At 36.3% G+C, this 57,671-nt stretch carries 47 protein-coding genes and 1 tRNA gene (1 of these 48 running past the window's edge); 21 read left to right on the top strand and 27 right to left on the bottom strand.

Going from position 1 to position 57,671, the window contains the following annotated elements; genetic code table 11:
• Positions 1 to 522, top strand: partial view of a UxaA family hydrolase gene (locus D0T53_RS07015; protein ID WP_163265747.1) — the 3' portion only. Its footprint begins 966 nt before the window's first position; 522 of the gene's 1,488 nt are visible here — the last part of the coding sequence; its start codon lies off the left edge, out of view; it ends in the stop codon at positions 520 to 522.
• Between the two features lie 78 nt (positions 523 to 600).
• Here the strand turns inward: D0T53_RS07015 and D0T53_RS07010 are convergent, their stop codons facing one another.
• Together D0T53_RS07010 and D0T53_RS07005 are read right to left on the bottom strand one after the other, a co-directional pair.
• Positions 601 to 801 carry a helix-turn-helix transcriptional regulator gene (locus D0T53_RS07010; RefSeq protein WP_163265745.1) on the bottom strand — a complete coding sequence of 67 codons (201 nt, stop codon included), beginning with the start codon at positions 799 to 801 and terminating at the stop codon, positions 601 to 603.
• Entirely contained in the window at positions 791 to 1,270 is a 480-nt protein-coding gene (locus D0T53_RS07005; protein ID WP_163265744.1) for a hypothetical protein, read from the bottom strand. Before D0T53_RS07005 ends, D0T53_RS07010 begins: the two co-directional genes overlap by 11 nt.
• A 472-nt stretch (positions 1,271 to 1,742) precedes the next feature.
• On the opposite strand from D0T53_RS07005, the gene murF reads away from it, so the two are divergent.
• The gene (murF, locus tag D0T53_RS07000; protein ID WP_163265742.1) at positions 1,743 to 3,044 is read left to right on the top strand and encodes a UDP-N-acetylmuramoyl-tripeptide--D-alanyl-D-alanine ligase; all 1,302 of its coding nucleotides are present in this window, start codon (positions 1,743 to 1,745) and stop codon (positions 3,042 to 3,044) included.
• Positions 3,045 to 3,051: 7 nt separating this feature from the next.
• On the opposite strand, the gene D0T53_RS06995 is transcribed toward murF, so the two are convergent.
• The 3 genes from D0T53_RS06995 to D0T53_RS06985 are packed head-to-tail and all read right to left on the bottom strand — an operon-like array spanning position 3,052 to position 6,475.
• On the bottom strand, positions 3,052 to 4,470 hold the full coding sequence (locus D0T53_RS06995; protein WP_163265740.1) for a tetratricopeptide repeat protein: 1,419 nt from the start codon (positions 4,468 to 4,470) through the stop codon (positions 3,052 to 3,054).
• A 21-nt stretch (positions 4,471 to 4,491) separates the two neighbouring features.
• Positions 4,492 to 6,189, bottom strand: a complete 1,698-nt coding sequence (locus D0T53_RS06990; RefSeq protein WP_163265738.1) for a glutamine--tRNA ligase/YqeY domain fusion protein — start codon at positions 6,187 to 6,189, stop codon at positions 4,492 to 4,494.
• Between the two features lie 22 nt (positions 6,190 to 6,211).
• Positions 6,212 to 6,475, bottom strand: coding sequence for a hypothetical protein (locus D0T53_RS06985; protein WP_163265736.1), 264 nt, complete (start codon positions 6,473 to 6,475; stop codon positions 6,212 to 6,214).
• A 159-nt stretch (positions 6,476 to 6,634) separates the two neighbouring features.
• Here D0T53_RS06985 and galE point away from each other — a divergent pair, with 159 nt between their 5' ends.
• The gene (gene galE, locus D0T53_RS06980) at positions 6,635 to 7,669 is read left to right on the top strand and encodes a UDP-glucose 4-epimerase GalE (RefSeq protein WP_163265734.1); all 1,035 of its coding nucleotides are present in this window, start codon (positions 6,635 to 6,637) and stop codon (positions 7,667 to 7,669) included.
• Positions 7,670 to 7,747: 78 nt separating this feature from the next.
• Here galE and D0T53_RS06975 read toward each other — a convergent pair whose 3' ends face one another.
• The 6 genes from D0T53_RS06975 to D0T53_RS06950 form a co-directional block, all read right to left on the bottom strand.
• Entirely contained in the window at positions 7,748 to 8,230 is a 483-nt protein-coding gene (locus D0T53_RS06975; RefSeq protein WP_163265732.1) for a hypothetical protein, read from the bottom strand.
• 49 nt (positions 8,231 to 8,279) lie between these two features.
• Positions 8,280 to 9,587, bottom strand: coding sequence for a threonine synthase (gene thrC, locus D0T53_RS06970; RefSeq protein WP_163265730.1), 1,308 nt, complete (start codon positions 9,585 to 9,587; stop codon positions 8,280 to 8,282).
• A gap of 12 nt (positions 9,588 to 9,599) precedes the next feature.
• Positions 9,600 to 10,811 (bottom strand): cofactor-independent phosphoglycerate mutase, encoded by a 1,212-nt coding sequence (locus D0T53_RS06965; RefSeq protein ID WP_163265728.1) that lies wholly within the window; start codon positions 10,809 to 10,811, stop codon positions 9,600 to 9,602.
• Between the two features lie 43 nt (positions 10,812 to 10,854).
• Positions 10,855 to 13,293 carry a bifunctional aspartate kinase/homoserine dehydrogenase I gene (gene thrA, locus D0T53_RS06960; protein ID WP_163265726.1) on the bottom strand — a complete coding sequence of 813 codons (2,439 nt, stop codon included), beginning with the start codon at positions 13,291 to 13,293 and terminating at the stop codon, positions 10,855 to 10,857.
• Between the two features lie 27 nt (positions 13,294 to 13,320).
• Positions 13,321 to 14,787, bottom strand: coding sequence for a S41 family peptidase (locus tag D0T53_RS06955; protein WP_163265724.1), 1,467 nt, complete (start codon positions 14,785 to 14,787; stop codon positions 13,321 to 13,323).
• 72 nt (positions 14,788 to 14,859) lie between these two features.
• Positions 14,860 to 15,468: an L-threonylcarbamoyladenylate synthase gene (locus D0T53_RS06950; RefSeq protein ID WP_163265722.1), complete on the bottom strand. Its 609-nt coding sequence runs from the start codon at positions 15,466 to 15,468 to the stop codon at positions 14,860 to 14,862.
• Between the two features lie 224 nt (positions 15,469 to 15,692).
• On the opposite strand from D0T53_RS06950, the gene D0T53_RS06945 reads away from it, so the two are divergent.
• From D0T53_RS06945 to rplS, 8 genes are all read left to right on the top strand, one after another.
• Complete coding sequence (locus D0T53_RS06945) at positions 15,693 to 16,523, top strand: ATP-binding cassette domain-containing protein (RefSeq protein WP_163265720.1); 831 nt, start codon at positions 15,693 to 15,695, stop codon at positions 16,521 to 16,523.
• Between the two features lie 7 nt (positions 16,524 to 16,530).
• Positions 16,531 to 17,397 (top strand): hypothetical protein, encoded by an 867-nt coding sequence (locus tag D0T53_RS06940; protein ID WP_163265718.1) that lies wholly within the window; start codon positions 16,531 to 16,533, stop codon positions 17,395 to 17,397.
• A gap of 1 nt (position 17,398) precedes the next feature.
• Positions 17,399 to 17,764, top strand: coding sequence for a GntR family transcriptional regulator (locus tag D0T53_RS06935; protein WP_163265716.1), 366 nt, complete (start codon positions 17,399 to 17,401; stop codon positions 17,762 to 17,764).
• Positions 17,765 to 17,776: 12 nt separating this feature from the next.
• Positions 17,777 to 18,577, top strand: a complete 801-nt coding sequence (locus D0T53_RS06930; protein WP_163265714.1) for a hypothetical protein — start codon at positions 17,777 to 17,779, stop codon at positions 18,575 to 18,577.
• 132 nt (positions 18,578 to 18,709) lie between these two features.
• Positions 18,710 to 19,771, top strand: a complete 1,062-nt coding sequence (gene ribD, locus D0T53_RS06925) for a bifunctional diaminohydroxyphosphoribosylaminopyrimidine deaminase/5-amino-6-(5-phosphoribosylamino)uracil reductase RibD (RefSeq protein WP_163265712.1) — start codon at positions 18,710 to 18,712, stop codon at positions 19,769 to 19,771.
• A 398-nt stretch (positions 19,772 to 20,169) separates the two neighbouring features.
• The gene (locus D0T53_RS06920) at positions 20,170 to 21,198 is read left to right on the top strand and encodes an agmatine deiminase family protein (protein WP_163265710.1); all 1,029 of its coding nucleotides are present in this window, start codon (positions 20,170 to 20,172) and stop codon (positions 21,196 to 21,198) included.
• 13 nt (positions 21,199 to 21,211) lie between these two features.
• Complete coding sequence (locus D0T53_RS06915; protein WP_163265708.1) at positions 21,212 to 22,087, top strand: carbon-nitrogen hydrolase; 876 nt, start codon at positions 21,212 to 21,214, stop codon at positions 22,085 to 22,087.
• A 135-nt stretch (positions 22,088 to 22,222) separates the two neighbouring features.
• Positions 22,223 to 22,585 (top strand): 50S ribosomal protein L19, encoded by a 363-nt coding sequence (rplS, locus tag D0T53_RS06910; RefSeq protein WP_163265706.1) that lies wholly within the window; start codon positions 22,223 to 22,225, stop codon positions 22,583 to 22,585.
• A gap of 86 nt (positions 22,586 to 22,671) precedes the next feature.
• Here rplS and priA read toward each other — a convergent pair whose 3' ends face one another.
• The 3 genes from priA to D0T53_RS06895 form a co-directional block, all read right to left on the bottom strand.
• Positions 22,672 to 25,125 carry a primosomal protein N' gene (priA, locus tag D0T53_RS06905; protein WP_163265704.1) on the bottom strand — a complete coding sequence of 818 codons (2,454 nt, stop codon included), beginning with the start codon at positions 25,123 to 25,125 and terminating at the stop codon, positions 22,672 to 22,674.
• Positions 25,125 to 25,745 carry a porin family protein gene (locus tag D0T53_RS06900; protein ID WP_163265702.1) on the bottom strand — a complete coding sequence of 207 codons (621 nt, stop codon included), beginning with the start codon at positions 25,743 to 25,745 and terminating at the stop codon, positions 25,125 to 25,127. The genes priA and D0T53_RS06900 overlap by 1 nt, the downstream gene beginning before the upstream one ends.
• Before the next feature lie 269 nt (positions 25,746 to 26,014).
• The gene (locus D0T53_RS06895; protein ID WP_163265700.1) at positions 26,015 to 27,412 is read right to left on the bottom strand and encodes an OmpA family protein; all 1,398 of its coding nucleotides are present in this window, start codon (positions 27,410 to 27,412) and stop codon (positions 26,015 to 26,017) included.
• A gap of 161 nt (positions 27,413 to 27,573) precedes the next feature.
• Here D0T53_RS06895 and D0T53_RS06890 point away from each other — a divergent pair, with 161 nt between their 5' ends.
• The 7 genes from D0T53_RS06890 to D0T53_RS06860 all read left to right on the top strand — a co-directional run bounded on the left by D0T53_RS06890 (position 27,574) and on the right by D0T53_RS06860 (position 35,033).
• Complete coding sequence (locus D0T53_RS06890) at positions 27,574 to 28,461, top strand: beta-1,6-N-acetylglucosaminyltransferase (protein ID WP_163265698.1); 888 nt, start codon at positions 27,574 to 27,576, stop codon at positions 28,459 to 28,461.
• 70 nt (positions 28,462 to 28,531) lie between these two features.
• Entirely contained in the window at positions 28,532 to 30,289 is a 1,758-nt protein-coding gene (locus D0T53_RS06885) for a DNA polymerase III subunit gamma/tau (protein ID WP_163265696.1), read from the top strand.
• Between the two features lie 99 nt (positions 30,290 to 30,388).
• Positions 30,389 to 30,463, top strand: a tRNA-Val gene (locus D0T53_RS06880).
• A 99-nt stretch (positions 30,464 to 30,562) separates the two neighbouring features.
• Positions 30,563 to 31,774 carry a site-specific integrase gene (locus D0T53_RS06875; protein ID WP_163265694.1) on the top strand — a complete coding sequence of 404 codons (1,212 nt, stop codon included), beginning with the start codon at positions 30,563 to 30,565 and terminating at the stop codon, positions 31,772 to 31,774.
• A 126-nt stretch (positions 31,775 to 31,900) separates the two neighbouring features.
• The gene (locus D0T53_RS06870) at positions 31,901 to 32,329 is read left to right on the top strand and encodes a hypothetical protein (protein ID WP_163265692.1); all 429 of its coding nucleotides are present in this window, start codon (positions 31,901 to 31,903) and stop codon (positions 32,327 to 32,329) included.
• A 16-nt stretch (positions 32,330 to 32,345) separates the two neighbouring features.
• Complete coding sequence (locus D0T53_RS06865) at positions 32,346 to 33,089, top strand: Shedu anti-phage system protein SduA domain-containing protein (RefSeq protein ID WP_163265690.1); 744 nt, start codon at positions 32,346 to 32,348, stop codon at positions 33,087 to 33,089.
• Positions 33,090 to 33,191: 102 nt separating this feature from the next.
• A complete protein-coding gene (locus tag D0T53_RS06860; protein WP_163265688.1) occupies positions 33,192 to 35,033 on the top strand; it encodes an ATP-binding protein in 1,842 nt (613 codons plus the stop codon).
• Positions 35,034 to 35,294: 261 nt separating this feature from the next.
• Here D0T53_RS06860 and istB read toward each other — a convergent pair whose 3' ends face one another.
• Both istB and istA read right to left on the bottom strand, forming a co-directional pair.
• Entirely contained in the window at positions 35,295 to 36,062 is a 768-nt protein-coding gene (gene istB, locus D0T53_RS06855) for an IS21-like element helper ATPase IstB (protein ID WP_163265686.1), read from the bottom strand.
• Between the two features lie 48 nt (positions 36,063 to 36,110).
• The gene (istA, locus tag D0T53_RS06850) at positions 36,111 to 37,712 is read right to left on the bottom strand and encodes an IS21 family transposase (protein ID WP_163265684.1); all 1,602 of its coding nucleotides are present in this window, start codon (positions 37,710 to 37,712) and stop codon (positions 36,111 to 36,113) included.
• A 183-nt stretch (positions 37,713 to 37,895) separates the two neighbouring features.
• On the opposite strand from istA, the gene D0T53_RS06845 reads away from it, so the two are divergent.
• A complete protein-coding gene (locus D0T53_RS06845; protein WP_163265682.1) occupies positions 37,896 to 38,579 on the top strand; it encodes a hypothetical protein in 684 nt (227 codons plus the stop codon).
• Between the two features lie 89 nt (positions 38,580 to 38,668).
• On the opposite strand, the gene D0T53_RS06840 is transcribed toward D0T53_RS06845, so the two are convergent.
• A complete protein-coding gene (locus D0T53_RS06840; protein WP_163265680.1) occupies positions 38,669 to 39,595 on the bottom strand; it encodes a site-specific integrase in 927 nt (308 codons plus the stop codon).
• 81 nt (positions 39,596 to 39,676) lie between these two features.
• Here D0T53_RS06840 and D0T53_RS06835 point away from each other — a divergent pair, with 81 nt between their 5' ends.
• Positions 39,677 to 40,921 (top strand): restriction endonuclease subunit S, encoded by a 1,245-nt coding sequence (locus D0T53_RS06835; protein ID WP_163265678.1) that lies wholly within the window; start codon positions 39,677 to 39,679, stop codon positions 40,919 to 40,921.
• Here D0T53_RS06835 and D0T53_RS06830 read toward each other — a convergent pair.
• The gene (locus tag D0T53_RS06830) at positions 40,914 to 41,369 is read right to left on the bottom strand and encodes a restriction endonuclease subunit S (protein ID WP_370457788.1); all 456 of its coding nucleotides are present in this window, start codon (positions 41,367 to 41,369) and stop codon (positions 40,914 to 40,916) included. The two genes, D0T53_RS06835 and D0T53_RS06830, sit on opposite strands and share 8 nt — an antisense overlap.
• Before the next feature lies 1 nt (position 41,370).
• On the opposite strand from D0T53_RS06830, the gene D0T53_RS06825 reads away from it, so the two are divergent.
• Positions 41,371 to 42,096 carry a restriction endonuclease subunit S gene (locus tag D0T53_RS06825; protein WP_255489393.1) on the top strand — a complete coding sequence of 242 codons (726 nt, stop codon included), beginning with the start codon at positions 41,371 to 41,373 and terminating at the stop codon, positions 42,094 to 42,096.
• Here the strand turns inward: D0T53_RS06825 and D0T53_RS06820 are convergent.
• The 9 genes from D0T53_RS06820 to D0T53_RS06780 form a co-directional block, all read right to left on the bottom strand.
• On the bottom strand, positions 42,089 to 43,312 hold the full coding sequence (locus tag D0T53_RS06820) for a restriction endonuclease subunit S (protein WP_163265676.1): 1,224 nt from the start codon (positions 43,310 to 43,312) through the stop codon (positions 42,089 to 42,091). The genes D0T53_RS06825 and D0T53_RS06820 overlap by 8 nt on opposite strands.
• 53 nt (positions 43,313 to 43,365) lie before the next feature.
• Complete coding sequence (locus D0T53_RS06815) at positions 43,366 to 44,910, bottom strand: type I restriction-modification system subunit M (protein WP_163265674.1); 1,545 nt, start codon at positions 44,908 to 44,910, stop codon at positions 43,366 to 43,368.
• Positions 44,907 to 45,824, bottom strand: a complete 918-nt coding sequence (locus D0T53_RS06810; RefSeq protein ID WP_163265672.1) for a DUF5655 domain-containing protein — start codon at positions 45,822 to 45,824, stop codon at positions 44,907 to 44,909. Before D0T53_RS06810 ends, D0T53_RS06815 begins: the two co-directional genes overlap by 4 nt.
• A 6-nt stretch (positions 45,825 to 45,830) precedes the next feature.
• A complete protein-coding gene (locus D0T53_RS06805) occupies positions 45,831 to 48,650 on the bottom strand; it encodes a type I restriction endonuclease subunit R (RefSeq protein ID WP_163265855.1) in 2,820 nt (939 codons plus the stop codon).
• 427 nt (positions 48,651 to 49,077) lie between these two features.
• Positions 49,078 to 50,031, bottom strand: a complete 954-nt coding sequence (locus D0T53_RS06800; RefSeq protein ID WP_163265670.1) for a nucleotidyl transferase AbiEii/AbiGii toxin family protein — start codon at positions 50,029 to 50,031, stop codon at positions 49,078 to 49,080.
• On the bottom strand, positions 50,024 to 50,791 hold the full coding sequence (locus D0T53_RS06795) for a transcriptional regulator (RefSeq protein WP_163265668.1): 768 nt from the start codon (positions 50,789 to 50,791) through the stop codon (positions 50,024 to 50,026). Before D0T53_RS06795 ends, D0T53_RS06800 begins: the two co-directional genes overlap by 8 nt.
• 682 nt (positions 50,792 to 51,473) lie before the next feature.
• On the bottom strand, positions 51,474 to 54,536 hold the full coding sequence (locus tag D0T53_RS06790) for a family 43 glycosylhydrolase (protein ID WP_163265666.1): 3,063 nt from the start codon (positions 54,534 to 54,536) through the stop codon (positions 51,474 to 51,476).
• A 15-nt stretch (positions 54,537 to 54,551) separates the two neighbouring features.
• Complete coding sequence (locus tag D0T53_RS06785; RefSeq protein ID WP_163265664.1) at positions 54,552 to 55,895, bottom strand: T9SS type A sorting domain-containing protein; 1,344 nt, start codon at positions 55,893 to 55,895, stop codon at positions 54,552 to 54,554.
• A gap of 308 nt (positions 55,896 to 56,203) precedes the next feature.
• A partial coding sequence (locus D0T53_RS06780; protein ID WP_304487042.1) for a T9SS type A sorting domain-containing protein occupies positions 56,204 to 57,671 on the bottom strand: 1,468 nt, incomplete at its 5' end.

Below are 57,671 nucleotides of genomic sequence, written 5' to 3'. Positions count from 1 at the left end.
TCGCTGATTAACAACTTCAAAAATTACTTCCGCAAATTCGATCAGGAGATATATGAAAATCCGTCTCCGGGTAACAAAAAAGGTGGTATCACAACACTTGAGGATAAATCGTTGGGATGTACGCAAAAAGGCGGTAATTCCGAAGTAGTTGACGTGTTGGATTATGCTCAACCTGTTACAGTTCACGGGCTGAACTTGTTGAATGCTCCGGGAAACGACCTTGTGGCGGCATCGGCGCTGGCTCTTTCGGGTTGTCAGTTGGTATTGTTTACCACAGGACGCGGAACTCCATTTGGTAGCTTTGTTCCTACGATGAAGATTTCGACAAACTCGAACCTGTTCAAATTCAAAAACAATTGGATTGACTTCAATGCAGGAAGCCTTCTTGAAGGTCAGAGCATGGAGAAAGTGTTGAAGGACTTTGTCAACTTCATTGTTGAAACATGTGACGGAAAACTGTTGAAACACGAAGAAACAGGATTTAAGGAAATCGCGATATTCAAAACAGGAGTTACATTGTAAAACTGTTTTATGATAATATTGAAAGCGGCTATCCGAATGAGTTAGCCGCTTTTTTGTTTTTAGTTTCACTTATATTACTTAATCGGTATCTTCCAATGTAAAAATGCTTTCAACGGGTTTTTCAAATACCCTTGCGATTTTTAATGACAATACGGTTGACGGTACATACTTTTCCGATTCTATTGCATTTATTGTCTGGCGGCTAACCCCAATCCGTTCTGCCAATTGTTGTTGGGTTATCCTGAGTATTGCTCGTTCAACTCTAATATTATTCTTCATAATCATTGGATTTTTTGAAATTTCGCAATGCTATGTTGTATTTTATAATAAATAAAATGAGCAGTGCATAAAGATTCAAAAACAATACAAATATAAAACCATCTCCATAAACAAACAGGAATGTAACAATTAATAATACTGAATTTACAATAACCGACCAAATAAGGGAATCCCCTCTTAACTTGGCAATATATTCATCCTCTATTTTTTCTTTAGAGAATGCGATGAAAAGTAGCCCTATAACAAGTAAAATCATACATACCGAAAGAATCAGCTTTCCCGCTATAAGGTTAAGTACACGCCCTGAGGAATTATTAAACATGCCGTCAAAGAAATTCCATGTCGTTGATGCTTCGCTGTAATCAAAATATCCCAATAAATAGAAAATAAGAATTGCTGCCAGAGGCAATGATATAATCCAACCGATTTTCCTGAAACAGGCAGGCAATAAGAAATTGTTCGTTTTCATATATTTAAATTATTAGTATTACATCACAAATGTAAATTATATTTTTCAAATAGTCAAGTTTATTTTACAAAAAGATTTATATTCTTTACTTTTTTGAAATTTATAATGTCTGAAATATTTAAAACAAGAGGTAATACAATTTTTAGTCCTTTGATGTAGGGCTAAAATACTCAAGCTTTGTAATTACTCAAGCTTCTACACTATTCTTTATTATAGTTTGTTAACTCTAACAAAGGTGTATTCGTAATCAGGCTCGTTTGTTTTTAGTAATCTTTTCCATTTTATCTTAATCTTTTCACAATTTTATTTCGTTATTTTACAAAGGCAAAAACATCTCGATTTTATCAGTAAATAAATCGTTTAAATGTGGTATTTTACATACCACATTTATAGTATGGAATTCTATGCCGGATGAACAAAAAAAATATAACGCACGTTTATATCTAAACTTTATTTTGTTAAAATAACAACCATGGATGTAGCTCAGTTGTACGAAATTTATAAAAAACACCCTATTGTAACTACCGATACACGTAGTAACACAAACGATTCTATTTTTTTTGCTCTGAAAGGGGCGAATTTCAATGGTAATAAATATGCAGCAAAAGCAATAGAACTAGGCTGCAAATATGCAATTGTTGATGAAGCCGAATATGCCGACGAGCCAAACAATATATTATTAGTTGACGATGTTTTAAAAACGCTACAGGATTTAGCTAATTATCACAGGCGAAAATTGAAGACACCTATTATAGGCATAACCGGCACAAATGGCAAAACAACAACCAAGGAGCTGCTTGCATCGGTATTGAAAAAAGAATATAATGTACTTTATACACAAGGAAACCTAAACAACCACATAGGGGTTCCTTTAACACTGTTGCAATTAAAGAAAGAGCACGAAATAGCAGTTATAGAAATGGGAGCCAGTCATCTTGGCGAAATCATGTTTTTGTGTAACATAGCCGAGCCCGATTATGGTTTAATAACCAACATAGGAAAGGCTCACCTCGAAGGATTCGGGTCATTCGAAAATATTCAAAAAACCAAAGGGGAACTGTACGAATTTATACGCAGCCGAAAAGACGGTAAAATATTCATAGACAATAATAACGAATTTCTGAATCATATAGCGGAAGGCATAACCACCATTTCGTACGGAACTGACGAAAATCTTTTTGTATCGGGGCGTACTGTTGCCAACGATCCATACTTAACTTTCGAGTGGCGATTTTCTAAAAATCCACATATAGTAAAAACGCATTTGATAGGAGGTTACAACTTATCTAATGCATTAGCTGCTGTTACCATAGGTAAGTATTTTGGTGTAAAATCGGAATTAGTATGCAAAGCCATTGAAGAGTATGAACCTACGAATAACCGTTCGCAACTTACCAAAACGGATAAAAACTATTTAATAATAGATGCATACAATGCAAACCCCACAAGCATGATAGCTTCGTTAAGCAACTTTGCCGAAATGAATGTAAATAATAAAGTCCTCATTTTAGGAGACATGCGCGAATTAGGGAGCGAAAGTATAGAAGAACACCAAAGAATTGCAGACTTTATTGTAACAAAAAACTTTAATAAAGCATTTCTTATCGGCGAAAATTTTAATAAAGTAAAAATTTCGGAAAACAGTAATGTCTCTGTTTATAAAACATTGGACGATTTTAAAGACTATTTGAAAAAAAACGTATTGGAGAACAGCTACATACTGATTAAAGGTTCAAGAGGGTTAGAACTGGAAAAAAGCGTAGATCTTCTATAAATGAATCTTATAAATTAATATTCTTGAATAGTTGCCTGCATTCACGAGCGTCGATCAAACGCTTGACCAATGATTCGCGTGCTATATTATCGGTATCGAACTGATCGTCAGGAAAGAAAACAGTAAATAGTTTTTTTAGATCGTCATTACTGAAATAATCGAGGTATTGGTTAAACCTGTTTTGGTCGCCAATTTCGAAATATAATAGGGCCAAACGCACTTTTGTTACCGGCTGAACATCTACAGTCAGCAGTTCCTCCAAATACTCAATGGCTTTTTCATATTCTCCTTTTTGTATACTGATAATTGACAGACGATCGAGTATTGTACTATTTTCGATACTGGTACGATATGCCTTCAAAAAATACATTTCGGATTTTTCATATTCGCCTTGCTGAAAATACAGTTCTCCGGCTATGGCGTTCATATCTTCCGAGTCGGGTTCTGATTCCAGCCCTTTCTCTATCAGTTCAGCCGAAGTGCGCAAATCGCCTCCCTGCATAAATGCAAAAGCCTTTTTGGCAAGTATTTCGATCGATTCGCCTTCAATTTCCTGATACTTATCAAGGCTCTGCAACATTTTATCATATTGCTCAACAACCATATAACATTCCGACAACGAATAATATAGCGAAGCATCGTCCGGAAACAATTCTATACACGCCTTAAACAATTCTATCGCCTCATCTATATTTTCGTTCAAAAACAAGCTGTGCGCTTTCAGTTTCAGTGTATTTATATCGCTGTCATTGATAGTCAGCGCAAAATCGAAAGCATCTATAGCGTTCTCGTATGCTTCTTTTATTGTATATAGTTTTCCTATGTTAATCCATGTTTCGTAGCTGTAAGGATCAACATCCAGTATTTTATTATTTATTCTGATAGCCGAATCAAAGTCGTCTTGCATTTCATAAACATAAGCAAGCTCGGTTAATGCCTCTATATTATCCGGCTTATACTTTATACTTTTTTCGAAAAGGAAAACAGCATCATCAAAATAATCAGCCTCGGTATATAAAAAACCTAATTCGGCATAAGCATCGCCCCTATCTGTTTCTTCAGTCTCTAATATATCACGGGTTAACCTTTGTGCATCGTCATATAAGCCTAGTTGTAAAAAGCTTTCGACCTTAAGCAGGTATAGCTCAAGGCTATATCCATTAAAGTTTGTTTGAAGATATTCAAGCGCCTGTTCATACTTTCTTTCGTAAAGCATAAACTTAGCCTTTTTCAGACGCAGAATCTCACTCGTAGGATGAATATTTAATCCTATCTCTATAATTTTTTTAGCCGTCTGACCCTCATCAAGCATATCATAATAATCAGACAGTTCTTCAAATTCTTCGGCATCAAAATAGATACTTCTGCCCGATTCAAGCATCTGCTTATATTTTTTCAGTAAATCAGAAATATCTTTTTCTCTCATAAAAGACAAAAAACAATATGTTTATTTATTCTTTATTTTACTCCACGAATCCTTCAATGGGACTGTACGATTAAACACCAAATTATCTTTAGTAGAATCGGGGTCGACATTGAAATAGCCTAAACGTTGAAACTGAAAATTATCGAAAGGTTTCGCTGTTTTCAAAAAAGGTTCTATCTTACATCCTTTCAGCACTTTCAACGAATCGGGGTTCATCATTTCCCTGAAATCACGATCTTTATCTTCCGACGTATCTTCAACCATAAACAACCTATCGTATACACGCACTTCGGCGTCAATAGCATCAGCACACGACACCCAATGTATTGTACCTTTCACTTTGCGTCCGCTATTTTCCATGCCACTACGGGTGGTAGGATCGTATTCGGCATACACTTCCACTACTTTACCTTCTTGGTCGCGCTTACATCCTGTACATTTTATTATGTAAGCATGTTTTAAGCGTACTTCTTGTCCGGGGGTCAAACGAAAATATTTTTTAGGAGCATCTTCCATAAAATCATCCTGCTCGATATATAATTCACGGGAGAACTGCACCATATGATTTCCGGCAGATACATCTTCCGGATTATTCTGAGCTTCGAGTTCCTCCGTTTTACCTTCGGGATAATTAGTTATAACAAGCTTTACAGGATCGAGCACCGCCGAAACACGGGTAGCCCGGGTATTTAAATCTTCTCTGACAGAGTGCTCTAACAAAGCAACATCTACTATACCGTCAAATTTAGTATACCCTATTTTATCTATAAAATTTCTTACCGATTCGGGCGTATATCCTCTGCGTCGCAATCCCGATACGGTTGGCATACGAGGGTCGTCCCAACCTCTGACAAGCCCTTCTTTTACCAATTGCAGAAGCTTGCGTTTACTCATAACCGTATAATTCAGATTCAAACGGTTAAATTCGTATTGATGTGGACGATAATCCCCGGTTTTCAGTTGATCTATAAACCAATCGTACAACGGACGATGCACAACAAACTCTAAAGTACAGAGAGAGTGTGTTACTCCTTCGAAATAGTCGCACTGTCCATGCGCAAAATCGTACATAGGGTAAACATTCCATGTATTACCTGTGCGGTGATGCGGATGTTTTATAATACGGTATATAATAGGGTCGCGAAAATGCATATTAGACGAAGCCATATCTATTTTAGCACGTAACACCATACTGCCTTCTTCGAAAACGCCTTCGTTCATTTTTCTGAAAAGATCAAGATTTTCAGCAACAGGCCTGTCTCTGTAAGGGCTATTTATTCCGGCCTGAGTAGGAGTTCCTTTTTGTTGGGCTATAACCTCGGCCGACTGTTCGTCAACATAAGCTTTTCCTTCCTCTATCAACCGGATAGCAAAATCCCAAAGCTGAGGAAAATAGTCTGATGCATAAAATACATTTTTCCAGTCGAAACCCAACCATTGAATATCTTCCATTATAGAATCGACATATTCTACATCCTCTTTTACCGGATTGGTATCATCAAATCTTAAGTTACAGATACCTCCATATTTTTTTGCCAACCCAAAATCCATGCAAATAGCCTTAGCATGCCCAATGTGTAAGTACCCATTGGGTTCGGGTGGAAAACGCGTCTGTATTTTGTCAACAACACCTTCTTTTAAATCTTCTTCAACTATAACCTCAATAAAATTCAGGCTCTTTTTCTTTTCTTCTGCATTGTTGTTTACTATCTCTTCCATAAATTCCAGTAGAATATATTAATTAACCTTCAGGATTTAATAAATAGTTATTGTAAATATTATAAAATTCTTCTCCTTGACCAGCCTTTTCGTATTTTTCGATAATTCTCCGAAACTCTAAATATGCCCTCTCTGCCGATTCCAGATTTTTCTCCTCCGTATATTGCAGCGAGGCATTAGTTAACTCAACTGCTTTTATTGCATCACTCTCTATTTTGTCGCCCAAGCAAGATACGAAGATAAAAAGAACTGCTGTTAAAACAAAGAATATCTTAATCCTGACCATTTCTTAAATTTAAAGCAAAGGTAAAAAAACAAATTCATACTATACTTGCAATAATACAATATAGTGAAATTTTGACAAATCAATGCAAGTTTTTATTATCATCTTTAACTATCTTTGTGCTTTAACTATGGTAGGATAACCAGATAAAAGAATAAATGTATGAAAGGTAAAATTTTAGTAACGGGCGGCACCGGATATATCGGTTCGCATACAGCTGTTGAACTACAGAACGCAGGGTATGAAGTTGTAATAATTGATGACTTGTCGAACTCGACTGCCGATTCGATTGACGGTATTGAAAAAATCACAGGAATTCGTCCCGTTTTCGAACAACTTGACTGTAACGATCTGGAAGGATTAAAAAAATTGTTTGAAAAACACAAAGGAATACAAGGTATTATCCACTTTGCAGCAAGCAAAGCTGTAGGTGAGTCGGTTGAAAAACCTCTACTATATTACCGCAACAACATAGTTTCGCTAATAAACCTGTTGGAACTAATGCCAAAATACGACGTAAAAGGCATTGTTTTCTCTTCGTCATGCACTGTATATGGCGAACCCGATGTGAATCCAATTGACGAAACAGCTCCTATTAAACCTGCTGCTTCTCCGTACGGAAACACAAAACAAATAAACGAAGAAATCATTCAGGATTATATCCGTTCGGGGGCTACCATCAAAAGCATAATTCTACGTTATTTTAATCCTATAGGGGCACACCCCAGCACCGAAATCGGAGAATTGCCAAATGGTGTACCTCAAAACCTTGTTCCATATATTACTCAAACAGCCATAGGTGTACGTAAAGAATTGAGTGTATTTGGAGACGATTACAATACGCCTGACGGTTCGTGCATACGCGATTTTATTAATGTTGTAGACTTGGCTAAAGCTCACGTAATTGCTATCGACAGAATGTTAGGCAATAAAAGCGAAGATAAAGTAGAACTATTTAACCTTGGCACAGGAAACGGAGTTTCGGTTCTTGAACTGATAAGGGTGTTCGAAAAAGTTGCTGACGTAAAACTAAACTACAAGATTGTTGGACGTCGTGAAGGCGACATCGAAAAAATATGGGCTGAACCAACCAAAGCAAACAAAGTGCTGGGATGGACAGCTAAAGAAAATATTGAAGATACAATGCTTTCGGCCTGGAAATGGCAGTTAAAGCTAAGAGAAAAAGGCATTATGTAGATTAACAATAAAGGCTTCCGTAACAGGAAGCCTTTATTCATATAATAAAATGACAAGACAAATTCTTGTCTGTTTTTTTTAATTCAATTTGCCCGGGCTTAGCAATACTACCTTAAAGTTGAAAGTAGGGGGAGGCGTGGTATTCATGTAATCGTCCCAATAATAATAGAAACAGATAGTTTGTTCCATATCATACGAAATATCATAATCTATTATTGCTCCATTATTTGCATAATGCCTCAATTGATGTTGTGTTTCATCTTCATCATACTTACCGTAAAAAGTATAAGCTAAGATTGCACCATAGTCATACGCTTTTTCTGAAATTTCGGACACCGGTATCACACAATAATATTTATGTATATCAGAATTCCATTTCCACTTGTACTTCTCGCCCGAACTGGAATCTCCAACGGTTAGGAATACAATATCCCAATAGGTACTCGGATCTTCGTAATAATGCTCGTGCAGCTCAGTTATATCATCTCCACATGAGTTTAATGATAAAAAACCTGTCAAGGTTAAAGCAATAATTGCAAATTGTTGTAGTCTCTTTTTCATATGTTATTAGTTTTGTATAAAACTTAAGACAAATAAAAAGGCAAAAAGTTTAATTAGCCTCCTTTAATAAAAAGTTTTTAAATGCCGAAAAATCAACAGGAAGCTCAATACTTTTTTTCTCACCTTTCATAAAAGCTTGTAGCTTAGCCGGTATTTCTACTTTTCGGGAGAGAATAGATTCAACCGTATCAAGAAACTTTGTTGGATGCGCTGTTTCCAAAAACACTCCTGTTTCATCGGTTCTCAAACCATCTTCCAATGCCGCATACCCGCAAGCCCCATGAGGATCGAGAATATATCCGGTACGGTCGTATGTGTATTTAACAATGTTTTGGATAGCTTCATCCCGATAGGTATAGCCTTCTATCTCGTTTGTTATAGCTTCATGCGAATGATTATATAAATCGAGTATACGCGCAAAGTTACTAGGATCGCCAACATCCATGGCATTAGCCAATGTTTGAACAGATGGACGAGGGTTGTATTCTCCGGTTTCGAGGTATTCAAAAAACACGTCGTTCGCATTATTTGCAGCAATAAAGTGCTCGATAGGCAATCCCATACGTTTGGCAATTAATCCGGCTGTAAGATTACCAAAGTTTCCGCTAGGTACACAAACAACTACTTTATTAGCTTTACCCTGCTTTTTCAATTGCGCATAAGCATAAAAATAATAGAATGCCTGTGGCAAAAAACGAGCTACATTAATTGAGTTTGCCGATGTTAAATTCAGTGCCTTGTTTAAATCATCATCCATAAATGCAGATTTAACCAAAGCCTGACAATCGTCGAATGTCCCATCTATTTCGAGCGATGTAATGTTTTGTCCCAAGGTTGTAAACTGGCATTCTTGTATAGCGCTGACTTTTCCCTTCGGATATAGAACATAAACATGTATACCCTCTACACCTAAAAATCCGTTAGCAACGGCACTGCCTGTATCGCCCGAAGTAGCAACAAGAACCTTTACATCCTTTTGCCCCTGTTTTTTAATGAAGTAGCCTAACAAACGAGCCATAAAACGGGCTCCTACATCTTTAAAAGCAAGCGTAGGGCCATGAAAAAGCTCCAAACTGTAAATATTTTTATCGACATGTACTAATGGCACGTCAAAATTCAGTGTATCGTATACTATTTTTTTCAGCGTATCGGCTTCTATATCTTCACCAAAAAACGCATCGGCTACAACATAAGCTATTTCCTGAAAGCTCATGTCCTCAATATTATCAAAGAACGACTGAGGTAATTGCTTTATCTTTTCGGGCATATAAAGTCCCTTATCAGGAGCCAACCCTTTCACTACTGCTTCCTGAAGGCTTGCTTCGGGTGCTTGTTTATTAGTACTGTAGTATTTCATTATTTTAGGATATTATTGTTTCTTTAAAAAAGTTTCCATAAACTCAGGACCTTTCAGCATTCCGTAAGCTCCTTTTGCCGATTCAAATTCATCGTACATCTGCACAGAATCGCCTTCGGCATCGGGCCTGTATATAATAAACGGAACAGGTTTATTGGTATGTGTTTTTATGGCGCACGGAGTAGGATGATCGGGTAATATGGCAATAGCAACAGGCTCGTCCCAATCTTTTGTAGCCTCGTATATGGTTTTAACAACCCGCTGATCGAGATACTCTATTGTTTTAGTTTTAAGTTCGTAATCGCCTTCGTGACCGGCTTCATCGCTGGCCTCGATATGCAAATAAACAAAATCATCGTTCTTTAATGCGTCGATTGCAGCCTGAGCCTTTCCTTCGTAATTGGTATCGTATAAGCCTGTCGCACCCTCTACATGAATGAGCTTTAACCCCGCATAAACACCTATACCCATTATAAGATCGACGGCCGAAATTACCGAACCGCTCTTTATACCATATAGCTGTTGTAAAGTTTCCATTTGCGGACGATAGCCCGGCGACCAAGGCCAGATACTATTTGCAGGATCTTTCCCTTCTGCTATACGTTTCAGGTTTACGGGATGATTTTTTAAAAGCTCCTGCGATTTTATTATCAGATTATTCAGATAAGCGGCTGTTTCTTCCGCATCTTCTGTTGTAGCCTTAATCATCACATCTTTGAACGGTGTACCCATTACATCGTGTGGAGCAGTACAATCGAGGTTTTTATTTCCACCTTTCAGTTTTAACAAATGACGATACGATACGCCCGGATACAGGCTCACTTCCCCATCGTTCAGTTCCTTATCCAGAAATGTTATTAATTCGGTTGCTTCTTCTGTAGATATATGTCCTGCCGAATGGTTTTTTATCTTACCATCTTCAATACAGATAATATTGCAGCGCATAGCCATTTCTCCCGGTTCAATATCTACGCCTATGCTTGCCGCTTCGAGCGAACCACGCCCCTCGAATACTTTAGGTACATCGTACCCTAAAACCGAAAGGTTTGCAATTTCGCTACCCGGTTTAAACCCCTCTGGAATAGTATCAAGCAAACCGTTTTTGCCTTTTGCTGCTAACATATCGATATAGGGCTTTTTAGCAACTTGTAGAGGCGTTTTACCTCCTAATGCTTCGATAGGCTCATCGGCCATGCCATCGCCTAGTATTATTATATATTTCATTTATAATTTGTTGAACAAGTTAATAAAATAAGTAGTCTGTTTTTTAGCGGATATTCGCTATGCTTATTATATCGGCAAATACACCTGCAGCCGTCACACTTGCTCCGGCGCCGTATCCTTTAATACTCATTGGCATATTGTACCGCTCGGTCGTTATTTGCACTATATTGTTACTGCCTTCCAAATCGTAGAAAGGATGCGTAAACTCTACTTCCTGCAAGCCAACCTCGCATTTTCCGTTCTCGTATTTTGCAACAAAACGCAGGCGCTTTTTCTCGCTCTCAAGCTTTTGTCTGCGAGCCTCGAAATCGGCATCCAATTCGCCAATAGTAGACCAAAAAACATCCAATGTTCCATCGAAGTACTTTTGAGGAACAAACAAGTTTTTCGTAACATCTTTTTGCTCTACCTCATGCCCTGCCTCGCGTGTAAGTATTACCAATTTGCGAACAACATCCATACCACTCAGGTCTATTCTTGGATCGGGCTCGGCAAAACCAGCCTCCTTAGCCATCAGTATAGCTTTACTGAACGGAATATCCTTGCTTATTGTATTAAATATATAATTAAGCGTCCCCGAAAGCACAGCTTCGAGCTTTATAATTTTATCGCCTGAATTTATCAGCGAATTCATTGTATTGATGATTGGAAGCCCTGCACCCACATTGGTTTCGAACAAGAACTTCACATTACGATCGCGCGATATATTTTTCAGTTTTGTGTAATTGTCATAATCCGAAGAGGCTGCTATTTTATTTGCAGTAACCACCGAAATACTTTTCGACATAAGCCCTTCGTACAATCCTGCAACTTGCTCATTTGCTGTGCAATCGACAAATACAGCATTAAAGATATTCATGTCCAAAATCTGATCTTGCAATATACTTGGAGAACTGTCAATGCCATCTTTATCGAGCATTTGCCTGTAGTTATTCAAATCTATTCCTTCTCTTTGGAACAATGCTTTTCGACTACTTGCTATGCCCACTACATTCAGTTTCAAGGCAAACTGTTCCATCAATTTTGGTTGTTGCTGCTTTATCTGATCTATTAAATTGCCCCCAACAACCCCAATGCCTACAATAAACAGGTTAAGCACTTTATAGTTGGAAAGGAAAAATGAATCGTGAATGGAGTTCAGCGCCTTCCGCAGAGACTGATTCTTTATAACAAAAGAAATGTTTACTTCCGATGCACCCTGAGCACATGCCACAACACTAATGCCTCCACGCCCGAGCGTATCGAACAATTTCCCTGCAATTCCGGGAGTGTATTTCATATTCTCTCCAACAATAGATACTGTTGCCAGATCGCGTTCGAGCAATACCCTGTTTATGCTACCCAATGTTATTTCGCGGGCAAACTCGTCTTCAAGAACTTTTACCGCCAAATCGGCATCTTCGGAACGGACACCTATCGAAGTACTGTTTTCGGAAGAAGCCTGCGACACAAGGAAAACACTTATGCCGTTATTTGCCAATGCGCTGAATATTCGGTAATTAACGCCTATTATCCCTACCATTCCCAAGCCTTGTACGGTGATAAGGCAGGTATCAGGAATAGAGGATATACCTTTTATCAGCGATTTTCCTTTTCTACTGCCTCCATCGTGCGATATATATGTGCCCGAAGCCGTAGGGTTAAATGTATTTTTAATCCTTATCGGGATATTCTTATGATAAACGGGGAATATTGTAGGCGGATAAATTATTTTAGCACCAAAATTACAAAGTTCGGTTGCTTCGGTAAATGTAAGGTTATCTATAACATACGCGCCATTAATAACTTTAGGATCGGCCGACATAAAGCCATCCACATCCGTCCATATTTCGAGCTCGTCGGCATCGAGTGCCGAAGCAAATATGGCGGCAGTATAATCCGATCCTCCACGTCCGAGGTTGGTTATTTCCCCTTTAGTTTTACAACTTGAGATAAAACCCGACACCAACACTTTGCCTCCCGAAGTAGCATAGGCATTCTTTATCAGACTGCCCGACAGCTCCAAATCGGGGATATGTTTTCCGAAATTCGTATCTGTTTTTATCAGTTGTGTAGCATCTAACAACCTGAAATCGGAGAACACATAATTTAATATCAGCGTAGATAAACGTTCTCCGTAACTTACTATTTTATCCGATGTGCGTGCCGAAAGATCGTTTATTAGATAAACTCCTTTAAATATATTCTGAAGTTCTTCTAACAACGTCCCGACTTTCTGAGTTAGTTCGGTTCTTACACTACTCTCAAAAGGCAAGTCGGATATAATATTATAATGATAATCTACAACAAGGTCGAACAAGCCTTCGTATGCGGCATCGCCCGATGCTGCCATCTCCGATGTTTTGAGCAGCTTGTCCGTTATTCCTCCGAAAGCTGAAATAACCAACACTACCGAGCCTTTTTCGGCATCGACTATCTTCTTTACATTTAAAATATTGGTAGAGGAACCTAACGATGTTCCTCCAAATTTCATTACTTTCATTGGTTGTTATTGGTTTTCTTTTCTGTTTTACTTATTCAATTGCAACTCGGGAGTCTCAAATACCATCTGGAATGCACCCGGCTTCTGTTCGAGCGACGAGCCCTTTTTCAGTGAAGAATCTAAACGACTGCTTTTCACTGTTGTTGTATAGGCATTGTTACCGGTTATTATATCGATAGCCATTTTCAGCATAATCTCGTTATCTTTATCACCTATAGGGTACAACATATCATCGTTATCCAGAGCATTCAAAATCTCGTCTATAGCTACATCTGGTTCGAATCCGGTATTATAATCCGATTCATTATTTGCATTGTATGTTCTGACAACTATAGGCTGTAAGCCCCATTTATTGTAAGATTTGTTTTCTTCATAAAACGTTATAGAACCTACATTTTTACCATAAGTTACGTCTCCAATCAAAAACACATCCATATAAGGCCTTAATCCGTTTATAATTAACTCACTTGCCGAAGCTGTGTTAGCAGATGTCAGAATATACAGTTTGCCTATTTTGTCTCCTAAGCGGGGAATATTGTAAGTTGTATTCGAAATTGTAAAATTATCTACAAAACTGTCATAAAAGAATTTATCACCCTCTTTCTCCTGATAATAGGCTGTTACGGTTGGATTATACTTTTTTATATTGAATTTCTTCTCCGTACTACGGTCAGGTACAAGCGCACTGGCCAATCGTACAGTACTGGTAATAATTCCACCTGTATTATAACGTAAATCCAGAACTAAGTCTGTAATATTATCATTATAAAACTCTGTCAGAACATTATTCAAGGCTATATCATAAGCACCTCGGTTATCTCCTTTATCTACAGCAAAAAAGTTATACATAAGATAACCTATTTTTTTACCGTCAACATCATATGTGTTTGAGTAATATACAGGATTCTCGGCATAATTTTGCTCTACAGTAACGATTATAGTTCTCGTTTCATCCGTTGCCGGATTTAACACTTTCAGCTCATACTCCGACTTTCCTGCCCTCAGCAACGATGCGTAATTGTCTTTGGTAATCGCTACCCCGTCTACAGTAGATATCTTATCTCCTCTTCGCAGGCCTTTAGCATACGCATCGGTATTTGGTTTTACGTAACACACCCAATAATCTATCGCATTCGAGTTTTTTCGGTAAGCGGCAAGATACTCAAAACCAACATCGGTAGGCGTTACCCCATTCAATGCATTCAACAAATCGACATAGTTTTTCTGTATCCACGAAAAACGGTCGCCCTCAGGATTGGTTTGTTTATTATATGTATATAGTAACGATTTAAAAAAGCTTTCGGGATCTTTCGTTGTATCCGGATTTGCAGGCATTTTATCATCCCAATAATACCATGCATCCATAATTTCGTATATCCAGTTATTTACATAATCATGAACTGGATCAAAATCATCGTCATTATTGGAACACGACACAAACAAAAAAGCAAATAAGGTTACAGTTAGAATGTAAAGTTGTCTGTTAAGTTTCATATTTATATATTTAATATGCATAATATTGTCTATTTGATTATATGTTTACAAAAATAAATCTTTAATCTGTTACTACAAAATAAGTTCCCCTTTACCTTGTCGTATTATTTCGGGTTCAGCCTCTGTACAGTTCACAATAGTAGAAGGGCTTATGTCTCCATATCCTCCATCAATCATCGCATCAATCTGATGGTTGTATTTTTCATAAATTAATTCTGGGTCGGTTGTGTATTCCAACACCTCATCGTCATCTTTTATCGAAGTAGTCATAATGGGGTTTCCCAAGTTGCGGACAAGCTCACGAATAATATTATTATCGGGGATACGTACACCTACCGTCTTTCGGTTTTTATATATCTTCGGCAACACGCTTGTTGTATTCAGAATAAAAGTAAACGGACCCGGAAGATTTCTTTTCATCAGTTTGAATATATTATTATCCATTCTGGCATATTCGCTTACATCACTCAGATCGTAACAGATAATAGACAAATTGCTGCGTTGCGGATTAATGCCTTTCAGTTTACATATCTGCTCCACGGCACGCACATTTAATGCATCGCAACCCATAGCATAAACCGTATCGGTAGGATAAATAACCAAACCACCATCGCGCAGAATCTTAACTATGCGATCAATCTCTTTTTGGCTGGGGTTTTCAGGATATATTTTCACTAACATATTCAAACAATCTTAAGCATTTATACAGGACAGAATACAAATATAACTGTTTTTAATTACAAGCTGTTACGGGCAATAATATTAAATCGGTATCGGGAAAAATAAACCGGATATACTAAATATTATCACATTTTTTCGGAAAAGGTATTGTTTAGTAAAAAATAATAAATGCATTTGCCGTATACTAATACACTATTACACTATACAACATATATAATATCACTATGGCAACACTTGAAAAAATCAGCTTCAAATACAAAAAGAAACAAGTATTTGAAAATTTCGACCTTACTATCGACAAAGGAAAAGTATACGGGCTGTTAGGCAAAAATGGCGCCGGCAAGTCTACACTCCTCTATCTTATGACCGGATTGTTAACATCGAAGTCGGGAAAAATAGAGTATGACAAAAAAAACGTAAAACATCGTTTACCTTCATCTCTAAATGAAATGTTCATCGTTCCCGAAGAATTTATCCTTCCCGATATATCGTTAAAAAAATACGTAAAGATAAACTCTGTATTTTATCCCAACTTCAGCAACGAGCAATTAAAGAAGAACCTCGAATGCTTCGATATGGATCCCGATGTAAATTTGCAGGCCTTATCGATGGGACAAAAGAAAAAAATATTTATGAGTTTTGCTTTAGCCACCAACACCTCTCTGCTTGTTATGGACGAGCCGACAAACGGGCTCGATATTCCGGGGAAAAGCCAGTTCCGTAAATTTATTGCATCGGGAATGACAGACGATAAAACCATACTTATCTCAACCCATCAGGTTAAAGATGTAGATAACTTACTGGAACAGATAATCATACTCGACGAAAACAAAATATTGATGAACACATCTGCTACATCTATCTGCAAAAAGTTACGTTTTGTAGAGAGCAGCAACAACATACTGAAAGAAGACGCCCTATATGCCGCACCTTCAATTCAGGGATTTAACCTGATATTACCAAATAATAACGACGAAGAAACACCACTCAATCTCGAATTATTATTTAATGCAATGTTAGAAAATCCCAATAAATTAACCGACTATTTAAAATAATACGACTATGAGTAACAATAACTTTTTCAGCATAAAACGCTTCGGCTTTCTTCTTTGCAAAGACGCACAGGAGAACATGAAAAAATATTTGCTGTACATGCTTGCAATATACGGAGTACTCACTCTTATTTTTATATGGAACTCAACCACAGTTTATCATATAGAATATAAGTCTGCCACAGAACTTCAATTTTATGCTGCACAACTAAATATCGACTTGATACGATATGCCATTATACTGTTTTTTGTGTTTGGATTTATCGCAGCAGCACAGGCAATGAACCCGATAAATAATAAGGTAAAGCGCATCTCATACTTAATGTTGCCTGCATCATCATTCGAAAAATATTTATCGCGGTGGGTTACATTCACCTTAGGATTCATAATTATTTTTTCGGCAATATTCTTACTAAGTGATGCAACAAGAGTGCTATTTTGCTCGGTGCGTTACCCCGATATAAATATTCCGTTTATAAAGTTTAGCAATTTAATATCATCAGAATTCGGATATAGTAACGAGATACCCACTCTCTTCACTAATTGGTATCATGTGTTTATAATAATCTGTTCTTATTTCTACTTCCAATCATTATTTATTCTGGGTACTACATTCTGGCCTAAAAACTCACTGGTAAAAACCTTTGCTGCCGGAACAGCTATTTTTATAGCGTATTGTCTTATTTGCTACTTTGTAACTTCAGCTTTGTTTAGCGGCGAAGAGGGCACAAAAGAGTTTTCATCAGCAATGAATGCATGCACAGGAAACATGATGCCTAAAAATCTATCACTAATCTTCTTATGCATATTCTCTCTTTTCAATTGGGTATTAGCATACTTCCGGTTTAAAGAATCGGAAATAATAAAACGATGGTAACATGGATTTTAAAGAAAACAAAGCAATATACTTACAAATAGCAGAGCGTATTTGTGACGAGATTTTACTCGATAAACACCCCGAAACCGAACGCATTCCGTCGGTACGCGAATATGCCTCGATAGTAGAAGTGAACTTCAACACGGTTATGCGCTCGTTCGAAAGTTTGCAATCGCAAGAAATTATCTATAACAAAAGAGGTATCGGTTATTTTGTTGCCGATGGAGCAAAAAACAGGATAAAGGAAATGCGTAAAAACAACTTTTTGAAAAGCGACATTAACGACTTTTTCAAACAAATATATACACTTGACATTACAATGGAAGATGTAATGAAAATGTATGAAGAATATAAAAAGAATCAATAAATAATACAAAATATGAGAACTACATCTAAAATATTCCTGGGAGTTATTGGTGGGATTATAGCTGTAACAATAGCCTTTATAATATATTTACGGATTGCGGATCATAGTATACCAAAATATGATTTTGGGTTGAACAACAATCCCGTCAACATGGAAATAGCTCCTTACAAAGTTGTTTTATTGGATTATGAAACACAACAGAACAATCAACATTACCTGAAAGGATGTTTATTTATTGAACCGGCAGCAAAAACGAATAATAAAAAGGAAATTACATATTCGAAAAAGTTACAGCCATATGTCAACATAAAAAACTCGAACGATACTCTTATTATTAAGCTAAACCTTGACAGATTGTATGAAGATCATAATATTAAGTCAAATTTGTTTGTTGAAAAAATGGACCTTAAGTTATCCGCCGATTCGTCAATCAATATAATCAGTAATGTTTACGGATTAGGTGCTAACTTAAAGAATATAGTTACAGATGATGTTAATATAAAAATGACAGGCTCAATAAATATCGAAAACTGTAGTATTAAGAAAATAACACCTGAAATAAAACGAAACAATAGTTTTAGCATAAAAAAATCAAAAGTTGACACATTAAATATCGATCTTGACGCTCTTGACTGGTGGGAAGTTAAAGATTGCGACATACAAGTCGAAGTTCTTACAAGCTCAAGACATAAGAGCGTATATTTTCCCAAATCGGAAGCCAGAGAACTTTATTGGAATCCTAAAAATAAAGATGCCAGATTAAACATCGAACTCAAAGCCGATTCGGCAATTGTACATTATCGCCAACAGTAATATTTTTCATGATAGTAACACCAAGTATGGGTCGATAGCAATTATCGGCCTTTGCTATTTTATAATAAGATACAGATATAAAACTGTCAGGTTTTTTGTAAATTGCAACAGCAAATCAAAGAAATTGGGAGAATGACCACCGAAGAAAAATATATGCGACGTTGTTTGCAACTCGCCGAAAACGGCAGAGGATATGTCAGCCCTAACCCTATGGTAGGAGCTGTTATTGTACACAACAACAAAATAATAGGAGAAGGTTTTCACAGAGAATACGGGAAGCCACACGCCGAGGTAAACGCAATAAACAGTGTAAAAGATAAGTCGCTTTTGCGCGAATCTGTAATTTATGTATCGCTCGAACCCTGCTCACATTATGGCAAAACGCCACCTTGCTCGCAACTAATAATAGACTCGGGAATACCGAAAGTAGTTGTAGCAACGACCGACCCTTACCCCGAAGTTTCGGGACGAGGAATAAGGATGCTACAAAACGCAGGAATTGAAGTAATAACAGGGGTTCTTGAACACGAAGCCCGCTTGCTTAATAAGGAATTCATTTCGGCACAAGTGAAAAAACGCCCTTATATCTATCTGAAATGGGCACAGACCGAAGACGGCTTTATTGACAAATTACGAACAGAAAACAGCCTGCACACTCCTACCCCAATATCAAACGAATTTACACGTATGCTCGTGCATAAGCTACGTTCGGAAGTTGCCGCAATTATGATAGGAACAAATACAGCGATTAACGACAACCCTTCGCTTACAACCCGCTATTGGTATGGAAAAAATCCTATCCGTATTGTTCTCGACAGGCTAGGACGAATACCTAAAGATTATAAAATATTTGACAATAGTATCCGGACATTGATCTTTACCGAAAGTCTTCCTGACAACCAACCAAGCGAGATAAATGTCACTTATGTAGAAATACCGTTCGACAAGCATCTTTTACCTACTTTGTTGAGCAAATTAAACGAACTGAAAATAGACTCGCTACTGGTTGAAGGGGGCAGCCTGCTACTCAATAGTTTTATCAATGCCCAACTATGGGATGAAGCATTTATCGAAATTGCCGACAAACAATTTGGAAGTGGAGTTCCCGCACCCGAGCTAAAAGGACATGTGAAAAACGAAAGAATATTTAAAGGCTCGAAACAAAAACATCTGATTCGGGAAATTAATTTGTAATTTTGCATTTTCGGTTGAATTACTGAGTATTATACTCCCTTGTTTTATCTATATAGAAAACGGGACGACAAAATAAACATCGGACACTATTAACTGTTATAAAAAACAGATAAAAACTGTAAGGTTTGTCAGGTTTTCGAAAAATCGCATGATTTAAGGCATTAGGATAACAAGCTAATTCTACATCGATAGAATTTCGGGATAAAGCCTCGCAAATACAATTGGAATAGTTTCAATATTTAGAATACTAACAGTTTACATAAAACATTCAAAAGTAAAAAAAGCTGTCAGATATGTAAGGTTTTTCAAACAACAGACTTTAAACAGCTTTTAAACGGCATCGTTATTCTAGACAAATAGAATAACTAAGTTTTTAATAAAAATAAGAATTACAGTATATGTCGAAAGTATTTTTTCCGCCCGAGTGGTATTCGCAAAGTGCAATACAACTGACATGGCCTCACGAATTTTCGGACTGGGCATATATGCTCGAAGAAATCTCGGCTTGTTTTGTTAATATTGCACAGGAAATTCTGAAACGTCAGAAACTTATTATTGTTTGCCATAACTCGCCTTTAGTAAAATTTTTATTAGGCGACGGTTTCGACAAGTCGAACCTGATACTTGTCGAAATTCCATCGAACGACACATGGGCACGCGACCATGGCTCAATATCGGTTCTGATTGAAGACAAACCCGTTTTATACGATTTCACATTCAACGGTTGGGGAATGAAATTTGCCGCAAATTCCGACAATTTAATAAACAGGGAATTATTCAAAATGAATTGTTTTGCACCCGAAGTACAATTAATAAATAAAAAAGATTTTGTGCTGGAAGGCGGTTCTCTCGAAACCGACGGAAAAGGAACATTATTAACCACCTCGGAGTGCCTGCTTTCGCCCAACAGAAATTCATATCTCGACAAAGGCGGAGTGGAAGAATACCTGAAAAAATCATTTGGTTTAAACCGTGTGCTTTGGGTCGATTACGGATATCTGGCCGGAGACGATACCGACAGCCATATCGACACACTTGCCCGCTTTTGCGACGAGCGCACCATTGCATACGTAAAATGTGACGACCCAACGGACGAACATCACGGTGCATTATCAAAAATGGAAGAACAACTGCGATCGTTTACCGATTTCGAAGGAAAACCATACAACCTGATTCCGCTCCCTATGGCTAACAAAGTAATGGAAGACGGAGAGCGATTACCCGCCACTTATGCTAATTTTCTGATAATAAACGGGGCTGTGTTAGTACCTACTTACAAAAGCAATAAAGACAAACCGGCATTGGAGCAAATACAAAAAGCTTTCCCCGACAGAGAGATTATCGGAATAAATTGTTTGCCTATTATAAAACAACACGGATCGTTACACTGTGTAACAATGCAGTATCCCGAAAACTACGTAAAATAAAAGATCAGATATAATGAAAATAGGAATCGTTCAACAAAAAAATGCATCCGAAACAAGCGTCAATATAAACAAGCTGAAAGAAAACATAAAAGCTGTAGCTGCACAAGGAGCCGAATTAGTTGTTTTACAGGAGCTGCACAATTCGCTTTACTTTTGTCAGGTTGAAGATCCTGATATTTTTGATTTAGCGGAAACTATACCCGGAAAATCGACTGACGAATTTGGAGCATTGGCCAAAGAATTGGGCATAGTATTGGTTCTTTCGCTGTTCGAACGCCGCGCACCCGGTTTATACCATAATACAGCGGTAGTTATTGAAAAAAACGGCAGTATTGCTGGCAAATACCGTAAAATGCATATCCCCGACGATCCGGCTTATTACGAGAAGTTTTACTTTACACCCGGCGATTTGGGTTTTCGGCCAATCGAAACATCAGTCGGAAAATTGGGAGTATTGGTTTGCTGGGATCAATGGTATCCCGAAGCTGCACGTCTGATGGCATTGGCAGGAGCCGACCTGTTGATATATCCAACAGCAATAGGTTGGGAATCGACCGATTCGGACGAAGAGAAACAACGCCAGCTGGGCGCATGGGTTATATCGCAACGAGGACATGCGGTGGCAAATGGCCTGCATGTGGTGTCGGTAAACCGTACCGGTTACGAACCCGATCCGTCAGCACAAACAAACGGCATTCAGTTTTGGGGCAACAGCTTTGTAGCAGGTCCGCAAGGCGAACTTCTTTGGCAAGGCAGCAACTCGGACGAAGAGACACAGGTAGTAGAAATAAATATGAAACGGTCGGAAGAGGTACGCCGCATGTGGCCATTCTTTCGCGACAGGCGCATCGATGCTTTTGACGAGTTGACAAAACGATTCAGAGATTGAACCGAAGTGTTTATTATATAAACCAATAACTTGTCAATTATAAAAAAATATCTATCTTTGCACCGCTTTGCGTAATCTCTGACGGGACAAGCCCGTGTATATTGCGTAGAATCACAATAATAGCTATTAAAAAAGATGGATTTAATTAAGATTGCAGAACAAGCATTTGCCACAGGGAAAGAGCATCCTAAATTTAAAAGTGGTGATACTGTAACAGTCGCTTACCGTATTAAAGAAGGTAACAAAGAACGCGTTCAGCAATATCGTGGTGTTGTTATTAAAATAGGAGGACACGGCGATAAAAAACGTTTCACTGTTCGTAAAATGTCTGATAACATTGGTGTAGAGAGAATTTTTCCTCTTGAATCTCCATTTATCGACAGCATCACTGTAAACAAAGTTGGTAAAGTTCGTAGAGCTAAATTGTATTACCTTCGTGCTCTTACAGGTAAAAAAGCAAGAATCAAAGAAAAAAGAGTTGCTACTACTAGCAAATAATTTTCTTGAGAGAGCCGAAAGGCTTTGCAGAAGAGAAAAAGAGGCTATCCATTACGGGTGGCCTTTTTCTTTGGCAGGCAGTAAGTTTATACCAATGGGTCTACATCAAACTGGATAAGTACCGACTTGAAATCGGGCTGCGAAAACAGATATTCTTTATAATACTTAATAGCATCCCTTACCTTTTGCGGCGATGCCTGAATCTCCACTTTCAGAAGTATATTTCTTATATACAACGATTGCACACGGGCAACAGGCGGCTTTGTTGGCCCCAAAACATTTTCGCCGAACGATTCTCTCAGTATTTGCGCAAAATGGCGTGAAGCCTCTTCAAGCACACGCTCGTCCCTTGCTTTCAACACAACAGATATAAGCCTGTAAAAAGGAGGATAGCGAAACAATTGACGTTCGGCTATCTGTGTATCATAAAAATTTTCATAGTCATTATTTACCACATCCTTTATTATAGGATGCTGCGGATTAGCCGTTTGCAGCAAAACAAGCCCACGCGCATTCTTTCGTCCCGCACGTCCGCTAACCTGTGTCATAAGCTGAAATGCCTTTTCGTGCGCCCTGAAATCGGGATAGTTCAACAAACCATCAGCGTTTAATATACCAACCACGGTTACATTGTCAAAATCCAATCCTTTCGATACCATTTGAGTACCGATAAGCACATTCGTTTTCCCCGATTCAAAATCGGATATAATATGCTCGTAAGCCCTCTTTGTGCGTGTTGTATCCAAATCCATCCGTGCAATCGAAGCATCAGGAAATACTTCGCCAACTTCCTCCGCAATACGTTCTGTTCCATATCCTACAACATCCAATGTAGGTGTTTCGCAATTCGGGCACACATCAGGTATACGGTAAGTTGCACCGCAATAGTGACACACCATAACACCCTGCCCTTTGTGATAGGTAAGACTCACATCGCAATGATCGCAATACTTTGTCCACGAGCAGACCTTACATTCAATAAGCGGAGCAAATCCCCTACGGTTCTGAAACAATATAGCCTGCTTGCCGTCGGAAAAAGCAATCTTCATTTTATCTATTAGGGGAGGCGACAAAACAGATTTCATTTGTTTGCGCCGTTTTAATTCTTTTGTGTTAACGGGTACAATTTCGGGAAGTTCAATTTCATCGTGCCGTTTAGTCAGGGTAACTAAACCGAATTTTCCGTTCCGTGCATTGTAGTAAGTTTCGACAGACGGAGTTGCTGTACCAAGCAAAACCTTACACTTGTGTATATTAGCTAACACAATAGCTGCATTACGAGCATTATAACGAGGTGCAGGGTCTTGTTGCTTATAAGAACTTTCGTGTTCTTCGTCAACTATTATGAGGCTCAGATCGGAAAAAGGCAAAAATATAGCAGAACGCGCTCCTAAAACAACCCTTCCCTCCCCCTGAGAGACAAGTGTTGTCCACGTTTCGGCACGTTCATTATCGTTAAATTTTGAGTGATAGACCGACAATTTGTTTCCGAATACAGATTTTAAACGTTCCGTAATTTGTGTAGTCAAGGCTATTTCGGGCAATAAATACAATACTTGTTGCCCACGGGCAATAGCTTCGGCTATCATGCGGATGTAAATTTCTGTTTTTCCGCTCGATGTTACACCATGGAGCAATACTACAGATTTGTTGTTAAACAAAGATTGTATTTTGTTGTATGCCTCCTGCTGATGAGCATTCAATGTATTCGATGCTTCAGGATTAGCCTGTCCGTAGTTGAAACGACTGATTTCTTCCTGCGTTTGCTTTAATATCTTACGGTCGACCAATGCATCTATTATGGCAGAAGCAATGCCTGTTTTATCAGACAGTTCTTTTTTATCTATGCTAAACAACTTTATATCCGAAGCCTCTTCTCTGATTCGGAGAAATTCCATCAAAAGTTGTTGCTGCTTCTTTGCACGCTGCAGTATGTCAATAAAAAGATGAAGCTCGCGTTCCGAAAAATCCTTAGCTAAGGAAATAACATTCCTCTTTTTCGATATATAGTTATTCCTTATATCTTCGCTTATCTCTATTGCTCCTTTGTCGACAAGCGACTTCACATAAGGTATAATGTTGCTTATTTTAAGCTGTTTTTCCAACTCCGATATTTTAACCGCCTCATTATCGGGCAAGGCATAATATACCTTTAGCTCGGTAGGGGTAAATTCGGATTTCTTCTCAAACCCATCAATCTTAGCAATCAGAGTTTCGCTCTCCAGTTTAAGAGCCGACGGCAAAGCAGCCTTATACACATCGCCAATGCTACACATATAGTACGACGATACCCAGTTCCAAAATTCGAGCTGGGTTGAAAAAACAATCGGCTCCCTGTCGAGAACCGATATTATTTCCTTTATTCCTTCTTTAGGTTCACCTTCGTAAACATTGACTACTATTGCCGTGTAATACTTCCTTTTACCAAACTGTACAATAACCCTGCATCCTTGTTTCACATCGTCCGGATTATCCTGAACCGTATACGTAAACAACGAATCGAGGGGAAGAGGCAGAATTACATCAACAAATAGTGCCATTATTTAAAAAAGTACGTAAGATTCAAAGACCAAGTCTTATCATTGATTTTAGTCAAATCACCCAAACCGGGTTTATCATCGGCATAGTCGTCTGTTAGCTTATAACGGAACTGCAAGCCTATATCAAAGCTTTTAAAGAGTTGTACGCCTCCACCAAAATTCAAGCCCATCTTAAAATTCCTCGACTTGAAGTCGTCAGATGCTTTTTTTACATTACCTCCGCTAAGTTTCACTTCACCATAAGGTCCTGCATTAAAGAACACGCCTACCAGACCCAAAACCGAAAAGCGCTTTTTCAGGTTAAGCGGAATACTCAGATAGTGATAATCAGAGATATCGTAATCTGCATTCACTTTATCTGTTACCTTATATTTGTGTAGCCCATATAAAAGGGAAAGATCGGCGCCCAAACCTATAAACGGGATCGAAGCCTCCATTTTAGGTCCTAAATAAAATCCCAGACGGTTTCTTGTATTAAGGATATCCGAATTTATTTTGTGATCGATAATATCAACTCCTGCCTGAGCCCCAAACCTTATTTGAGAAAAAGACGGAACCGACAATAATGAGAAGAATGCGACAAGCAAACTTACTTTCCAGATTTTTTCAGATGTTCTCATAATTTATAATACTTTTAAGTTACCTATTCTAACAATTTGAAGAACCTATTTGTTGTGCTAAGTCGATAATTATTTAACTATGGGAAAATTACAATAGTCCTACAATCTCCTTTTACTTCAATTGTTGTCTGCGTTCAAAGATAAGGATTCTTTTCGTAAAAACGAATAAGCCTTATCTTTTACTATAACTCACTTACAACACCATCTGTACACAAAAAAAGCAGCATGAAGATTCATACTGCTTTTTCTTGTATCTTTATCCGGTAGTGTTATTCTTCAATCACGAATACAACAACACGGTTCCATGCGTTAATATCAAATGGCTGTATACGGTCGCCTTCCCAGTTAATAGATATTCTTGATGGAGTAACTCCATATCTTTCAACAAGAGCCTTAGATACTGCTTTCGCACGTCTTTCCGACAGTCTCATGTTATATGCAGGATAACCTGTTTTGCGGTCAGCATAACCTGTTAATACCACATTCACATCAGGATGATTGTTCAGATATGCTACTGCTTTTTCTATTTTATGCCATTCCGAAGCATCGATAATAGATTTATCTATACGGAAGAATACTGGATCTGGTAAGAATTTAGTTTCTTTCATATTATTAGTAGCTCCTACCGAAGTCACAGGATCAGGACAAGCAGGACAGTCAGGACATGGTTTAGCCTGTTGAGCTAAAATTCTTAAACGAGTAATCTCATCATTAAGGTCTTTAATCATATCGTAGCTTGCAGGTTGTGCAACCTCCCAAGTGCTCTTACCAATTTTATAAGTAAATCCGGCTGTTGTTTGAGCAACAATATCCATACTACGACTTCCTCCTAAATGACCATCATAATCATCCGGATATAATGAAATATTACCTTCTAAATTAAAATCCCATTTTTTTCCTAATCTAAATTTAAGGTTCACCCCTCCATTTGCTCCAATTACATCATAAGCCTCATAACCCCAGCTTGGGAATAAATGAGAATATGCAATTCCTCCAAAAGGAGTAATATCGAATGCACGTTTAGGGTTGTAATCTCCTATCAGGGTCAATAAATCGAACATGAAGTTCATATTTAAAGCAGCATATTTTATATGTTGCATATATAGCTTTCCTGTATGCCATCCATCTCCCCAGAAATAACCGTTACTGCTAAGCCCAATCTGTCCATTGTCTAATGTATAGCCTCTGCGAACCCACTGTGGGTCCCATGTTGCGAAATTAGCATCTGCAGTCGTCGGATAACCAGGCCTTCCGGCATAACCCGCTCCCTGGTAGTGATCGCTTCCACTGTTCCATTTGCGGTATGTCCCCGATTCTCCATCATTGAACCCATGCAACGATCCTCCGGTTATTTGCACTCTTAACCCCCATATAGGCGAGAAATATTTACCAATAGTAATAGATGGTGCATAAGTTAAACGGTCGGTAAAATTGGCTTTATCATCATCTTCAGCGATAATAGTCTGAACACCACTACCAAATGTTATATACCATGTGTCTTTAAACCGATTTTTAACCCAGCTGGTTTTGTAAGCGTTGTGTAGTACCTCCTGTGTCTCTGCACCCTCTAGTTCTAAACTTACAGAAGACGATTCTTCTTGTGCAAGAATATATGAAAGGTTACAAGATAGCATCACCAAGATAGCCAGTAAAGTTTTTTGATTCATATTATTATAATTAACAAAAGTTACTTATTCAGGGAGCAAATATACAATATTTTTCATTCCCAAAACACAAATTTACAACAATTTTCTTAGTGTTAAGCTTTTGCGTTCTCTAAATTCGCTATATTATCTTCATAATATTGTTATTTTTGCAAAAAAAACATATGCAACATGCCATAATCATAACAGCTTATAAGAATATTGAACATTTAATAAAGATAGCCACCTTCTTCAACTACGACAATTTTAAGATATACATACATATAGATCGGAAAAGCAAAGTGTCTGCCTCCGACACCGAAAAGCTTTCTCAAATAAAAAGCATCGAACTGATTTCTCAAAAGTACAAGATAAATTGGGGAGGCATAAACCATTTAAAAGCAATATTACATCTATCGGAAGAGGCTTTAAAAGACTCTTCGAACGAGTATATTCATCTAATTACGGGACACGATTACCCTATAAAAAGCTGTAAAAACATAGATTCTTTTATCTATAATAATAAAGGCAAAGAGTTTATGGAAGTTCAAAAATTGCCTTACGAACGATGGCCACATGGAGGATTAGACAGAATTGAACAATATAATTTCTACGACTATCTAAATGGACGAAGCGGATTTGGCAGAGTATTTATTGCCCTGACAAAAAAACTGCAAACTTTAATCAAATTTAAAAGGAAATTACCAAAATGGTTTCCTCCTTTATATGGAGGATCGACCTATTGGACGCTTAGCAGCGAGTGTGTAAAATATGTTTTACAACACACAAACTCAAATCCGGCATATTTAGCACGCTTCAAGTATTCTTTTTGTTCCGAAGAAATATTTTTTCAGACATTAATTATGGATTCTCCTTTTAAGCACAATGTAGTTAACAACAATCTTCGTTTTATTTTTTGGAAAGAGCGAAATGGAAATTTTCCGGCAAATTTAGACGATTCCGACTTTGAATCGCTTATAAATTCAGATGCTTTATTCGCCCGAAAGTTTGAATACCCTGTATCTCAAAGCCTTTTAAACGAAGTAGACAACTACTTAAAAGGCAAACAATAGTTAACAATCGCAGGGATTATAATTCTCTAACTTTTTGTATATTTGTAATCCTATATATTTTGGATACCCTATGGATAATTATATTGTTTCGGCACGAAAATACCGACCAAGCACTTTTCGCTCAGTTGTCGGGCAACGCTCGCTCACAACAACTCTTAAAAATGCAATAGCATCGAATAAGCTGGCTCATGCTTATTTATTTTGTGGGCCAAGAGGAGTTGGAAAAACCACATGTGCCCGGATATTCGCTAAAACAATAAATTGTCTGGAGCCAACACCCGAAAAAGAGGCTTGCAATAAATGCGAATCGTGTCAGGCATTTAACGAACAACGCTCGTTGAATATTCACGAACTTGATGCCGCATCCAATAATTCGGTCGATGATATTCGCTCATTAATAGATCAGGTGCGTATTCCGCCCCAAATAGGCAAATACAAAGTGTATATTATCGACGAGGTGCACATGCTGTCGTCGGCTGCATTCAATGCTTTCCTCAAAACATTAGAAGAGCCGCCTCACCACGCCATCTTCATTTTGGCCACAACCGAAAAACATAAAATATTACCTACTATATTATCGCGATGCCAGATATACGATTTTAGCAGAATAAGCATTACCGACATAGTAGAACATTTACATTATGTAGCCGAAAACGAAGGTGTAACTACCGACCCCGAAGCCTTAAATATCCTTGCGCAAAAAGCAGATGGAGGCATGCGGGATGCATTATCAATATTCGATCAGGTAGTAAGCTTTACCGGTGGCAATATCACATATAAATCTGTTATCGAGAATCTTAATGTTCTGGATTATGAATATTATTTCAAATTAACAGAAAGCATTTTAGCCCAAAATGTTACAGACTCGCTGTTAACTCTCAACGATATTTTAAACCGAGGATTTGATGGACACAACGTTATAACAGGTATTGCATCTCATTTCAGGGATTTACTTTTATGTAAAGACGCCAAAACAGCTGAATTATTCGAAGTCGGAGCATCGATTCGATCACGCTACACCGAAATTGCACAAAAATGTAGCAACCATTTTTTGTACAAAGCAATAGAAATAGTAAACGATTGTGATCTTAATTACAGATTAAGCCGAAACAAACGACTATTATCAGATCTTACATTAATAAAACTTTGTCAATTATCAGATCAACCGACACAAAGCGGTGAAGAAAAAAAAAACTCAGTAATTAATCCAATTCACACACAACAGTCGTCCACGCCTGTTTCTCAACCCATAGCATCCAATCAAACCAAACCCATAACAAATATATCTCCCAAACCCGAACCCCAGGTTACTAAAACTCCGGAAATAAAGTCGCCACCGATATCCTCTCAAAAGGTACAGACAAAAATGCCCGGCAGCTTAGGAATATCGATATCGGCTATTACTGAAGAAAAGAAAGAGGAGGTTTCTTCGACTGAAAACGACCAATCCGTAATATTGGAAGAATCTTTTACACCGTTGGAACTTATCAATGAATGGAAATCATATACTGAATCGGATGCCATAGGAGACGATCATCACTTAAAAAACACAATGATAAATTGTTTACCCAGCCTCTTAAATCGAGATCTTTTCGAAGTTGTAGTAAACAATCAGCTACAAGAACAAAAGTTAAATGATTCGGCATTCACAATACTAACATTCCTTAGAAACAGATTAAAAAATTCGCATATTCGTATGGAAGTACGAATCTCTGTTGACAATGAAAAGAAATTAGCATTTACGGCTAAAGAAAAATTTGACTTGATGGCCGAACAGAACCAAAATCTTCTGCGATTAAAGGACGAATTTGGCTTGGAAGAAAATTAATGCTCTATTTTTTTCAAAAAAAAAGACACATTTTATTTTGGATATAAAAAAAAAGCAATATCTTTGCATCGCATTTGAGAAATAATGCAACCCATAAAGGGGCGTTTAGCTCAGTTGGTTCAGAGCATCTGCCTTACAAGCAGAGGGTCGGCGGTTCGAATCCGTCAACGCCCACTTGAAAATCAAAGACTTACAGTAAATTGTAAGTCTTTTTTTGTGTTTATAATAATGGTTTTTTGATAAAAGTTAAACCAAGAATTAAACCGTAAAATCATGGTTAATATCTTGTGTTACAAATCGAAAACATTAGCAAATGGAGAACATCCGTTAGTAATTCGCATCTGTAAAGATGGAAAGAAGAAATATAAAAGTTTAGGAATATCCGTAAATCCTAAATTCTGGGACTTCGAAAAGGAACGCCCCAAAGCAAACTGCCCAAATAGAGAATTAATTTTGAAAATCATTTTAGAGAAAGAAAATGAGTATCAAAAACAGATTCTTGAATTTAAGTCCGAAGATAAAGACTTTACAGCATCCACACTATTAGACGCAAAGACGAATAAAATTATCTACAAAACCGTTTCTGAATTTTATATTGAATATATTGATTATCTAAAGTCAATAGGTAAAATTGGAACGGCTAAAAACTATCGAGATTCTTTCAACTCCTTAAAACGTTTTACCAACAACAAATTAGACATTTATTTCAATGAAATAACTTTGCAATGGTTGAATAAATATGAAAAATGGCTTAGAGACAGTCAATGCAAAGAAACTTCAATAAGTGTATTTTTCAGAACGTTACGAAGTGTATTTAATAAAGCAATCGCCAATAAGAACGCTAAAGCAGAATCCTACCCTTTTAAAGAATTTAAAATATCTAAGTTTGATACAACAACGGAAAAACGTGCTATTCCTAAAGAATCCAATAAGCAAATAATGAATGTTGACCTTGATTCTAATAATAAATATATGCAACTAAGTAAAGATTTGTATGTATTTAGTTATCTGTGTGGTGGAATCAATTTTACCGATATTGCAAATTTGCAACACAGTAATATATCAGAGGGCAAATTATCTTATATTAGGCAAAAAACAGGAAAGAAAATCACAATTCCAATCGGCACAGAAGCTATACAAATAGTAAATAGCTATTTGAAAGAGGGTGTTTGTTCTGACGATTATATTTTTCCTATTCTTGATAAAACTATACATATAACAGAGCTACAAAAATATAATCGTAAGCATAAGGTTTTGGAACATATAAATAAGTGTTTGAAAATCATATCAGCCAAAGCAGGAATAAATGCGAATCTTACTACCTATGTTGCAAGACACTCGTTTGCTAGTGTCTTAAAATGTTCTGGTGTTAATATTGCATTGATTAGTGAAACATTAGGACATTCCGATTTAAAGACAACACAGATTTATTTAGATAGCTTTGAAAATAGTCAGATTGATGAAGCTATGAAGAATTTGTTATAGAGATGATGAATATGGAGGAGGATATTTTTGAGAAAAGTATATTTTACATACTTCGCTAAATTTTATTCTCTTCTATTTTCTAGCTTAAAAGAATTAACAGTTATCTTTGAGTAAAATGAAATTGCAATGAAAAAATATTCAGCAAATAAAGAATTAGAAGATATACTCTTAAAATTCGGATTTATTGAGACTACAGATAAACGAGATCAATTAAAAGGGAAAAAAGAATTTCGTTTAAGCAAATATGGTCAAAAAAGAATCTATTTTGATTATATAAACATAATAGTAATTCAAAAGTTTCATATGTATTCTCTTGGAACAAGTATAACTCTTGATAATATTGTCATTATTTTGTTATACTTTACTCTAAAATCAAATGATCAAAAAGAATTGTTCTATGATGGTAGTTTTACCTTGGACAATGCAGCTAATCACTTAAATTCAATCAAAAAAGAGTATGCAGATTTAGAGAAGTATAATTTACACAGACCAAGAAGAGAAAAGCTTAAGAGAATTATCGAGAAATCAGAAGAGCTTAGAAATAAAATATTATGACACTTAACTGTCTCCTATGAGTAACTTTTTAAACATTCAGAAAAGAAAAGATCAAGTGAAAAATGAATGGCTTGAGCTTTTAAACCATGATTACAATGAGTTAAAATATCATGAATACATTAAAGATAATGCAGGTTTTTTCTTTACAGATTTTGCATGTTATTTAACTATATCTAAACTCAAGCTTGGAAGTGAGTATGAAGTAGACTTCGTTAATATAAAAGACAGATGGAGCAATGGAATAGAATATGAGTTTATAGAAATAGAAAAGCCGTCTAGTCAATTATTCACAAGTGCAGGTGTTCCAGCAAAAGATTTTAATAATGCACTACAACAAATTAGAGATTGGAAAAGATACTTAATAGAAAACAAATCTTATTTTCGAAAATTTTTACCCTTTTATAATACTAGAGTCTTAAATGATAGTTGTTTGAAGTTTACTATAATTATTGGAAGAAGAAATGATTTAGCTATAAATGTGGAGAAAAGAAATCAAATAGCACAAGAAGCTAATATAGAAATAAGATCATTTGATTATCTAACCAACTTATTAGATAAAAATGAGAATAACATTTATCCTTGTCTAGATTCTGATTATGGAGATGAATACGAAAGGTCTCTAACAAGCCCATTATTCAAAGCTATTACCGATTCTGACTGGAAGAAGTTCTGTCAAAATAGAGTTATGATAACACATTTTTATAAAAATAATTTAGAAGAAATTATTAAATTGAAAAATAAATATTTACAAAATATTTAGCCTATAAGGCATATTAAATAATAAGAATAAAAAATATTTATAGTATTTGTTCATTGCAAATCTCTATCTTAGTGTCCCAATTTTTTATTTATTACTTGATATATGAAAGTTAAACTAGGTCAAGCCGTTAAAATGTTCTTTGGAAATTCATCTTTAGAAATGGTTTATTTTGAGGCTATAGCTAATTCGCTAGATGCCGAAGCTAGTGAAATAAATATTAATATTTCAATTGAAGCATTCAATAAACCAGAAACTTTTGAAATAAAAATTTCAGATAATGGTCTTGGATTTACAGATGATAGATATGGGAAATTTTCTAGACTTTTTGATGTAGAAGAAAGCTCTCATAAAGGGTTAGGAAGGCTTGTATATTTGTGTTATTTTGATACTGTCAATGTGTCAAGCATATATGCAGAGGGAAAGAAAAGAGATTTTTTATTTTCAGAGGGTTTTAAAGAAGAAAATTCAATTATAACAAATAGTGAAAGTTTAGAAACAGGCTCTACTTTTACTATGACTGGATACACTCTTCAAAAAATAGCTAAGAATAAATTTGTAAATCCCAAGTATCTTAAGAATAGAATTCTAGAAGAGTTTTATCCTAGGTTATTTAAACTTAAACAAGAAAAACAAGAAATAATAATAAATATTGAAACTAGAATAGATGAAACAATATACAAGGAGTCTCTTAATAATAATGAAATCCCTAATCTAGAGTTTGTTGAATTAGATGCCTCTATAAATCTGATAGATAAATTTCAACTTTATTTTTCTATAGAAAAAACAGATGATCTAAACAATAGTTCTTTTATTTCCGCAATTTCTGTTGACAACAGAACGTTTAATGTAGATATAATAGATAAAGAAAATACACCCGTTGGGTATAAAATGGTATTTCTTTTATTCTCTGATTTTTTTAGAGGAAAGGTTGACCTAGCTAGGCAAAACCTAACTATCACAACTCAAGAATTAGAGGCTATCCAACATCTTTTTAGAAAAAAGGTTGCATCATTAATTGAGGAAAGGGTTCCTGCTGTCAAAAAAAACAATCAACAGATAAGGAATAATTTGGTAAATACATATCCTCATTTATCTGGTTATTTTAAGGAAGAGAATATAGGATATTTAAGAAGAAACGATATTCTCAAAAATGCCCAAGATGAATTTTTTAAGGCTCAAAAAGAATTACTAGAAGCAAAAAGTCTTGATGATGAACAATTTAAAAAGTCATTAGATATTTCCGCAAGAGCATTAACTGAATATATATTATTTAGGCAACTGACTATCAATAGACTTAAAAATTCTAATTCAAATAATAGTGAAGCAGAATTACATAAGTTATTTGCTGATATGGGTAAAGATGGTAGATTCTTAAAAGAAGACACAATCAATGACTTATATAGGAATAACGCATGGTTGCTTGATGATAAATATATGACATATGAAATTACTCTTAGTGATAGAGAGATGACTGAGTTAGTATCATATATAACAGCTGAGGAAATAATTGAAAAAGACTCAGATAGACCTGATCTAGCATTTATTTTTTCTAATAGTCCTAATGAAAATAAGCCTTTTGATATTGTTATTGTAGAATTAAAGAAAAGAGGTGTGGGACAATATGAAAATCTAAAAGCAATTAATCAATTAGAAACAAGAGCTAGAAGTTTAATGAAATATTATAATAACCAGATACAAAGAATTTGGTATTATGGCATTATCGAATTTGATGACGCAACAGAATTGGCTCTATCTGGAGAATATACAGAGCTATATTCTACAGGAAAAATGTATTATAGAGAAAAAGAAGTTGCAATTTCGTTGAATCCTAAAAAAACACTACCTATAGGAATATTTATGTGGGACATTGATGCTGTTGTTAGTGATGCGAATGCTAGAAATCAAACTTTTTTGAATTTTATAAAATCCAAATTCATTTCATAAAACTTATTTATGGTGAATAATAAGGATATTATTAGTTCTATATACATCATTTTATCTAATAAAAAATCATTATCTATAACCCTTCTATTAATAGAGGGGTTTCTTTTTTTAGTCAATTTTCAAATCCAACAAAAACAAATCATTTCATACAACAAATCCCTTATTTCATACAAAGCAGTGTATAATATAATTGAAAAGTAGTCCACTTAGTAATTGAAAAGTATACCACTAAGTGTCTCGGCTGAGATTGGTTAAAGATATTTATTCTTCATTAGGTTGTAACATTTTTTTAGTTTCTTTAACTCTGTAAGATTGTCCATTCATGTTAATCAGATATGCTTTATGCGTGAGCCTGTCTACCATCGCCGCCACGAGAACCTTATCCTTTACTATCTCTCCCCACCTGTCAAAAGCAAGATTTGTAGTAATGATTGTAGACTTCTTTCCTGCCCTGAGAGACAGATGGTTAAATAGCAGTTCTCCTCCTTCCTTATCACAAGAGACATATCCAAACTCGTCACAGATGACCATGTCATACCTCTGGAAGCGCATTTCCAGCTGTCTCAGGCTCTTTTGAGATCGGCATTCCCTGATTTGTGTAAGCAGGCGTGGCACAGAGGTAAAGAAGACTGTATAGCCTTCCAGGCAAGCTTTAATACCGAGGCCTATGGACATATGCGTCTTGCCTGTTCCTGGATTACCACAAAATACGATATTACGTCCTTCTTTGATAAATTCCAGCGTTTCAAGCTCAGGGAGTGCTGTTTGTGCATCCTTGGGCAACTCTTCCCTTACCAGTTCCTGAAGGTACTTTAGTTCAGGGAAGCCTGCTATCCTGATACGTTGTTTGCGGCGTGCCTCGATACGCATGTCCATTTCCTTGGTTAACAGCTGGCATATGAAGGACCGGTAGGACCAGTTTTCATCGGTTGCCAAGGTAATAAAGTCGTCGAGTTCATCCCGCAGGACTGGTAGCTTAAGCTCTTTGGCATAATTAAATACCTTTTCTTTTTCATTCAGATTTTCCATTTGCATACTGTTGTTTATATTAAATACTTCTTGTCTCATAACTGATTATTAATTATTAGTGATAATTTTTATATTGTTTTCTGTATCCATTATGCGCGAGAGATCCATCAGTATCCTCATGGCTCCGTCTTCGATCAGGGCAGATCCGCTCTTGTGACTCTCATCCAGATAAATAGGTTCATCTGGCATACCTTGCGGTTCGTTATTGGTATACATCATGGCCTTGATCTGGTCTGCCGATATACTTCTCAGGCCCCGTGCCTTCAATGAAGTGTATGCTTCTATTATGTCGTTATCGCTAAAGTTGTTCTCTCTGGCATACTGTAAAAGGAAGACAAAATCCCGAGCCTTGTCCGTAAAATGCTTGTTGAACAAGGCCTGTATCGGCTGCGGCATCTGCTTTAATGCCAGGGAAGTGTTTAGTGCTCCAGGTTTACGCAACAAGGTGTTCAGGTAATGTTCCAGTTTGATGGACCAACCTTTCTGGCGGGAGTATATGCGTTCGTGTACGGCTACTTTATCATTACCAAAAAGGATAACAATCTTCTCGGAGTACATCTTAACAGTAACGATCTTGCCCACCAGTGTATCGGGAACCGAGTAGTGAGAACAGTTCATACAGATGGTGGACCACTTGTCCACCTTGTACTCAGCCATCTGGAAGCATCCCATCTCATTGGTATAGGGTCTTAATGCAGCCAGGTCTGCGGCCAGTTCCTCCACTTTATTGATTGTCGAAGGGCTGCCGCTGCGCGAGTTGATCTTCTCACATATGTTCAGTAAGTGGTTTTGGGCATCTGCCAGAGAGGTATAATGAAGATTGATACTGAAAGCTTTACGCCTGACATATTCGACAGAACGCTCTACATGCCCCTTTTCCCAACCGGCACGGGCATTACAGAAGCGGTAATGGTAGCGGTAGAAGTTACTCATGCGTAGCAGGGTATCGGTGGGTTTCTTTTCTTCTCCTGCAAATTTTTTGATAGCCACACGCATATTGTCATAGACCATAATCGAGGGAACACCTTTTATCTGGCGGAAAAAGTTACGGTGTGACTCCATAAAGGCTAACTGGTCCTGATGATGGAACAGCCAGGCATAACGCCCGTTACTATGGCTCAGGGTAAAGACGGCCATCTGGATACGATGAAGTTTGCCATTTAAGTAAAGCTTGACTTCACCCCAGTCAAACTCACAGGACTCTCCCGGTGGATAATAACCACGGATAAAGGCTTCCTGGGATTTATCCTCTTTCTTGATGGCAGCAACTGAGGCGATGTATTTACAAACTCCTGTATAGCTGACCTGAAAGCCTTTGTCTATTAACAGTTCGTAGATGTCTTTACCTCGCATACACTGCTTCTTAAGGCCCATGGCACGTTTACGGGCGTTCTTCTCTAAACAGTCGTCTATTAAATCTTTCAGGCTACCGACAATAACACGAGGGCCGCGCCGCGAACTGTTATAACGTGATTGGGTAGTTAATACCGATTCCAGAGAGGCTTCCGGATCAGGACAGTTTAAAGCTGCTTCATACTCACAAATGACTTTATGAACGGTCTTACGGCTGATATCCAACTCCCTGGCTATAGCCCGTTTACTGTACCCAACCGTACGGTACATGTGTATAATTGTTTGTTTTTCCACCATTGTTATCATTTTACCCTCTGTGTTGGTTAATACACAAAGGAATTTATAATGTTAATATTTGTTAGTAAAATACAGAGCTTTATTATATGCTCTCTTAGATTTTACTTAACTGGTGGTATACTTTTCAATTATTTTATACAATTTACTAGTTGAGGAAATTATCCGAATAATCAACCTATAAATATGGAAACGGAAAAGATAAAAGCAATACTACTCGCAACAGCTTGCTTTTTTATGGCATGCCTGAATCTTTGGAATATCTTCAAAGACTGGTTTGATAAGAAATATCAATCAAGAAAGAGAGATGCGGATGAAAATCAACAATCCTCAAAGCCAAACCAGATACCGGATATTATCGGAAAGTCAAAATTCAAACTATCCGATGAAAGAGAACCTAAACAAGAAGAGCCAATAAAACAGGATGACCTTTTGAAAAAGGAAATAGCAGAACTGAAAGAACTAGTGTTGCAACAATCTAAGATGATAGAAGAGAACAAACCGTTTATGTCTATCCCGTTGGAAGTAGAAGAACTTTCCGACATCGATCCGGACACTATAGATGAAGAAAGTATTCCTATTCTGACGGAAAAGGAACGCTCGCAATTCAGTACAGGAACAAGTATTGATGAATTTGAATTGGTGGTTAAAACGCTTCAAGGTAAACCGATTACAAAAGAAGAGGAAACACAGATTGGTTATATCATTCCAAAAATTGAGGGAACTGATATTTACAACCAATTCACCAAACAGATTCATGGTGCTGAGGAACGGGCAATGGCTATTTTGAATAGGATTGAAGATAATAGACAAGCTATACTAGGCAATGGAACCGACAATTTTGATTTCATGAAATTTATTAGGGAGTAAGGGAAATAAGATTATCTTTTAGCTTAAGTATTAGTTTGCTGACCTCAAGCCGTTTTGAAGAAATACTTCTAGTCTTGAGGTCAGTCAGTTTATCTTAATGCTTTAAACATTTGATCTATACATTTTTTCTTTTGCTCCATGTTTGGATGGACGTATAAGTTAAGAGTAGTACTAATATTGGAATGCCCTAAAATGACACTAACCGTTTTATAATCACATTTACTTTCAATGCACCTCGTGGCAAAGCTATGACGTAGTCCATGAAATTTCAGTTCTGGCATATCTAACTCTTTCATCAGTTTCTTGTAGTAGTTTCTATAGGTGCGGGGTTCTGTGGGCTTGAAATCATTGGTTAATAGATAAAATGAACTATTTACCACTTTCTTAATTGGCTTTAGCATTTTCAGTAAATCTCTACTCATCGGAATATCTCGGATAGAATTCTTTGTTTTGGGAGAGTCAAGGATAAGTTCAGTTCGTCTATCATTATCTTCTATAACATAAATCCGTTGGATTGTCTTTCTGATATTGATAATACCGGTTTCAGTATCTATATCATCCCATGTCAAAGCACAAATCTCTCCGATTCGAATACCGGCACTCAAGCAAATGTAAATTCCTAAGTTTTTGAATGTAAAATGTTCTTGAACATAATTCATGATTTTTTTCTGATTGTTTTTACTTAGAACCTCAATTTCAGACTTTTCTCTTTCTGTTGGAAATTGGATGTCGAATTGTTGATATTCAAGCAGTTTATTCTTCACCCCAAATTTCAATATCATTTTCAAGACAATCAAGATATCCTTGATAGTTTTCTGACTTAATCCCTCTTCCAACTTTTTGAACACAAATTCTTGAACGTCGGACTCTTGAACGCTAAATCGACTCCCAAAGCTTGGTAACAGGTGGTTTTCTATTAAAAGCATATACGCTGAATAACTTGATTTTTTCACATACTGCTTTTTGTCATTTTTCCACAGGTCGATTACCTTACTAACTTCTACTTTTCCTGTCATATTCTTCTGATTTTAATATTATTACTCAAAAGAATATACACAGAAAGACTTTAAGTACCAAATATCCTCAATGTTCCAAATTTGAGATTTCCGGAGTTTACAGGAGAGTGGAAAGAATATAAAGTCTCAGATATATTAGAATTCTTCCCAACTAATTCTTTGTCATGGGAACAGTTAGAATTTGAGACTGATAATATTCATAATCTCCACTATGGACTAATACATAAAGGGCTTCCAACTCAAATTGAATTAGATAAATGTACCTTACCAAATATTAAAGATGAATTTATTCCGAATAAATATACTATTTGTAAAGATGGAGATGTAGCCTTCGCTGATGCTTCTGAAGATACTAATGATGTTGCTAAAGCTATTGAGTTTTTAAATTGCAATAATAAGTGTATAGTATGTGGCTTGCATACTATTCATGGTAGAGATAAGAAACACTTAACTATAAAAGGGTTTAAAGGCTATGCTTTTTCTTCAATTCCTTTTCGTAATCAAGTAAGACGATTGGCACAAGGAACCAAAATTTATTCAATAAATTCTAAAAACTTTGATGAACTTTATATTGGCATCCCTTCTAAAGAAGAACAGGCAAAAATAGCTCACTTGCTACTCCTCATTGATGAGCGTATCGAGACTCAAAACAAAATAATTGAGAAACTAGAATCCTTAATTAAAGGGCTTGATAATCTTTTATTTTGTAATAGAAAAAGTAAACCCGCTTTGCGATTCCCGGAATATTTAGAAAGTTGGAGAAAAAGCACACTAAAAGAATTTACATCGCGAGTAACTCGCAAGAATAAAGATAATGAAACTCAACGAGCATTAACAATTGCTGCTCAATATGGTTTAGTAGATCAGATTTCTTTTTTCAACAAACAGGTTGCAAGCAACGATATGTCGAACTATTACCTTTTATATAATGGTGAATTTGCATATAATAAAAGTTATTCAAAGGATTATCCTTGGGGAGCTGTGAAGCGACTTGACTCACATGAAAAGGGGGCATTATCAACTTTATATATTTGTTTTAAACCACTGGATAATGTCAACTCTGATTATTTAGTACATTATTTTGAATCCAATAAATGGTATCAAGCTATTTCTGAAATAGCAGGAGAAGGTGCGCGGAACCATGGTCTTTTGAATATCTCTATTGATGCTTATTTCAACACAATGCATTATATCCCTTCATATGAGGAGCAAAACAGAATTGCTTCATTTCTTAATATATTATGTATGAGACTAGAAAATGAAAAAGCTACCCTTTGTGTCTTTGAGAAACAAAAGCTATATTTTCTGCGACAGATGTTTATATGAAAATTTTGTTCAAAATATATTTCTTCTGCAATTGATATGCTGAAAGTGCCTTGTTTTCGGTCTCTAATTTGCGATTAATTGTATCAAGAATAGAACAGATTCTTTCTTGTTCACACATATTAGGTAAATGAATTTGTATGTTTTCGATGGTTTCCTTTGATAGGCTTGGGACTCCAGAAGCTTCATTATACTGTAACCAATTTATTGAACTAAAGAGATAATAACAGAAACGAGGCAATAGTCCTTGAAAATTATATGTGTAAAACAAAGTATCAACTGTCCAAAATTTCCCATTTAGAAAAATAGGTCTATCAATCGTACCTTTTCTTCCAATACAAACACTTTCACCATCATATAGATAGTCATTGACAGATAGCATATATCCACCTGTGCCATAAACAGGAGTATTCCCGTTTTTCAGATGCTTGTAATCTTTACCACTTCCTATTTTGAGAATATCTCCAATCTTACAGCTTTTCCAGGTCGTTGTTTCTTTAAAGAGAATCTGTCTAATCCCTTTAATTAAGGATTATGCATCTCCTTTGACTGCACTTGTGGATGGATTATATAATTTCCTCGATGAAGGAAAAACTCTCATAAGATTTTCTGAATTTGGAGAAAAGCATCTAAAAACAACACTGGGGAATATTACCAATAATTTCAATCGCCGCAATAAGGAGAAAAAGGTTTTTCCAATGTACTCTGTTACAAATGATCAAGGATTTGTTGTTCAATCTGAAAAATTTGGAGATCGTGAAATGATAGGTGAAGATATAGGCTCTTATAAAATTATAGAATCAGGAGAATTTGCTTATAACCCAGCCAGAATAAATGTAGGCTCAATTGCACAATACAATGGGGATTTCCCTTGTATGATCAGTTCTCTTTATGTATGCTTTAAATTGAAAGATAGTATCGATTCTAGTTGGGCTTCATATCTTTTGAAATCTAAAAGAGTAAATTTCTATTATGATGTATATGGTGAAGGAGGGGTTAGAGTGTATCTTTTTTATCCCAATTTTTCCCGTATTAAAATCTCTATTCCAAATTTAAATGAACAGAAGAAAATTGGAAATTTTCTTTCAGAAATAGATAGACGGATTGATATTGAGACTAACTTGCAGCAAAAATATTTACAACAAAAATATTATCTTTTAAGATATTTGTTTATATAAACATATTTTTAAGTAAGCACTGTTTTTGTTTTATAAATGAAATATATAGCTTATATTCATTGAAAATTTTATCTTCAAGGGCAATCAGTATCTCATCGATTTTTGATTGCTCTTCCAAAGACGGAATTGCTATAGGTAATTTTAAAAATTCCTCAACATTTATCGATCGTCCATCTCTAATACCATATGTGACTAATTTTAGTGTTTTTATAAATCGACTGGATATAAAATAATCTTTCATAAAGGCATATTTCAATAAATGAGTTGGTTTTAAAACCGTATACGCTGGACTACAGATGCCTTCTTTTTCGGAAAAAGCAAAGCCTCCTTGAAATGAGCGCAAATGAATAATATAATTACCAGACTGAACAATTTTGTATGTTCGAGTCGAAGCTTGTTCAAATTTTATATCAATATCTATTTTATCACGTTCAATCATCCCTCGTGTTTGACTTGCAGATAAAATAAGATTTATAGATTGATCTATATTTCTTGCAGTACTTACATGAAATAAATCTCCATATGTATATTGTTGCCAACAATCTGAAAATTCAGGGAACCGTAAGAAAGACTTTCTATTATGGAAGTTATACAGTACATCCACAAGTGCAGTCTTTAGTTTTTTTAAGTCCTCAATTATTTTGCTTTGAGTTTCAATACGCTGGTCAAGCAAAGATAAAAATTGGGCTATTTTTTCCTGTTCTTCTCTTTCTGGACAATGTATAGGTAGCTTAAAAAATGTTTCATCTTTTATACTTACTCTATCATATCTAGCACCACTATCTCCATTCAAATACATAAATCTATGCCAGAAGGAGCTTTTAAAGAAATAAAACAAAAAACTTTTATTAATATTTTTGACCTTAAAACAAAGGTATAGTGGAGAGACAATACCTAAATTGTCCCCATTATAAATATTTACAGGACCATATGGAGCTGTTACCGATTTTCTCGGATTATATACATAATCTCCATTTTCAATTATATAATATCCTCCAGTATTGTCATCATTAGCTATCTCTTTGTCAAAAAAATCCAATTGAGGAATAAGGCCGTGCTGAGCAGAGTTGCTAATAACATTATTAATTCTACCATTTTTGTTCTTTGTTGTTATTTTTTGAGCAATATCCGAAAGTTTATATTCCTCCCACTCTCCCTCAAACTCCGGAAATCTCAAATTTGGAACATTGCCTTTTTCTTTTCTATCTTGCTTCATTGCACTCATTTATTTTCTTAGCTATAAACATTAAGGATTTCAGATAGAAAAAATTAAAGGACGAGTCCCAATTCTTTCAAATACACTTCGATTTCTTTATCTAACTCAGCTCTCTTGGCTTCAAGTTCCTTGATTTCAGCCATTACTGCGTGAATATCAATTTCTTCTTCCTCCTCGAAAGTATCTACATAACGAGGAATGTTCAGATTGAAATCGTTGTCTCGAATTTCTTGCAAAGTTGCACAATGGCTGTATTTCTCTATCTCTGTACGATTACGGTAAGTTTCGATAATTTTATTGATATGTTCCAGGCGAAGTTTGTTTTGAGTTTTTATTTTCTCAAAGTCTTTGCTGGCATCAATAAAAAGAATATTGTCATCTTCTTTACGACATTTCTTAATGACCAAGATACAGGTGGGAATACTTGTTCCATAGAAGATATTTGCCGGTAGACCAATTATGGCATCAATAAAGTTTTTCTTTTCAATCAGAAATTGACGAATCTTTCCTTCCGAACTGCCTCTGAATAATACCCCATGTGGAGCTACACAAGCCATAGTTCCACTTTCATTCAAATGATAAATCATGTGCAGAATAAAAGCATAATCAGCCTTCGATTTTGGAGCAAGTACTCCGGCAGAACTGAAACGATCGTCGTTATTAAACTTGCTTGCAGCACTCCACGTGGCAGAAAAAGGAGGATTTGCCACAACTGCATCAAATTGCTTTTCTCCGAAATCATCAGCTTCTAATGTGTCTCCATTTTGAATGTCAAAATCGTTGTATTTTACTCCATGTAAAAGCATATTCATGCGACAAAGATTGAAAGTTGTCGGATTCTTTTCTTGCCCGTATATCACATCTGCTTTTCCACTTTTAGCTGTGCGGAGCAGAAGAGAGCCACTGCCACAGGTTGGATCATATACATCTTTCAATCGTGTTTTTCCAGTAGTTACAATTTCAGCTAATATCTGGCTAACCTCCTGAGGCGTATAGAATTCTCCCGCCTTTTTTCCTGCTCCGGCCGCGAATTGAGAAATCATATATTCGTAAGCATCACCAAGAATATCAATTTCTTCCGCCTCTTCAAGACCGAAATCTATTCCATTCAATGCAATAAGCACATCACTGACCAATTTATTTTTGTCGTCAGCAGTCCTTCCCAGTTTGGGAGAAGCCAAGTCTATATCGGAAAAAAGACCTCCGAAATCATCCTCGCTTTCTTGTCCGGTAGTACTATCCTCTATGCGTTTCAAGGATCGTTCGAGAGCAGGAAGAATATTCTCTTTTTTCTCAACCATTCCTATAATTGTAGAAAAAAGATATTCCGGCTGTATAAAATAACCTAGATTTTCGATGCAAATTTCTTTTATATCATTTTTTAGCTCAACATCATTGCCTGCCCAAGCTTCTTGAAAAGTACAACCATCTTCTTTTAATTCGTCATTTACATATAACTCTATTTTTTCCGAAAGATATTTATAAAAAATAAAACCTAACGAAAAATACATAAAGTCACTTGCCGACATATTCCCTCTCAATGTATTTGCGACTGCCCATAGTTGAGCACGCAGTTTCTGTTGTAATTCTTCACTCATTTTCTGTTTTTTCTTAAAGATTGTTTCAATAAACTAATGATGTAATCAATATCATCTAAATCTGTAAGTTTAATTTCATAGGAGCCATTTCCCCAATGGCCTACATTTGATACATCTCGAGCTATTTCTTTTTGATCTTGTAAATCACCACTTTTAAGATTTACATATATTTTCAATTTCTTGTTTTGTAAAATAATATCACAAAAAATATTGTTGGCAATTCGAAAATCAATTGTTTGTTTTTTGGGTTGCATTGTGATATTATCAGCCAATGACATTAGTCGTTCTTTTACATTTTCATACAATTCTCTGGTTTCGAAATCAACTTTTAGTAAATGATCTTGTTCTGTATATACTTTTATTTCTTTATTTACTTCTTCTACTGTTTTATCACTTCGAGAAATAGTCTTAATACTTTCTTTTGCAGAAAACTTTTGAATTTGTTCAAAGGAAATAGTCTCATTCTCAAATCTTTTTATCTCCCATAATTCAATAGGCAAATCTTTAAAGTTGATAGCTTCTCTTTGGTAATTTGTGAACTGAGGAGAAATAAAAATCACCCTTGATTGAGACCAATCCACATCTGAACGCTTTAATGTCGTTTGTCTAGATTCATTAAATTCAAGAATAAAATCAGCTTTATTGTTAAGCATTAGAGACAAATATGCATATCCTTGATCTATAACACTAAAATTCTTGTCTCGCTTATACTCTATAATAACAAATGATTTCGTTTCTATATCAAAAGCTAAAGTGTCAATCCTAAAATTATTCAGAGAAAATTCTGAACGAATGAACTCCAAATGCAATAATATATCCACATTTTTTTCGACTAATGTTTGGATATCCTTTTCAAATCTGAAAGGGAGCTCTTTAACAATATCAAATTGCCCTACTAATCTGAATATACTCATATATGCTTATTCCCAATTAAACAAATTAATAATTTCTCGTAACTTTCTTAATATACGAGATTGAATCGTTTTACGTTCTTTTAATTTTACTTTTTTCTTTTTGATTGCTTCTTGAATGATTTCAGGTTTTTCTCGCTGTAGGTAATCATATTCCTGTAAGAATTGAATTAATGCTTCCTTATCTATATCCTCTTCATCAGAAAGATACTCTACGGCTTCTTCCCTTGCTTTATTCATGTATTCGTTTAGTCTACTTTCAAGATCGATAGAACCATCAGCCTTAGACTTTTCGAATCCATTTTTATTGTCATCTATATTTTGACGGATAAAACCATCGATCAGTTTTGCTTTATTCCGCATTACCGCATCTTTTATCATTGTATCAATGATTTGTTGACGTTTTTCCTGATAATCATCAGCGGAAGGATTCAAGTCCGCAATAAGTTCCAAAATGTAAGCCACATTGATTATATCGCTGTGAAGTAATTCCAAACAAAAATCTATATCGTCAAGTGTTCTATCATCTCCGTAAGGAATCTCTGGCTCTGCTGCAATATTTGTATCGGTGATATTTATATTTCCAACGGCAATATCCAAATATTTACTTCGAAAGTCTTCGAATTCTTGCTCCTGCATAACAAGCTCCGTATTGTCTTTGTCGAATTCTTCATAAAGCTGTATTTCTGCTCTTTTCTTTATAATTTCTCGAAAAGCTAATACGAAATCCCGCTTGTCATATTCACTTTTCAGTCCATCAATCGAGTTTATATTAGGATATTTCTCTTTGAAATCTAGAAGTAATTCATTGAATTCCTTCTTAACTTGTTCAAAAGGTGGTCTGATGATATCTTCGATAGGATTATCATTGCTAAAAAGTTTTATAGCTGTATCTACATTGTTTTTTAAATCACGAAAACAGACTATTTTCCCAAAACGTTTCTTTTCATTAAGTATACGATTTGTGCGACTAAATGCTTGGAGAAGTCCATGATATTCTAAATTTTTATCAATATAAAGCGTGTTTAATTTTTTTGCATCAAAACCAGTAAGAAACATATTAACCACTAACAACAAATCTAAAGGCGGCATATCCGCTTTCTTCTTTTTCATCCGCAAATTAATATCATCAGAATAAGCCCTAAAGTTTTCAGTCGAATAAGCTGTCCCAAACATTTGATTGTAATCATTCATAATACGCTGTAACTCGTCAGCTTCTACAGTTTCGGATGCAAATCCTTGATTCATTCCGGTCTGTTCATCATCCTGATTACCATTTGCCGCATAAGTAAATATTGCTCCTATCTTGATTTTGGAGTTTAATTCTTTAAATATTTTGTAGTATTGTAATAACATTGATATTGACTGTGTTGCAAATAGAGCATTATATTCACCATCAAATGTTGATTTATTAAAATTAGCAAGAATGAATTTAGCTATTTCTTTCATCCGTACTTCATTTGCGTAATCAACAACCTGTTCGTCATTTCCTTTATAATACTCAACGAGAAAGCCTAAAACATTTTCATCAGCGATTGCGTCTTTTATTAAATATTTATGTAAACATTCTCCAAAAACCTCTTTAGTTGTTATCTCCTGTTTGGCATTTTCGACAAAGATGGGTGTACCTGTGAATCCGAATATCTGCAAATTCTTAAAGAAGCGAACGATATTTCGATGGCTATCACCGAAATGACTACGATGACATTCATCAAAAATCATCACAACCTTCTGATCACTAACCTCTTGTAAATGCTTGTTGTAATAATCTCTGGTTATGGCTGTATTTAGTTTTTGGATAGTAGTAATAATAATTTTAGAACTTCCACTCAAACGTTTAATTAATTCAAGTGTATTATCAGTGCTATCTACTGCTCCTGGTTCAAAGGCTTCATACTCTGCTTGAGTTTGAGTATCTAAATCTCTACGATCTACAACAAAAAGGACTTTATCTATGCCATCGATTTCTGATGCTAATTGGGCTGCTTTGAAAGAAGTTAATGTTTTGCCCGCTCCTGTTGTATGCCAAATATATCCATTGTTGTTAGAATTCTGAACTTTATCCAAAATTCTTTCTACTGCATAAAATTGATAGGGACGGAGTATCATCAGGCATTTATCCCCTTCGTGTAGAACAATGTATTTGCTTATCATCTTTCCAAGATTACATCTTTCCAAGAAGAAGTTAGCAAACATACTTAAATCATTGAAGGGTCTATTTTCTGCATCAGTCCAGTTGAATGTAAATTTAAAACCGCTATTCGGATTGTTAGCAAAGTAACGAGTATTAACCCCATTAGAAATTACAAATAGTTGTATATAATCGAACAGCCCGCTGAAAGAGGTTTTGTGGTAACGTTGTATTTGGTCATATGCTTTTCTCAACTCAACACCTCTTTTCTTGAGTTCTATCTGTACAAGAGGTAGACCATTAATAAGGATTGTAACATCGTATCGGCAAGTCTTTCGTCCTTCAATCGTGATTTGATTGGAAACCTGAAACTCATTTTGACACCATTTGCTCTTGTTAAGAAACTCAACCCAGATGCGCTCTCCTCCCTCCAACTCAAGAGGGTATAAATCGCGAAGTTTTTTGGCTTTCTCAAAACGGGTTCCACCCTCTAAGTAAATAAGTATCTTTTCAAATTCTTTTTCAGTAAACCGTTCTCTATTATGTAATATTAATTGTTTTTTATTATGTTTTTCGAGTTGAGTTTTGAAGTTGGTATATAAGTTTTCTTCTTCTTTTATCTGAATATACTCATATCCATTATCTTGTAAGGTTTTTATCAAACCGTTTTCTAATATTTGTTCACTTTGCGTTACCATTTGAAGAGCTGTTCTATTTCTAATCGCCAAAGATACCATTTTAATCTTAAATCTATTACATTGAGGATTAATATGTGAGCTAAATCCCTCTTTTACAACTATTATAGCAGGAATAAGTAAAGCAAGGTAAGCTTCTACTTTGTTCTTGTTCCAAAGCAGGTATTTTTTACACCTTTACATGCCTATCTATTTTCTCATTTATCTCCGATAGCTTTCATAAAGCTAGCTCGTTTGCGAAGAAAACTACAAGATATTGGACTGTTAGTCGGGAAACGTGCTCCGAAAAGAAAGTAGATATGAATTTTAACAATAAATTTGGATTACACTCCAAGAAAATGGCGGTATTTTTGGATTATCTCCAAAAATGTTCAAAAATTCACGTGGTTTGTCCGAAAAAATCACATATAATTCGGACATGTAAATCTTGTTATTTGTTATTCCTCATCTTCCAAACTGCCATTGGATGATCTTTGATCCGCTCTACAATTTCGATATCTTCAAACAATAATTCCGGTCGATAAATATTGCCGTTAAAGTTTTCAATAAATGACTTTTCATCTTCGGTAAATACTATCAGTTTCATAAGAAACTCTTTCACTTCTACTTTGGCTGATTCAAAGTCAAATCGTTCGCTTTTCCTAAGGACAGGAAGTAAAGAACTCCTGATTTGTGCAAATTTCAAGTTATCAATACTTTCAAGACTATAACTGTTTGAAGGTTTATCACTTCCTCCTACAGCAAGATAGAATAATATAATTTTGCGGAGTTTGTTCATCTCATCAGGATGGATGATGTTATATTTCAACATATTGTGAATATCATACAAGTCCCGGGGAGCTGTCCGCTCAATAAGAGCTTTAATTTTACTCCCAAATAGTTCAAGGGTAGAGAGTGTTTTTACTTCAGAGTCAAATTGTAGAAAGTCTATATTCACTTTCTTTTCAACTATTGGCAAGATATGATTTCGCAAAGAATAGTTTATCTCTACTTTCAGGTTATCTTTATTCCCTCCTGCGTTCTGGAAATAAAATACCCATGAATCAAGAGAATGCGGACTTTTGGTATTAGGACTCAAAGCATATCCTTGTGTAAACATATAGTTCAAAAAATCCTGATTGATATTCTCCCGGATTGTCATCATTTTCTCCCGTGAACACTCTTTGGTAAAATCCAAATCGATATCAACCGATAAGCGTGGAAGATTAAAAACTGTCAGGTTAATTGCAGTTCCTCCTTTTAATGCCAAATGTTCTGCAAATAAAGGATTTTCATTTAAGTGTTTCAAGATATCACAAAGCCGGAATACTTTTTCCAGATTATCCCGAATAAAATCTGTACCGGAAGCTATTCTCTCCAAATCAGTTTTGCTATAATTATACATTGACGTTTCCTCCTTGTTCTAAAAATGAAAGAATGTTTTTAGGAGCGTAAAGCTTCCATTCACTAAAATACACATTGGATTCCTGTTGATCTGTCAGATAACGGATACTTTTCCCAATCTTGGATTTACAAAAATCAAAGAAAGCATCACTTAACTTCATTTCTTTTTGAAAGTAGCCAAGAACAAATCCTGTCTTTTGATAAAGAACCTGTTTATTGAATTGCTTCAAATAGTTTTGTAGTTTATGCTCGTTAATATAAGTGATAAGGGCAAAACATTCTATCATTTCTTCCAGTCCTCCACTTCGGTCTATTTGATTAATGCAATCTAAAACAGTGCGTTCCAAATCGGTTACTCTGATTAATGTATCGGCAGGAGGAATAATAACTCCGGCATCTGATTTCGATTCCGAATAAATATAACTAATCCCATCGTACTCAAAGTTGTTGAACCTCTCTTTGGATGAAACCTGCATTTCATAAAATACCTGATGAGCCAGACCATGATATTCTAATGCAGCATGGTAGGATAGGTAAGAAGAAGAGTTTATTTGACTGGCTATTTCGTACTTTGAAGCAGAACTGGTTTTTGTAGCCAAATCCGTTGCAACGTAGAGATCTCGCCTTACTTGTGATATTAGCCCTTGCTGTTTATACCTCCGCAAAAGTTCTTTTGCTGCATTTTCGTCACCGGTCAATACAACAATATCTTTTTTATGGAAGATTTTGAGTTTATGGAATTCTTCGATATATTTACTCATATCCTCTTCTTGGATTTTATTTCTCGCACAAAGATACATAAAAATATGTATTATTGAGCTAAAAACAAAATAGTAATTAGGAAATCTACAAATTTATTTCTACCTTTGTCCTATCACTTAAAGAGGAAAAGTTCTCTTAAAAATCACTCCAAAAACGGAGTGAGTAACGAGTGAGTAGAATACATTTTTCGATAGTTAAATAACTGACAGTATATGGGTTAGATGGAATATTTAAAATCCGTCAACGCCCACCACAGAAAATCAAGCAGTTACAATAATATGTAGCTGCTTTTTTTGTATTTACTACTTCCTTGTAACATATTTAAGAACACAGTGCGTTCGATTAATAATTATTTAATTGATACTGTCCTAAAATTTGATCCGTAATCATCTCGATTATTCTTTCCTCCCAAATAAAACTTTATCTGCGTACTACTGCCTTCAACCTTCAAAATAGTAAGCAATCTAATAAACCTGAAGGAAACTATAACTATCTTCGAACCATATCCTTTTTTCCAAAGATAAAAATTAACAAATTATCTCCCCCACCCCTTTTTTATGGAGATCTGAGAAGATCCTAATATTTTTTTTTCAAAACCTAAAAATAAAAAAAGTGATCGGAATTTCTTCCGACCACTCGTGTCCTAAATAGGCTAGTTTTTGCGTTGTAAGTACAAAAACACTACTCTACAATTATTTTTATCGATATATTTTTATTTGCAGGATTTAATTCATCTTCTCTTTTCATATTAAAGATAGGAGTTCCATCAAATGCAAAATTAACACTTTTCACAAAAGCATGACGTCCCGGATCATATAATCCTCCATCTGTTGTTTCTTTCGGGTTACGGGCATGATACACAATAACAGGATTTCCGTATTTATCTGTTGTAAAAGAGTTGTGCCCCGGACCACTTTGACCTTCTGGTAAATCCTCTGTCGACAACAACGGATATCTCACTTTAGTCCAAGACTTTATATCTAACAAATCAGAATCTTCGTCAGCATATATCAAGCCTACACAATATGTATGATTAACAGCCGAAGCCGAAAAAGCCACATATATCTTTCCGTTATGCTTTATAACAGCCGCTCCTTCGTTTACCCAGGGGCCTTCCCATTCCCATGCATATTCGGGCGAAGTTAAAAGCGTGTAAGCACTTGTTGTTTTCCAAGGTTGCGCTCCATTTACTGATGCTATAGCTAAACTAGAATAGCCTATTGCTTGTGCCCAAATTACATAATGAGTTCCTTTATTCTCGAAATATGTCATATCTAACGAAAAGTCTCTAAATGAAGTGTTATCTCCATTCGACGGCTCCATCAGATGTCCGACAGTTTCCCAACAAGCCGGATTGTACGGGTCTTTTTCTCCTAAACTGCAAGTTATAACACGCGGACGAATGTTGAAAGCAGCATTATTTATAGATGTTGTGAAGAAAACGAACCAAGTTCCGTTTATCTGATGAATTTCCGGAGCCCATACATAACGGAAACATGAAGAACAATTTTTTTCGTCCCAGATTGTTATTTCTTCGGCTGTCGCTAAACCTTCAATGCTAGTTGCACGTCGTAATATCACACGGTCGTAACCTTCCGGATCGCTGGATCCGACCATTGGGTACGATGCCGTAAAGTAGTAATAACCGTCATCTCCTTTTGTAATCCACGGATCAGCACGTTGACGGATTAATGGATTTGCATAATCGGGTTGCTGAACAATTCCGCTTATGGTATATTCTCCGGGAGAACCCAAATCGATATTATTTATATCTTCTTCACTCCATTCAACTCCTAATTGTTTAGTCGATCCATCGTTGTATTCTGCAGTAACTCTGTCAGGCAAATCAAGTTGACCTCCGTTTTGAATGGTAATAGGATTTATGCCGGCGATTCCTGTATTGGTAATTTTTCCATATTTTCTTACAACTTTGTCATATTCATCTTTAGTAAGAGCAATTACGCTACGATCAATTGCTTTGTTTGGATATGTACCTGAAGTAGCAGGACGCGAAAATGCAGCTATTTCGACAGTTGATTCTATTGTTTTGAAATCTTTCGTAGTAGTTTCATAGTATTTACCATTTCTGCCCTGCCACCTGATAGAATAAGCGCGCTTAGCATTGTTATAATCGCACATGAACATCACGATATTTATCTTTTCATTATTTAGTGACAGATATGTTTCATCTACATAGTTAATCAAGTCGGGCGAATGGTATATAATAACTCCATTACTATTGTTATCTGTTGCCATCATACCAAAAGAGCCATCGGCCTTTCTGAATAACCAAGGCTGACGGAGTTTCTTTGTGCCAACCAGAGGATATACAACAGCTTTACTATTATTTAGCGATGTATAAGCCGAACCATCCTGACTGTTTGCTATAAAGAAACTATTTGTCCGTTCGGTTCCACCTGACATAATATAGCTCATTAAGTATCCATAACTGTCTTCAGCCACAGTTACCACAAAGTCTTTACTTAAAGAGAGGCCTCCTTTCGATATTGTAGCAGTTAATGTAACTTGTTGATTTCCGCTACCCACAGCCGGACGATTAACGATTCCATTATTATCAAGAAAAGAATTGTTGTTACTAACCCACGATATAGCATAATCTTCGCCTGTTACAGAAGGCAAAACAATATTTTCCGTCACATAAGATATTCCTAGGTCAAATTTACTGGTTATATACTCCAACTGTCTTTCGGGAGTGTCAGCCAAAACGTTGATAAGGAACGATTTTTTTACAGATTTACCAGCCAATGTAAGGGTTGCAGTCAATACAACTTCACGATCAAGCTTTTTGTCACGCATTATTTGTCCGTCCTCGCTGATGAAAGCAATATCTGATGATGCCCATTGTATACGGCTACCATTACTACCCATAGCAGGTAATACCAAATTGTTCATCATATCGGTTTCGGCAGGAAAGCTGAGTGCATTTTTATCCTCTTCTAAGGCATTCAGGAGTGCTTCGTTGCCCAATCCTAAATAATATTCGTCTTTTATGTCAAAATCGGTTAAAACTGTTTTGAATACTTTTACTCGCTTGACAGATCCTTTATAAAACTTGTCGTTATATGACGATCGTCCGATATAAGCTACTAAATTACTACCAAAATCGCTGACAGTACGGCTGATAGCAACTTCTCCTATCTTCGTTCCGTTGTAATAAGCCTTGATAACCTCCGGTTGAATAATAGTTGTGTATAGCGCCCATTCGTTACTAGTTATAACACCATTCATCCCTTGTGAAGCCGTGGTTGGAGAAAACCCGTACTCACTGGTCCAGGGCGAGCCTGTTTGTATATGGTTTGTTATAACCGATTTAAAACGTCCGTCCATATTTGCCGGGTTTAGTAACCAGTATTGAAGAGGCGGGCTTTGTGTTGTTCCGAAAAACATAGCAGCATAATTGCCTGAGCCGGTTTCGTTCTTCAACCAAACCGAGATAGTCAACGTATTCTGATTGTCGAACATACCTGTTGGTAATTGTATATAGGCTGCATTCGAACCGGCATTACCTCCGGGAAGCCTTATCTGTCCGTTTGAAACCGCAGCACCCGATCCTTTTATTGTCCCATGATTTGCCATAGGCGATGAGTCGGTTACTTTTGTGCTTCCCGATGGATCGTTAAACTCGTAATGTAAAATCAAATTATTGCTTAAGTTGTTCTGCGCCACTAGTGGGAGATTCAATACAAATGCAGCGATATAGATTAGTGATAATAACTTCTTCATGTTATATAGTATTTTTTATTTTACAAGTACTTTAGTGGTATATTTATTGTTTCCTGTTATCTTAATAAGATAAAGTCCTGCCGTTACATTACTTGCCAAGATAGCATGAGAACCAAGTATTTTGGTTTTAGCAACAAGGGTTCCGCTAGTGTTATAAACCGACACAAAGCATCCATAATACGATTCGTCAATAGCATTTGCTATTATAGTATTTTTATCGGTAAATACGTTTAACTGAGACTTGTTTAGCACTTCATTACTAATATTGGTTCCGTAGTTTAAGTCCTTTATACAACGAATAGAGTATCCATTTGAACGATAATGGGAACTTTTTGCCTGTACCAAAAGATCGGAAAGAAACATGTAATATGCTAAGGAATTGTTTGCCGTTGACGACCAATACATTCCATAGTCTCTGGTCATAAAAAACAATCCGTTTGTAAAATCCCTGCTGCCACTCATTGAATACCCCGATATATTTTGCTCTGCTTCATTTAATAAATTTGGATACATTTTGTGTGCTGGAGGTATACGCCATCCTTCGGGTGACGGATCAAATACACCCTTTTCTCCGGTTGTTCCGCACCATAATGTATCATTATGTAGAGGATTGGAACTATACCAGTCCTTACCGTTTACGTCATTCCCAACATAATAACTTAAAGGATTTTGGATAGCGTTGGCTAAATTATGGGTTTCGATTACATCTTCATACTTTATACCTTGATCCAATACATTATTGTCAATGTCGTATATTGTGCGTCCTATATTGCTGTAGTTATTTTCAAGTATCGAACCGGCTCCGGGGAATGGGTCTTTACGCCCGAACTGATATAACAATCCGAAAGATTCCGGATTATCGTTCAAATCGGTTGTTGCTCCTAAGTTTGTAGACATAAAAAACAGCTCTTCGCCATCGGCCGCATATCTGATATTTTGGTTTTTCGGGTCGTAGTCAGTTACCCATATATGCCAACTGTATCTTATTATTCCTCCAATTTTCAGTCCGATTACCGCATTACCCTTATTGCTGTTTGTTACAATATTAATATTTGCGGTTTTTGCCGTTCCTTGTATTGATACCGAAGATATTAGCGACTGATTATCCTGCCAGAGCAATTCTGCCGTAATATTACCAGATAAATCGGGATTTGTATTGGACAAACTTTCTATTTGTGTCCATATTGCATAAGCTTTTATGATGGGAATGCTAATGCTACTACCCGGATTTACAATATAAGCATTGGGTAGTTTCAACTCCTCAGGGCTTGTTTCATCTGATATTTGAGCCGATAAATTAAAAACACCTCCAATAACAAAGATTATTATTAAGGTCAATTGGTACAAGTCTCTTTTCATAAGATAAAGCGTTCAAAATTAGTTATTTAATATTTTCCAAAGTGTAGCATTAAAATTAGATAATTTATATCTTTATAATTAGGCTGATATGAATTGGATAATTTGATGCATTTTCACTATACTCCGCCATAAATATACGTTTTATCTACGAATACACCTCATTTTATAGATTAATCGGACTATGTATGTTCCAACCCAATGCGTTTTTTACCAATATAGCAGTAATGTGTAACCAATGTAGTCACAAAAAAACGGATACCCCTATTGATAGAGATACCCGTTCTGGTATATAGTTTTATAAAGATCGTTTACTTTTTTACCACTATTGCCCGATACAATCTGTCGGTTGTGCGCACAATAACCACATAACTATTTGGTGTTAAGCTACTCATATCCAGCTTTTGAATATTGCCCGACAGCGAAATAACCTCCACACCCTGCACGTTGTAAACGTCGACTTGCCGAACATCGGCTGCTTTGATATACAACACATCGGAAACAGGATTTGGATAAACCGAGAACACATCGCTATTGTTGCTGCCAATACCTACCGGCAAGCCTTCCACCGTATATGTAACGCTTACCTCTGCTTTGTAGCCATTTTTGCCAACCACCTTGCTGTTGGTCATAATTACGGTATACTCACCCGTGTTGAGGAAAGTAAGTGTGCCGTTGGCATAAGTGTAGTCTGTGCCGGCTGTTGCATTGACTGCTGTAACTTCGCTTTCGGTACCATCGATTACCGGAATGGCAATACCTGCATTTACCTGAACAGTATCTGCTGCCAAGGTTTGAGGCGATATGGAAAGAGCATTGGTATAAGGCGCTCCATTGCTTATAGCAGCATATAATGCTGTTAACGGCAATTGATTATAAAAGCAAGACAAAGCGGTTAATGCCGGGTTATTTGTAACATCCAAAGCACTTAGTTGATTATTATAGCAATCCAAATAGCTTAATGCCGGATTGTTTGTGACATCCAAAGCACTTAGTTGATTGTTATCGCAATACAAAGCGGTTAATGCCGGATTGTTTGTAACATCCAAAGCACTTAGTTGATTGTTATCGCAAGACAAAGCGGTTAATGCCGGGTTATTTGTAACATCCAAAGCACTTAGTTGATTATTAAAGCAATACAAAATGCTTAATGCCGGGTTATTTGTAACATCCAAAGCACTTAGGTGATTATTAAAGCAATACAAAATGCTTAATGCCGGGTTATTTGTAACATCCAAAGCACTTAGTTGATTTTTATAGCAAGACAAAGAGCGTAATGCCGGATTGTTTGTGACATCCAAAGCACTTAGTTGATTATCAAAGCAAGACAACATAGTCAGCTCTGAGCCTTTGACGGTACTGATGGAAACCGTGTAAGATTTGGTGTCGCCGTAAGTTACCCAAGCTGCTTTAGGACTTTCATCTCCGCCTCCACTATATGTCGATTGGGTGCCGTTGCCCCAGTCTACCACCACATTATCGGTGCCAGAGGTTGCCCTAAAACTAAAACTTTTGCTCGATGCACTACCCGTCCAGGTGAAGGTTACGGCAGGCGGTGTTACCGTATATGTAACTCTTACCTCTGCTTTGCTACCATCTTTGCCAACCACCTTGCTGTTGGTCATAGTTACGGTATATTCACCCGTTTTGAAGAAAGTAAGTGTGCCGTTGGCATAAGTGTAGTCTGTGCCGGCTGTTGCATTGACTACTGTAACTTCGCTTTCGGTACCATCGATTACCGGAATGGCAATACCTGCATTTACCTGAACAGTATCTGCT

This window comes from Dysgonomonas sp. 216, assembly GCF_010501065.1.
Classification (GTDB): domain Bacteria; phylum Bacteroidota; class Bacteroidia; order Bacteroidales; family Dysgonomonadaceae; genus QVMM01.
Note: the sequence above shows the minus strand (reverse complement) of the source record. Positions and strands in the feature narration are given on the sequence as shown.

What these genes read in the sequence shown, in the direction of transcription:
- D0T53_RS07010 (WP_163265745.1), bottom strand. Translation starts at nt 801, where the DNA reads ATGAAGAATAATATTAGAGTTGAACGAGCAATACTCAGGATAACCCAA.
- D0T53_RS07005 (WP_163265744.1), bottom strand. Translation starts at nt 1,270, where the DNA reads ATGAAAACGAACAATTTCTTATTGCCTGCCTGTTTCAGGAAAATCGGT.
- murF (WP_163265742.1), top strand. Translation starts at nt 1,743, where the DNA reads ATGGATGTAGCTCAGTTGTACGAAATTTATAAAAAACACCCTATTGTA.
- D0T53_RS06995 (WP_163265740.1), bottom strand. Translation starts at nt 4,470, where the DNA reads ATGAGAGAAAAAGATATTTCTGATTTACTGAAAAAATATAAGCAGATG.
- D0T53_RS06990 (WP_163265738.1), bottom strand. Translation starts at nt 6,189, where the DNA reads ATGGAAGAGATAGTAAACAACAATGCAGAAGAAAAGAAAAAGAGCCTG.
- D0T53_RS06985 (WP_163265736.1), bottom strand. Translation starts at nt 6,475, where the DNA reads ATGGTCAGGATTAAGATATTCTTTGTTTTAACAGCAGTTCTTTTTATC.
- galE (WP_163265734.1), top strand. Translation starts at nt 6,635, where the DNA reads ATGAAAGGTAAAATTTTAGTAACGGGCGGCACCGGATATATCGGTTCG.
- D0T53_RS06975 (WP_163265732.1), bottom strand. Translation starts at nt 8,230, where the DNA reads ATGAAAAAGAGACTACAACAATTTGCAATTATTGCTTTAACCTTGACA.
- thrC (WP_163265730.1), bottom strand. Translation starts at nt 9,587, where the DNA reads ATGAAATACTACAGTACTAATAAACAAGCACCCGAAGCAAGCCTTCAG.
- D0T53_RS06965 (WP_163265728.1), bottom strand. Translation starts at nt 10,811, where the DNA reads ATGAAATATATAATAATACTAGGCGATGGCATGGCCGATGAGCCTATC.
- thrA (WP_163265726.1), bottom strand. Translation starts at nt 13,293, where the DNA reads ATGAAAGTAATGAAATTTGGAGGAACATCGTTAGGTTCCTCTACCAAT.
- D0T53_RS06955 (WP_163265724.1), bottom strand. Translation starts at nt 14,787, where the DNA reads ATGAAACTTAACAGACAACTTTACATTCTAACTGTAACCTTATTTGCT.
- D0T53_RS06950 (WP_163265722.1), bottom strand. Translation starts at nt 15,468, where the DNA reads ATGTTAGTGAAAATATATCCTGAAAACCCCAGCCAAAAAGAGATTGAT.
- D0T53_RS06945 (WP_163265720.1), top strand. Translation starts at nt 15,693, where the DNA reads ATGGCAACACTTGAAAAAATCAGCTTCAAATACAAAAAGAAACAAGTA.
- D0T53_RS06940 (WP_163265718.1), top strand. Translation starts at nt 16,531, where the DNA reads ATGAGTAACAATAACTTTTTCAGCATAAAACGCTTCGGCTTTCTTCTT.
- D0T53_RS06935 (WP_163265716.1), top strand. Translation starts at nt 17,399, where the DNA reads ATGGATTTTAAAGAAAACAAAGCAATATACTTACAAATAGCAGAGCGT.
- D0T53_RS06930 (WP_163265714.1), top strand. Translation starts at nt 17,777, where the DNA reads ATGAGAACTACATCTAAAATATTCCTGGGAGTTATTGGTGGGATTATA.
- ribD (WP_163265712.1), top strand. Translation starts at nt 18,710, where the DNA reads ATGACCACCGAAGAAAAATATATGCGACGTTGTTTGCAACTCGCCGAA.
- D0T53_RS06920 (WP_163265710.1), top strand. Translation starts at nt 20,170, where the DNA reads ATGTCGAAAGTATTTTTTCCGCCCGAGTGGTATTCGCAAAGTGCAATA.
- D0T53_RS06915 (WP_163265708.1), top strand. Translation starts at nt 21,212, where the DNA reads ATGAAAATAGGAATCGTTCAACAAAAAAATGCATCCGAAACAAGCGTC.
- rplS (WP_163265706.1), top strand. Translation starts at nt 22,223, where the DNA reads ATGGATTTAATTAAGATTGCAGAACAAGCATTTGCCACAGGGAAAGAG.
- priA (WP_163265704.1), bottom strand. Translation starts at nt 25,125, where the DNA reads ATGGCACTATTTGTTGATGTAATTCTGCCTCTTCCCCTCGATTCGTTG.
- D0T53_RS06900 (WP_163265702.1), bottom strand. Translation starts at nt 25,745, where the DNA reads ATGAGAACATCTGAAAAAATCTGGAAAGTAAGTTTGCTTGTCGCATTC.
- D0T53_RS06895 (WP_163265700.1), bottom strand. Translation starts at nt 27,412, where the DNA reads ATGAATCAAAAAACTTTACTGGCTATCTTGGTGATGCTATCTTGTAAC.
- D0T53_RS06890 (WP_163265698.1), top strand. Translation starts at nt 27,574, where the DNA reads ATGCAACATGCCATAATCATAACAGCTTATAAGAATATTGAACATTTA.
- D0T53_RS06885 (WP_163265696.1), top strand. Translation starts at nt 28,532, where the DNA reads ATGGATAATTATATTGTTTCGGCACGAAAATACCGACCAAGCACTTTT.
- D0T53_RS06875 (WP_163265694.1), top strand. Translation starts at nt 30,563, where the DNA reads ATGGTTAATATCTTGTGTTACAAATCGAAAACATTAGCAAATGGAGAA.
- D0T53_RS06870 (WP_163265692.1), top strand. Translation starts at nt 31,901, where the DNA reads ATGAAAAAATATTCAGCAAATAAAGAATTAGAAGATATACTCTTAAAA.
- D0T53_RS06865 (WP_163265690.1), top strand. Translation starts at nt 32,346, where the DNA reads ATGAGTAACTTTTTAAACATTCAGAAAAGAAAAGATCAAGTGAAAAAT.
- D0T53_RS06860 (WP_163265688.1), top strand. Translation starts at nt 33,192, where the DNA reads ATGAAAGTTAAACTAGGTCAAGCCGTTAAAATGTTCTTTGGAAATTCA.
- istB (WP_163265686.1), bottom strand. Translation starts at nt 36,062, where the DNA reads ATGGAAAATCTGAATGAAAAAGAAAAGGTATTTAATTATGCCAAAGAG.
- istA (WP_163265684.1), bottom strand. Translation starts at nt 37,712, where the DNA reads ATGGTGGAAAAACAAACAATTATACACATGTACCGTACGGTTGGGTAC.
- D0T53_RS06845 (WP_163265682.1), top strand. Translation starts at nt 37,896, where the DNA reads ATGGAAACGGAAAAGATAAAAGCAATACTACTCGCAACAGCTTGCTTT.
- D0T53_RS06840 (WP_163265680.1), bottom strand. Translation starts at nt 39,595, where the DNA reads ATGACAGGAAAAGTAGAAGTTAGTAAGGTAATCGACCTGTGGAAAAAT.
- D0T53_RS06820 (WP_163265676.1), bottom strand. Translation starts at nt 43,312, where the DNA reads ATGAAGCAAGATAGAAAAGAAAAAGGCAATGTTCCAAATTTGAGATTT.
- D0T53_RS06815 (WP_163265674.1), bottom strand. Translation starts at nt 44,910, where the DNA reads ATGAGTGAAGAATTACAACAGAAACTGCGTGCTCAACTATGGGCAGTC.
- D0T53_RS06810 (WP_163265672.1), bottom strand. Translation starts at nt 45,824, where the DNA reads ATGAGTATATTCAGATTAGTAGGGCAATTTGATATTGTTAAAGAGCTC.
- D0T53_RS06805 (WP_163265855.1), bottom strand. Translation starts at nt 48,650, where the DNA reads ATGGTAACGCAAAGTGAACAAATATTAGAAAACGGTTTGATAAAAACC.
- D0T53_RS06800 (WP_163265670.1), bottom strand. Translation starts at nt 50,031, where the DNA reads ATGTATAATTATAGCAAAACTGATTTGGAGAGAATAGCTTCCGGTACA.
- D0T53_RS06795 (WP_163265668.1), bottom strand. Translation starts at nt 50,791, where the DNA reads ATGAGTAAATATATCGAAGAATTCCATAAACTCAAAATCTTCCATAAA.
- D0T53_RS06790 (WP_163265666.1), bottom strand. Translation starts at nt 54,536, where the DNA reads ATGAAGAAGTTATTATCACTAATCTATATCGCTGCATTTGTATTGAAT.
- D0T53_RS06785 (WP_163265664.1), bottom strand. Translation starts at nt 55,895, where the DNA reads ATGAAAAGAGACTTGTACCAATTGACCTTAATAATAATCTTTGTTATT.